Source organism: Massilia sp. NP310 (genome assembly GCF_019443485.1).
GTDB lineage: Bacteria > Pseudomonadota > Gammaproteobacteria > Burkholderiales > Burkholderiaceae_D > Telluria > Telluria timonae.
The window spans coordinates 5117844-5173240 of sequence record NZ_CP080379.1; the positions used below are offsets into that span (position 1 = coordinate 5117844).

General features: G+C 66.3%; 55 protein-coding genes and 1 riboswitch (2 of these 56 cut by a window edge). Of the genes, 36 read left to right on the top strand and 19 right to left on the bottom strand.

What is annotated here, in order from left to right; genetic code table 11:
• On the top strand, window positions 1-739 hold the final stretch of the coding sequence (locus KY496_RS22555) for a DNA topoisomerase III (RefSeq protein ID WP_219862531.1). Its footprint begins 1922 nt before the window's first position; 739 of the gene's 2661 nt are visible here — the last part of the coding sequence; its start codon lies beyond the left edge, outside the window; the stop codon is at window positions 737-739.
• Between the two features lie 94 nt (window positions 740-833).
• Here KY496_RS22555 and KY496_RS22560 read toward each other — a convergent pair whose 3' ends face one another.
• Genes KY496_RS22560 through KY496_RS22570 form a run of 3 tightly spaced genes read right to left on the bottom strand, consistent with a single transcriptional unit; the run spans window position 834 to window position 5566 of the window.
• Window positions 834-1040: an addiction module protein gene (locus tag KY496_RS22560; protein WP_005667885.1), complete on the bottom strand. Its 207-nt coding sequence runs from the start codon at window positions 1038-1040 to the stop codon at window positions 834-836.
• Between the two features lie 42 nt (window positions 1041-1082).
• Window positions 1083-4670 (bottom strand): hypothetical protein, encoded by a 3588-nt coding sequence (locus KY496_RS22565; RefSeq protein ID WP_219862533.1) that lies wholly within the window; start codon window positions 4668-4670, stop codon window positions 1083-1085.
• 2 nt (window positions 4671-4672) lie between these two features.
• On the bottom strand, window positions 4673-5566 hold the full coding sequence (locus KY496_RS22570) for an ABC transporter ATP-binding protein (RefSeq protein ID WP_005667889.1): 894 nt from the start codon (window positions 5564-5566) through the stop codon (window positions 4673-4675).
• Between the two features lie 233 nt (window positions 5567-5799).
• On the opposite strand from KY496_RS22570, the gene KY496_RS22575 reads away from it, so the two are divergent.
• Window positions 5800-6276 carry a hypothetical protein gene (locus tag KY496_RS22575; protein ID WP_219862535.1) on the top strand — a complete coding sequence of 159 codons (477 nt, stop codon included), beginning with the start codon at window positions 5800-5802 and terminating at the stop codon, window positions 6274-6276.
• Between the two features lie 34 nt (window positions 6277-6310).
• The gene (gene coq7, locus KY496_RS22580) at window positions 6311-6955 is read left to right on the top strand and encodes a 2-polyprenyl-3-methyl-6-methoxy-1,4-benzoquinone monooxygenase (RefSeq protein WP_040777181.1); all 645 of its coding nucleotides are present in this window, start codon (window positions 6311-6313) and stop codon (window positions 6953-6955) included.
• Window positions 6956-7122: 167 nt separating this feature from the next.
• Here coq7 and KY496_RS22585 read toward each other — a convergent pair whose 3' ends face one another.
• From KY496_RS22585 to KY496_RS22600, 4 genes are all read right to left on the bottom strand, one after another.
• Entirely contained in the window at window positions 7123-7545 is a 423-nt protein-coding gene (locus KY496_RS22585) for an OsmC family protein (RefSeq protein WP_219862537.1), read from the bottom strand.
• A 100-nt stretch (window positions 7546-7645) separates the two neighbouring features.
• Complete coding sequence (locus KY496_RS22590; protein ID WP_219862539.1) at window positions 7646-8830, bottom strand: ABC transporter permease; 1185 nt, start codon at window positions 8828-8830, stop codon at window positions 7646-7648.
• Complete coding sequence (locus tag KY496_RS22595) at window positions 8827-9558, bottom strand: ATP-binding cassette domain-containing protein (RefSeq protein WP_005667898.1); 732 nt, start codon at window positions 9556-9558, stop codon at window positions 8827-8829. Before KY496_RS22595 ends, KY496_RS22590 begins: the two co-directional genes overlap by 4 nt.
• A 13-nt stretch (window positions 9559-9571) precedes the next feature.
• Window positions 9572-11023 (bottom strand): alpha/beta hydrolase, encoded by a 1452-nt coding sequence (locus KY496_RS22600; protein ID WP_219862541.1) that lies wholly within the window; start codon window positions 11021-11023, stop codon window positions 9572-9574.
• Between the two features lie 270 nt (window positions 11024-11293).
• On the opposite strand from KY496_RS22600, the gene rplM reads away from it, so the two are divergent.
• The 7 genes from rplM to KY496_RS22635 all read left to right on the top strand — a co-directional run bounded on the left by rplM (window position 11294) and on the right by KY496_RS22635 (window position 15073).
• Window positions 11294-11722, top strand: coding sequence for a 50S ribosomal protein L13 (gene rplM / locus KY496_RS22605; protein WP_005667902.1), 429 nt, complete (start codon window positions 11294-11296; stop codon window positions 11720-11722).
• Window positions 11723-11731: 9 nt separating this feature from the next.
• Window positions 11732-12124, top strand: coding sequence for a 30S ribosomal protein S9 (gene rpsI, locus KY496_RS22610; protein WP_005667904.1), 393 nt, complete (start codon window positions 11732-11734; stop codon window positions 12122-12124).
• Window positions 12125-12442: 318 nt separating this feature from the next.
• Window positions 12443-13480, top strand: a complete 1038-nt coding sequence (gene argC / locus KY496_RS22615; protein ID WP_219862543.1) for an N-acetyl-gamma-glutamyl-phosphate reductase — start codon at window positions 12443-12445, stop codon at window positions 13478-13480.
• Between the two features lie 112 nt (window positions 13481-13592).
• The gene (locus KY496_RS22620) at window positions 13593-13994 is read left to right on the top strand and encodes a polymer-forming cytoskeletal protein (RefSeq protein WP_005667909.1); all 402 of its coding nucleotides are present in this window, start codon (window positions 13593-13595) and stop codon (window positions 13992-13994) included.
• A 53-nt stretch (window positions 13995-14047) separates the two neighbouring features.
• Window positions 14048-14416 carry an iron-sulfur cluster insertion protein ErpA gene (gene erpA / locus KY496_RS22625; protein WP_005667912.1) on the top strand — a complete coding sequence of 123 codons (369 nt, stop codon included), beginning with the start codon at window positions 14048-14050 and terminating at the stop codon, window positions 14414-14416.
• A gap of 127 nt (window positions 14417-14543) precedes the next feature.
• Window positions 14544-14771: a hypothetical protein gene (locus KY496_RS22630; RefSeq protein ID WP_005667913.1), complete on the top strand. Its 228-nt coding sequence runs from the start codon at window positions 14544-14546 to the stop codon at window positions 14769-14771.
• Between the two features lie 35 nt (window positions 14772-14806).
• A complete protein-coding gene (locus KY496_RS22635; RefSeq protein WP_005667915.1) occupies window positions 14807-15073 on the top strand; it encodes a hypothetical protein in 267 nt (88 codons plus the stop codon).
• Window positions 15074-15076: 3 nt separating this feature from the next.
• Here KY496_RS22635 and KY496_RS22640 read toward each other — a convergent pair whose 3' ends face one another.
• The gene (locus KY496_RS22640; protein ID WP_219862545.1) at window positions 15077-16174 is read right to left on the bottom strand and encodes an anhydro-N-acetylmuramic acid kinase; all 1098 of its coding nucleotides are present in this window, start codon (window positions 16172-16174) and stop codon (window positions 15077-15079) included.
• A 105-nt stretch (window positions 16175-16279) separates the two neighbouring features.
• On the bottom strand, window positions 16280-17644 hold the full coding sequence (locus KY496_RS22645) for a M23 family metallopeptidase (RefSeq protein ID WP_219862547.1): 1365 nt from the start codon (window positions 17642-17644) through the stop codon (window positions 16280-16282).
• Between the two features lie 148 nt (window positions 17645-17792).
• Here KY496_RS22645 and tyrS point away from each other — a divergent pair, with 148 nt between their 5' ends.
• From tyrS to ruvB, 11 genes are all read left to right on the top strand, one after another.
• A complete protein-coding gene (tyrS, locus tag KY496_RS22650; RefSeq protein ID WP_071360435.1) occupies window positions 17793-19052 on the top strand; it encodes a tyrosine--tRNA ligase in 1260 nt (419 codons plus the stop codon).
• Window positions 19049-19507, top strand: coding sequence for a D-aminoacyl-tRNA deacylase (dtd, locus tag KY496_RS22655; RefSeq protein WP_005667923.1), 459 nt, complete (start codon window positions 19049-19051; stop codon window positions 19505-19507). The genes tyrS and dtd overlap by 4 nt, the downstream gene beginning before the upstream one ends.
• Before the next feature lie 47 nt (window positions 19508-19554).
• Window positions 19555-20220 carry a YbhB/YbcL family Raf kinase inhibitor-like protein gene (locus KY496_RS22660; protein WP_219862549.1) on the top strand — a complete coding sequence of 222 codons (666 nt, stop codon included), beginning with the start codon at window positions 19555-19557 and terminating at the stop codon, window positions 20218-20220.
• A gap of 80 nt (window positions 20221-20300) precedes the next feature.
• Entirely contained in the window at window positions 20301-20618 is a 318-nt protein-coding gene (locus KY496_RS22665; protein WP_219862551.1) for a hypothetical protein, read from the top strand.
• A 46-nt stretch (window positions 20619-20664) separates the two neighbouring features.
• The gene (locus KY496_RS22670) at window positions 20665-21345 is read left to right on the top strand and encodes a histidine phosphatase family protein (protein WP_219862552.1); all 681 of its coding nucleotides are present in this window, start codon (window positions 20665-20667) and stop codon (window positions 21343-21345) included.
• Window positions 21346-21494: 149 nt separating this feature from the next.
• The gene (gene dusB / locus KY496_RS22675) at window positions 21495-22520 is read left to right on the top strand and encodes a tRNA dihydrouridine synthase DusB (RefSeq protein ID WP_083415141.1); all 1026 of its coding nucleotides are present in this window, start codon (window positions 21495-21497) and stop codon (window positions 22518-22520) included.
• Between the two features lie 97 nt (window positions 22521-22617).
• Window positions 22618-22851, top strand: a complete 234-nt coding sequence (locus KY496_RS22680) for a helix-turn-helix domain-containing protein (protein ID WP_005667930.1) — start codon at window positions 22618-22620, stop codon at window positions 22849-22851.
• Window positions 22852-22946: 95 nt separating this feature from the next.
• Window positions 22947-24533, top strand: a complete 1587-nt coding sequence (gene purH / locus KY496_RS22685) for a bifunctional phosphoribosylaminoimidazolecarboxamide formyltransferase/IMP cyclohydrolase (protein ID WP_219862554.1) — start codon at window positions 22947-22949, stop codon at window positions 24531-24533.
• 119 nt (window positions 24534-24652) lie between these two features.
• The gene (ruvC, locus tag KY496_RS22690; RefSeq protein ID WP_005667934.1) at window positions 24653-25192 is read left to right on the top strand and encodes a crossover junction endodeoxyribonuclease RuvC; all 540 of its coding nucleotides are present in this window, start codon (window positions 24653-24655) and stop codon (window positions 25190-25192) included.
• A 15-nt stretch (window positions 25193-25207) separates the two neighbouring features.
• Window positions 25208-25786, top strand: coding sequence for a Holliday junction branch migration protein RuvA (gene ruvA / locus KY496_RS22695; RefSeq protein ID WP_005667935.1), 579 nt, complete (start codon window positions 25208-25210; stop codon window positions 25784-25786).
• 15 nt (window positions 25787-25801) lie between these two features.
• Window positions 25802-26869: a Holliday junction branch migration DNA helicase RuvB gene (gene ruvB, locus KY496_RS22700; RefSeq protein ID WP_071360428.1), complete on the top strand. Its 1068-nt coding sequence runs from the start codon at window positions 25802-25804 to the stop codon at window positions 26867-26869.
• 9 nt (window positions 26870-26878) lie between these two features.
• On the opposite strand, the gene KY496_RS22705 is transcribed toward ruvB, so the two are convergent.
• Entirely contained in the window at window positions 26879-27280 is a 402-nt protein-coding gene (locus KY496_RS22705) for a hypothetical protein (RefSeq protein WP_219862556.1), read from the bottom strand.
• 485 nt (window positions 27281-27765) lie between these two features.
• Here KY496_RS22705 and KY496_RS22710 point away from each other — a divergent pair, with 485 nt between their 5' ends.
• Genes KY496_RS22710 through KY496_RS22720 form a run of 3 tightly spaced genes read left to right on the top strand, consistent with a single transcriptional unit; the run spans window position 27766 to window position 31297 of the window.
• Window positions 27766-29580: a CIA30 family protein gene (locus tag KY496_RS22710; RefSeq protein ID WP_219862558.1), complete on the top strand. Its 1815-nt coding sequence runs from the start codon at window positions 27766-27768 to the stop codon at window positions 29578-29580.
• Window positions 29577-30695 carry a sensor histidine kinase gene (locus KY496_RS22715; protein ID WP_229520340.1) on the top strand — a complete coding sequence of 373 codons (1119 nt, stop codon included), beginning with the start codon at window positions 29577-29579 and terminating at the stop codon, window positions 30693-30695. Before KY496_RS22710 ends, KY496_RS22715 begins: the two co-directional genes overlap by 4 nt.
• Entirely contained in the window at window positions 30692-31297 is a 606-nt protein-coding gene (locus tag KY496_RS22720; protein ID WP_071360424.1) for a response regulator transcription factor, read from the top strand. Before KY496_RS22715 ends, KY496_RS22720 begins: the two co-directional genes overlap by 4 nt.
• 7 nt (window positions 31298-31304) lie before the next feature.
• Here the strand turns inward: KY496_RS22720 and KY496_RS22725 are convergent, their stop codons facing one another.
• From KY496_RS22725 to KY496_RS22740, 4 genes are all read right to left on the bottom strand, one after another.
• Complete coding sequence (locus KY496_RS22725) at window positions 31305-31772, bottom strand: hypothetical protein (RefSeq protein ID WP_071360423.1); 468 nt, start codon at window positions 31770-31772, stop codon at window positions 31305-31307.
• A gap of 171 nt (window positions 31773-31943) precedes the next feature.
• Window positions 31944-32285, bottom strand: coding sequence for an SMR family transporter (locus tag KY496_RS22730; protein WP_005667942.1), 342 nt, complete (start codon window positions 32283-32285; stop codon window positions 31944-31946).
• 39 nt (window positions 32286-32324) lie between these two features.
• Window positions 32325-32777 carry a DUF2147 domain-containing protein gene (locus KY496_RS22735; RefSeq protein ID WP_219862560.1) on the bottom strand — a complete coding sequence of 151 codons (453 nt, stop codon included), beginning with the start codon at window positions 32775-32777 and terminating at the stop codon, window positions 32325-32327.
• Between the two features lie 91 nt (window positions 32778-32868).
• Window positions 32869-33066, bottom strand: coding sequence for a hypothetical protein (locus tag KY496_RS22740; RefSeq protein WP_005667945.1), 198 nt, complete (start codon window positions 33064-33066; stop codon window positions 32869-32871).
• A 167-nt stretch (window positions 33067-33233) separates the two neighbouring features.
• Here KY496_RS22740 and KY496_RS22745 point away from each other — a divergent pair, with 167 nt between their 5' ends.
• Window positions 33234-34715, top strand: a complete 1482-nt coding sequence (locus KY496_RS22745; RefSeq protein WP_005667946.1) for a sodium:alanine symporter family protein — start codon at window positions 33234-33236, stop codon at window positions 34713-34715.
• Between the two features lie 4 nt (window positions 34716-34719).
• On the opposite strand, the gene KY496_RS22750 is transcribed toward KY496_RS22745, so the two are convergent.
• Genes KY496_RS22750 through KY496_RS22760 form a run of 3 tightly spaced genes read right to left on the bottom strand, consistent with a single transcriptional unit; the run spans window position 34720 to window position 39138 of the window.
• Window positions 34720-37128 carry an ABC transporter permease gene (locus KY496_RS22750; RefSeq protein ID WP_219862561.1) on the bottom strand — a complete coding sequence of 803 codons (2409 nt, stop codon included), beginning with the start codon at window positions 37126-37128 and terminating at the stop codon, window positions 34720-34722.
• 10 nt (window positions 37129-37138) lie between these two features.
• Entirely contained in the window at window positions 37139-37819 is a 681-nt protein-coding gene (locus tag KY496_RS22755) for an ABC transporter ATP-binding protein (RefSeq protein WP_219862563.1), read from the bottom strand.
• A 38-nt stretch (window positions 37820-37857) separates the two neighbouring features.
• Window positions 37858-39138, bottom strand: a complete 1281-nt coding sequence (locus KY496_RS22760) for an efflux RND transporter periplasmic adaptor subunit (protein WP_229520341.1) — start codon at window positions 39136-39138, stop codon at window positions 37858-37860.
• Window positions 39139-39318: 180 nt separating this feature from the next.
• Here KY496_RS22760 and KY496_RS22765 point away from each other — a divergent pair, with 180 nt between their 5' ends.
• Entirely contained in the window at window positions 39319-40656 is a 1338-nt protein-coding gene (locus KY496_RS22765; protein ID WP_219862565.1) for a sigma-54 dependent transcriptional regulator, read from the top strand.
• Window positions 40646-41857, top strand: coding sequence for a PAS domain-containing sensor histidine kinase (locus KY496_RS22770; protein ID WP_219862567.1), 1212 nt, complete (start codon window positions 40646-40648; stop codon window positions 41855-41857). The genes KY496_RS22765 and KY496_RS22770 overlap by 11 nt, the downstream gene beginning before the upstream one ends.
• Here the strand turns inward: KY496_RS22770 and KY496_RS22775 are convergent.
• Window positions 41854-42465, bottom strand: a complete 612-nt coding sequence (locus KY496_RS22775) for a TetR/AcrR family transcriptional regulator (protein ID WP_005667954.1) — start codon at window positions 42463-42465, stop codon at window positions 41854-41856. The genes KY496_RS22770 and KY496_RS22775 overlap by 4 nt on opposite strands.
• Window positions 42466-42594: 129 nt before the next feature.
• Here KY496_RS22775 and KY496_RS22780 point away from each other — a divergent pair, with 129 nt between their 5' ends.
• Together KY496_RS22780 and KY496_RS22785 are read left to right on the top strand one after the other, a co-directional pair.
• A complete protein-coding gene (locus KY496_RS22780; protein WP_219862569.1) occupies window positions 42595-43620 on the top strand; it encodes an MBL fold metallo-hydrolase in 1026 nt (341 codons plus the stop codon).
• Window positions 43621-43816: 196 nt separating this feature from the next.
• Window positions 43817-45196: a cytochrome P450 gene (locus KY496_RS22785; RefSeq protein ID WP_229520342.1), complete on the top strand. Its 1380-nt coding sequence runs from the start codon at window positions 43817-43819 to the stop codon at window positions 45194-45196.
• A 66-nt stretch (window positions 45197-45262) separates the two neighbouring features.
• On the opposite strand, the gene KY496_RS22790 is transcribed toward KY496_RS22785, so the two are convergent.
• Entirely contained in the window at window positions 45263-48061 is a 2799-nt protein-coding gene (locus KY496_RS22790) for a valine--tRNA ligase (protein WP_219862572.1), read from the bottom strand.
• A 310-nt stretch (window positions 48062-48371) separates the two neighbouring features.
• On the opposite strand from KY496_RS22790, the gene KY496_RS22795 reads away from it, so the two are divergent.
• From KY496_RS22795 to thiE, 7 genes are all read left to right on the top strand, one after another.
• On the top strand, window positions 48372-50501 hold the full coding sequence (locus tag KY496_RS22795; protein WP_219862574.1) for a hypothetical protein: 2130 nt from the start codon (window positions 48372-48374) through the stop codon (window positions 50499-50501).
• The gene (locus KY496_RS22800) at window positions 50498-50908 is read left to right on the top strand and encodes a hypothetical protein (protein WP_219862576.1); all 411 of its coding nucleotides are present in this window, start codon (window positions 50498-50500) and stop codon (window positions 50906-50908) included. Before KY496_RS22795 ends, KY496_RS22800 begins: the two co-directional genes overlap by 4 nt.
• Window positions 50909-50989: 81 nt before the next feature.
• Window positions 50990-51096, top strand: a riboswitch (TPP riboswitch).
• A gap of 74 nt (window positions 51097-51170) precedes the next feature.
• The gene (thiC, locus tag KY496_RS22805; protein WP_229520343.1) at window positions 51171-53096 is read left to right on the top strand and encodes a phosphomethylpyrimidine synthase ThiC; all 1926 of its coding nucleotides are present in this window, start codon (window positions 51171-51173) and stop codon (window positions 53094-53096) included.
• Window positions 53097-53300, top strand: a complete 204-nt coding sequence (thiS, locus tag KY496_RS22810; protein ID WP_005667962.1) for a sulfur carrier protein ThiS — start codon at window positions 53097-53099, stop codon at window positions 53298-53300.
• A gap of 13 nt (window positions 53301-53313) precedes the next feature.
• On the top strand, window positions 53314-54117 hold the full coding sequence (locus tag KY496_RS22815; protein ID WP_005667963.1) for a thiazole synthase: 804 nt from the start codon (window positions 53314-53316) through the stop codon (window positions 54115-54117).
• Window positions 54114-54860, top strand: coding sequence for a hydroxymethylpyrimidine/phosphomethylpyrimidine kinase (locus tag KY496_RS22820; protein ID WP_219862578.1), 747 nt, complete (start codon window positions 54114-54116; stop codon window positions 54858-54860). The genes KY496_RS22815 and KY496_RS22820 overlap by 4 nt, the downstream gene beginning before the upstream one ends.
• A 12-nt stretch (window positions 54861-54872) precedes the next feature.
• Window positions 54873-55397, top strand: the 5' portion of a protein-coding gene (thiE, locus tag KY496_RS22825) for a thiamine phosphate synthase (protein WP_219862580.1). The gene runs 90 nt beyond the window's last position; the window shows 525 of its 615 coding nt (coding positions 1-525); its start codon is at window positions 54873-54875; its stop codon lies beyond the right edge, outside the window.

The window sequence follows — 55397 nt, forward strand, 5'->3', positions numbered from 1 at the left end:
CCGCTTCGCCTGCACCAAGTGCGACTTCTCGATGAGCAAGACGCCGGGCAGCCGCCAGTTCGAGATCGCGGAAGTCGAAGAACTGCTCAAGAACCGCACCATCGGTCCGCTGCAGGGCTTCCGCTCGAAGATGGGGCGCCCGTTCGCCGCCATCCTGCGCATCGTGCGCGATGAAGAGATCAAGAACTTCAAGCTCGAGTTCGACTTCGGCCAGGACGAGGAAGGCGAAGAGGGCGAAGGCGTCGACTTCAGCGGCCAGACCCCGGTCGGCCCTTGCCCGAAGTGCAATGGCGGGGTGTACGAAATGCCGCTCGCCTATGTTTGCGAGCACAGCGTGGCCAAGCCGAAGACCTGCGACTTCCGCAGCGGACGCATCATCCTGCAGCAGGAAATCGTGCCGGAACAGATGGCCAAGCTGTTGAACGACGGCAAGACCGACCTGCTGCCGGGCTTCGTGTCCCAGCGTACCCGTCGTGCATTCAAGGCCTTCCTGGTGCGCGGCAAGGACAACAAGATCAGCTTCGAGTTCGAGGAGCGCAAGGCCAAGCCGGGCGCCGCCGCCAAGGGCAAGGCGGGCGATGAGGCCGCTGCCGGCGCGGACGGCGCCGATGGTGCGGCAGCGCCAGTGAAGGCAGCGCGCAAGGCAGCCGCCAAACCGGCCGCCAAGCCGGCGACGAAGAAGGCAGTGGCCAGGAAGGCGCCGGCCAAGAAGGCGACCGCGGCCGCTGCGAAGAAGTAACAGGTCGAGGGCGGGTGCATCCCGCCCGGTCCGGACGTAAAAAACCGCGGCTTGCCGCGGTTTTTTTCATTCCAGCATCATGGATGTGCGATGCTCACTCCTGCCATTCCTTCAGTGCGAGGATTGCCGCCTCGCCATTGCGGATCGCTTTCACGCGCCGCACGACTTCATTGCGCCACGCTTCATCGGCGTCCTGGTCGGGGCCGTCGATGTCCTGTAGCAGCAGCTGCATGATTTCCTGTTTCTCGGACGGACTCAGCAGCTTGAGTCGTTCGGCGATTTCCGCGACGGCGTTGGACATGATGCTCTCTCCTATAATTTTGTTTCGATCATAGCGCGAGAACTATTGATTGTCGACTGGCAGCATATTGTCATTCGGTTTGCGATCGATCAATTTGTTGTCGGGATCGATGCCGGCGCGGCCCGGCACGCCATCGACCACCAGGGTCAGCTGCTGCGCGGCCTGGGTCACCAGCCGCCGTTCGCGCGCCAAGGGGTTGCCATTGCGGTCATCCACGCCGAATTCGACGTAGTCGTTCATTGGCACCGGCCGCTCCTCGCCCTGTTCCGTCATCCGCAGCTTGGCGGCGTGGGCATCGATCGTGACCTCATGCTTGCCGTCCGGACGGCGGCGCGCGACGGCGCTGGCGGCGCGGTTTTCGTAGAACACGATCGATTCGAACAGGTCGTCGATCAGGTAGGCCTTGTCCTGCGGCGTCACCGCGCGCAAGGCCCCGACCAGGCTGGAGGCGGTCGGGTAGGGCGCGCCGCGGTAGGCGTATTGCTGCAGCAGGCCGCGCAGCACGCCGCTCACGACGTCCTCGCCGAGCATGTCCTGCAGCAGGTACAGCGCCAGGCCGCCCTTGTACTGGTGGATGTAGCGCTGGTTCTCGTTATGGGCCAGCGGCAGTTCCTTCTCCTGTTCCTGGGCGCGGCCGATCAGGTAGGCCTCCAGGTCATGGCGCAGGAAGCGCCGCATCTTGTCCGCGCCAAGCGAGCGCTTCATCACCATCAGCGCCGTGTACTCGGCCAGGCTCTCGGACAGCAGGGTGGCGCCGCGCGTGTCGGCGCCGACCAGCTGCTGGCCCCACCACTGGCGCGCGGTCTCGCGGGCGCTGACGTAGAACGGGTAGTCGAGGTCCTTGGGCGAACCGGGATCGACGCGCGCGATGAAGGCGGCGCCTTCGGACAGGGGGATCAGGCCCGGGAAGGCTTGCGCGGTGCGGACGGTGCGCGGGAATTCGGCGATGCGCAGCTCGCGCAGCGGATAGCGGCCGACATGGCGCGCGCCGTAGTCCAGCCCGGCCTGGGCGCCGCGCACCAGGCGCTCGACGTTGACGTCGTGCCCCGGCTGGTAGTAGACGTCGATCGTCACATCCTGCCAGCGGTCGTGGCGGACCTCGTAGCGCGCCGACTGGAAGGCATAGGCGTTCAGCATGGGACGGTCCATCTTGTAGCGGAAGTGGCGCCGCCCGCCCTCGTTCCATTCGCGCACCAGGGTGCCGGGCGCGATCGCGACCTGGTCCGCGCTGGTGCTGACGGTGGCCTCGAAACCGATCCAGTCGGCGTCGACGCCGATGCGGTGGGTGGCGCGGCCGGCCGGGTCGTCGCGCGCCGGCATGGGCGCGCGCGCGGCCAGTCCGTGGCGGCGCCGGTCACGCACGTCGCTCAGTTCGACCGAAGGTTGATAGCCGATGCGCGGCATGACCTCGTTGGTGAAGAAGGTGCCGTTGGCGACCACCGGCGTGTCGCTGCCCAGGCCCAGCAGGCCGCGCGGCGCGTAGTCGAGTTCGAAATCGAGGTCCAGACGCGCGCCAGGCGCCAGCGGGGCGGCCAGGCGGTAGTGGTAGAAACCGCGGTCGGGATCGAGCGTGACCGTCGTCGCCGGCTGGCCGAAGTTCGGCGTCAGGCGCGCGCCGCGCTGCTGGTACAGCACCAGGTCGCGGATCGGCGCGCCGCTGCGGTTCTCGAGCCGGTAGCTGCCCTTGACGTGCAGGGCGCGCCGTTCGGGATGGATGGCGGCGTCGAGCTTGACGTCGACGATGCGCGGCTGCGGCAGCCGCGCGAAGCCGTGGTAGCGCTTCTCGTATTCGGCGCGCAGCACTTCGCTGCGCCAGGTGGTCAGGTAGCCGCCGCTCGAGAGTTCCCAGGCCAGGCCCCCCCCAGCGCCCGCGAACACGGCCAGCCCCAGGCCGAAGCAGGTCAACACCTTTGGCGTCAGGTTGCGGCGCGCCAGGCGCAGGCGCTCGCGCCAGGCGTCGTCGACCCCGCGCGGCCACAGCGCGCGCGCCAGCGCCAGCAGCATCAGCGCCGCGCCGCTCCAGTACAGCAGATAGAAGCGCTCGCGCAGCAGTTGGTGGCCGAAGCCGTTCATCGGCGAATACGTCAGGTCGGGCCAGACCCCGTACAGCAGCAGCGGATGGTTCTGGCCGGCACTGTTCAACAGCAGCGCCGCCACGAGCCAGGCGATCATTAAAAAGTTGGCCAGGTATTTGTGATTGACGACGACCTGCACCGCGATCGCCAGCACCGCGATCAGCGCGTAGTTCGGCAGCAGGATGGTAAACAGCGCATGCAGGTACAGCCCTGGCTCGAGCTGGAAGTAGCCCTTGAACAGCTGGATCAGCATGCCGGTGACCATCGCCAGCAGCACCAGCAGCGCCTGCAGGCCGATCAGGGCCAGGGTCTTGCCGGCCAGCGGCAGCCAGCTCGGCACCGGCAGCGCGTCCAGCATCTGGGCCACGCGCGTCTCGCGTTCGCGCCAGACCAGTTCACCGGCATAGAAGATCGTGATGGCCAGCATGAACAGGCCGAACACCGCGCGGATCAGCTCCAGCACCATATAGGTCACCGGATAGGTGGCGGCGCCGTAGATGGCGTCGAGGTCGATTCCGCCGGCGACCAGCGCCAGCACGCCGCCGGTGGCCAGCGCCGCGAAATAGACGTTGCGGGTCATTTCGCGCAGTTCGCCGCGCGCCGACTTGAACAGCAGCAGCGCCAGGCTGCGCGCCGCGAAATCGGGTTGCGCGGTGGTGTCGCGCGCGGCCTGCGACAGTTCGACCGGCAGGTCGGGCTGGGCCTGGCCGCGGCCACGCGTGCGCGCCTGCACGTCGGCCTCGCCGATGAAGTGGAAGCGCCAGTAGCCGAGCAGCAGCGCCAGCAGCGCGAAGCCGCACCACAGCAGGCGGTTGATCAGGTAGACGTCCTGCAGGTCGATCGGATTGAGGTTGCGCTCGGCCAGCGGCCAGTACTCGGTCAGCAGGAACAGGGAGGTGGTGCCGAACGGGTCGATCAGGGCGGCCAGGGTCTTGAAGTCGAGGTCGCGCGCCAGCGAGGGCGCGACGGTATAGCCGATGGTCATGACCACGGCGGCCACGTAGACCGGCAGCATGCGCCGGGTCAGCGCGGCGAGCACGAAGAAGATCGCGCCGAAGATGAACAGGTTGGGCAGCAGCGTGAACAGGTAGGGCTTGATCCAGGCCGACGCCAGAGATCCGCCCAGGCGGTCGGACGCGATGCCGGGAATGAAGGTGCCGAGCCACAGCCCGATCACGATGCCGGAAAAGATCACCGCCAGGGTCGCGAACGCGCCGAGGAAGCGGCCGAACACGTAGTCGGCCTTGCTTAACGGCGCGCTGAAGAAGAAGTGGTGCATCTCGTGTTCGAAGTCCTGCTGCACCGCGCGTCCCATCACCGCCGCCGTCACCACCGTGCCCAGGCTGCCGAGCAGCGCCGTCGCGATCGCGATCTGGCGCGGCGCGTCGACCAGGACCCGGCTGCCGAAGGTGACGAGCAAATCGCGAAACGCCCCGCCCGAGGCGGCCATCCAGGTCATGGCGAGCGCCAGGAAGACGGCGAAATAGACCCAGGTCGAGAGCCGCCGCAGGCGCTGGCCCGCTTCGAAGCGGGCGATGACGAACAGGGCGCGCACGGTCAGCAGTTCCCGGCGGCCGGGTTGTGGCGGCCGGCGATGGTGGCGAAATACACGTCTTCCAGGCTGGCGCGCGCCGGCTCGAAGCCGTCGCCCGGATCGTCCTCGGAATACACATGGATCAGGGTGCGTCCGCTGAGCAGGCGGGTCGAGATCACGCTGTAGCGCGCTTGGTAAGCGGGCAGCTCGGCCTTGGTGACGAAACGGGCCCAGATGAAGTCCTCGATCCCGTAGATCAGCTCTTGCGGCTCGCCGCACAGCAGCACCTGGCCCTTGTTGATGATCGCCATATTGGCGCACAGGTCGGCCACGTCGGACACGATGTGGGTCGACAGCAGCACCGTGCGTTCTTCGCCGATGTCCGACAGCAGGTTGTGGAAGCGCACCCGCTCCTGCGGATCGAGGCCGGCGGTGGGTTCGTCGACGATGATCAGGCGCGGGTCGCCCAGCAGGGCCTGGGCGATGCCGAAGCGCTGGCGCATGCCGCCCGAGAAGGTGCCCAGGCGCTGGTCGCGCACTTCCCACAGATTCGTTTGCTGCAACAGGCCGTCGACCACTTCGCGCCGGCGCGCCTTGTGCGACAGGCCTTTCAGTTGGGCGAAATGGTCCAGCAGTTCGTAAGCGCTCACCTTCGGGTAGACGCCGAAATCCTGCGGCAGGTAACCGAGCATGCGGCGCACCGCGTCCTTTTCGTCGAGCACGTCGATATCGTCCAGGAACACCGAACCGGAGTCGCACTCTTGCAAGGTCGCCAGGATCCGCATCAAGGTCGATTTGCCCGCGCCATTCGGGCCGAGCAGCCCGAACATCCCGGCCGGGATGTTGAGCGTGACACGGTCCAGCGCGACCACGCCGTTGGCGTAGGTCTTGGACAAATTGCGGATTTTCAATTGCATGACGACTCCTGGCTGCTGCCTCGCGCGTATTTACGCCAGGCCAAACACTTTTTCACACTGGCATTGTATTCAATCGGCACGGCCACGGCGGGCGCGGTGCGACATACGGTCCAAACAGGGACCCAGACCGCATTATCCGGTGACAGGACGCACGATGGTTTTCTTTCGATAAATTTCTTGCAATAGAAGACCGCGTGCGGCGCAAGCCGGGGCAAAGCATGGATAATGGCTGCATGGACTCCATCACCCAAGAAAAGCTCTTGATCCTGATGCGCGAGGGGCGCAGCCGGGCCGAATCCACCGACTGGTTCCGCGTCGCGCTGGGACTGGTCTACCTGGCCGGCCTGATGACCAAGGAGGCGATCGACTTCGAGACGGTCGATCGCGAGTACAACCGCTTCATCTATCACACGCTGGGCAAGGGCCACACCATCACCAGCGTGCTGCAGTTCATGAGCGGCGCGAAGGTGATGCCGACGGTGGAGTCGGCGCGCTTCCTGGACGCCTTCAGGCGGCATTGCCCGGGCGTGCCGCTGGTGTCGTTGCCCTTCCTGCTGGAGTTGAACCTGGGCGTGGCCAAGAACATCTCGGGGCTGGAGCCCGAGGGACCGCTGGCCGACTGGATCGCGCGCAAGAAACAGGAGCAGGGAACGCAGCAGGATGGCGCCGGAGAGCAGGCGCACGCTGGGCCGCATGCCGAAGGCATATAATGAACGCTTCAGCGACCAGAACATCGAGCACACCATGATTGCGAACCGTTTCATCAGCCCCCTGGACCAACTGATCGTCGGCGTCGACAAGGCCTTGCGCGTCGTCGGCGGCGTGGCGGCGATGTCGCGCCCGAACCCGGGCGCGCACGCCATCGACGGCGAACTGAGCGACGCCGAGCGCCGTCACAGCGCGGGCCTGATGCGGGTGAACCACGTGGGCGAGGTATGCGCGCAGGCGCTCTACGATTCGCAGGCCAACTTCGCCCATACGCAAGAGGTGCGCACCCAGTTCGAGCACGCCGCGCGCGAGGAAGAAGACCACCTGGCCTGGTGCGCGCAGCGCCTGACCGAGCTTGGATCGCAGCCGAGCGTGCTGAATCCCCTGTGGTATGCGGGCGCCTACGTGATGGGCAGCGTGGCGGCGCGGATCGGCGACCCGGTCAGCCTGGGCTTCGTGGTCGAGACCGAGCGCCAGGTCGAGGCGCACCTGAACAGCCATCTGGAACTGCTGCCCGCGCAGGACGCCAAGTCGCGCGCCATCGTCGACCAGATGCGCATCGACGAGATCGCGCACGCCGACGCGGCGCAATCCGCGGGCGCGGCGTCGCTGCCGTTGCCGGTCAAGGTGGCGATGCGGGCGATGGCGAAGGTGATGACCACCACCGCTTACCGGATCTGATCCGCGGGCTATACGATCCGCAACTTGCAAACGTCATTCCCGCGAAGGCGGGAATCCAGGTTCGACGCGCTGCCACCGACTTTTGACGGTCCCGGTCTTCCAGCACACTTAGGTTCCCGCCTGCGCGGGAACGACGGTCTTGGGGGCAACGATCTCGTCGAACGGTATCAGACCTCGACGATCTCGAACGAATGCGTGATCTCGGCTGTCTTGGCCAGCATGATCGACGCCGAGCAGTACTTCTCGTGCGACAGCTTGACCGCGCGTTCCACCGTCGCTTGCTTCAGGTTGCGGCCGCTGACCGTGAAGTGGAAGTTAATCTTCGTGAACACCTTGGGATCAACGTCGGCGCGTTCGGCCTGCAGGGTCACGTCGCAGCCGCGCACGTCCTCGCGGCTGCGCTTGAGGATCAGGACCACGTCATAGGCGGTGCAGCCGCCGGTGCCCACCAACACCATTTCCATCGGGCGCGGCGCCAGGTTATGGCCGCCGCCCTCCGGCGCGCCATCCATGGCCACCATGTGGCCGCTGCCGGTCTCGGCCCGGAAACTCATGCCCGACGGGCCGTTCCAGCTGACTTTCACTTCCATGCGATTCTCCGTGTTGCTGATGCGTCGATAAGGACGTCGATTGTACGGCAGCCGCCGGCCGCGCGCAGGCGGCTGCTGCCTCAGGCTCACACGCCCCGCATCAAACACCCAGCACGTACTTCTCGCTCTTCATGCGCCAGCTGGCAAAGGCGACGATCAACAGCGCCGGGACCAGCGAACAAAGGAAGGTCAGCACGAACGGCGCGAAGCCGATGTCGCCGCTCTTGGCCAGCTCCTTGATCAGGGTCTGGTTCGACAGCATCGGCATCAGGTACATCCATTGCGCGGTCTTGAGTTCCATGAACGAGACCACGAAGCCAGGCAGCAGCGGCAGGATCATCACCAGGCTGACCGTGGTCTGGGCTTCCTTGAAGGTCCTGGCGTTCATCGCCATGGCGACGTACAGGGCCGAGGACAATAGCGCCAGCGGCATCGTCGCCACGCACACCAGCAGCAGCTCGCCCCAGCCCAGGTTCCACGACATGCCGATTTCTTCCAGCGGCAGCCAGCGCAGGATCGCGTGGCCCAGCATCAGCACCACGGTGACGCCCAGCAGGGCCAGCACGCTGGAAGCGAGCCACTTGCCGCCCACCAGCTCCCAGCTGTGCGCCGGCTGCGCCATCAGCACTTCCAGCGAGCGCCGTTCGCGTTCGCCGGCGGTGCTGTCGACTGCCGACGACATGTTCAGCAGGAAGGCCGGGAAGAACAGGAAGCCGATCAGGCCGCCGATGACCATGGCCGAGCGCGAGGCATTGGTGCCGGTGTCGTAGCGCTGCAGCTGGATCGGCGCCAGCGTGGCCGGGGACACGCCGTGCGCCAGCAGGCGCGCGCTGGCGATATTGCTGCCGTAGGCCTGCAGGATCTCTTCGAGCTCGCGCCGCTGCGGGCCGCTTTCGGTCGACGAATCGAACCATAACTCGATGCGCGCGGGCCGCATCGAGTGGTAGTTGTCGATGAAGTCGTCCGACAGGCGCAGCACGGCCGAGATCTTCTTGCCATGCAAAAGTTCGCCGATCGCTTCCTCGGTCATGGGCCCGGATTCGTTGATCGTCACGCTGCGTTCGCGCAGCTGGGAGATCAGGGTCGGGGCCTTGGCCCCGCCGATCACGGTCAGGTGGATGCCTTCGCGCTCGGTCTTGGTGCTCTTGTCGATCAGCTGGTGCAGCGTGACGCCGAGGATCGCCGGATAGAACAGCACCGCCAGCACCAGGAAGCCGAAGGTGCGGCGGTCGCGCAGCGTCTCGCGCAGCTCCTTGAGGAATACGACCTTGAGTTTGGATTTCATGCGATGCCTTCCTCGGTGCCCACCAGGCTGACGAACGCGTCTTCCAGGTCGGCGATGCCGGTGCGCCGGCACAGTTCTTGTGGCGAGCCCTGGGCCACGGTATGGCCCTTGGCGATGACGATCACGTCCTCGCACAGGTGGACCACTTCCTGCATCACGTGGGTGGCCATAATCACGCAGCAGCCATCCTCGCGCAGGGCGTTCAGCGCGGTGCGCAGCGCGCGCGTGCTCATCACGTCCAGGCCGCGGCTCGGTTCATCCAGCAGCAGGTGGCGCGGGCGGTGCAGCAGGGTGCGCGCCAGCGCCACCTTGATGCGCTGGCCCTGCGAGAAGCCCTTGGTCTGGCGCTCGAGGATGTCGTCCATCCCGAGCAGTTCCGACACCTCGACGATGCGGGCGCGCAGCGCGGCGCCGTCCATGCCGTTCAATTCGCCGAAGTAGTTCAGGTATTCGCGCGTGGTGAGGCGCTCGTACAGCCCGAACTGGTCGGTCAGGAAGCCGATATTGCGGCGCACCGCCATCGGATCCCGCTCGGGGTCGACGCCGCCGATCGAGATGGTGCCGTGGTCGCGCCGGAGGAGGCCGACCAGGGTGCGCAGCAGGGTGGTCTTGCCGGCGCCGTTGGGGCCCAGCAGCGCGGTGATCTGGCCGTCGCGCGCGGTGAAGGAAACGCCGCCCAGCGCCTGGACGGCGCCGAACTGCTTGCGTACATCGTGGACTTCGATCATGGGGTTCCCGGATTCAAGGTTGCGGCCCGGCGCTGCCGAGCTGGAAGGTGGGGGCCGGCACCTCGGCCATGCAGGCGGCGTCGAGCTTGTCTTGCGGCCGGTCGAGGAAGGCGCGCAGCAGGCGCGGCGCGCAACCGAGCTGCGACACGCCGTGGCCGGCATTGGCCACCACGACGTGCTGGGCCCGGGCCATCGATTTCGCGGCCGCCTCCGCGCGGTGCGGCGGCGTGACCGGATCGAGGGCGCCCGACAGCAGCAGGGCCGGCGCCTCGATGCGCGCCGGCTGAACGTATGGCACCGCCGGCACCTTGATGTCTTGGCATAGCCTGGGGATCATCTCGGCCAGCGGCTTGGCGATCACGGCGGCGTCGGACTTCATCAGCTCGGGCGTGAAGCGCGGCACGTCTTCGGCGCACACCACGGCGAAGTGCAGCAGCATCGACATGCTGGCGTCGTTGCCGAAGTCGCCGGCCAGGTTCTGGCGCGCGACGAAAGGCTCCCAGCGTCCACGGCTGGCGCTGTGGATCAGGAAGGGCAGGCGGCGCGCATCGGCCGGCGCATACAGGATGTTGTGCACGGTGCCCAGGAAGCGCTGCGAACTCATGGTGAATTCGGTCGGCTCGGCGGTGCGTGGATTCGGCAGCGACAGGCGGACATTGCCCGACTCGACCTTCTGAACCAGCGCATCGAACTCGGCGCGCAGGTTCGGGTAGGCCTTGTTGCAAGCAGCGTCTTTGGCGCAGGCGGCGAACAGGCCGTCCAGCGCCGCCTGGCCGTCACGCCCGCCGGCCGGGATCACCTGGTCGGGCGCGGCCACGCCGTCCAGCACCAGGCTGCGCACGCTGTCCGGATAAGCGCGCGCATAGGCCTGGCCCAGGCGGGTGCCGTAGGAGCCGCCCCACAGGTTCACCTGGCGGTAGCCCAGCGCGCGCCGCACCTGTTCCAGGTCGCGCGCGGCGGCCGCCGTGGTGTAGGCGGCCAGCGGCTGCTTGTTATTGGCGATGCAGGCGCGCAGCTCGGCCATCAGCTGGTCGTCCGTCATGCGCTCGTGTTCCGGCTTGCTTTCGCAATCGAGCTTGCCCGAACGGCCGGTGCCGCGCTGGTCGATGAAGACGATGTCGCGGGTGGCGCGCACCCGGTCGAAGGCGAGCTTGAGCAGGGGCAGCACGTCGCTGCCGGCCTGGCCGGGGCCGCCCGCCAGCACGAACAGCGGGTCGCCGCGCGTGCCCTGGCGATAGGCCGGGGCGACGGTGACGTGCAGCTTGAGGGTGCCGGATTGCGGCTTGGCATGATCGAGCGGCACGTCGACGGTCACGCAGCGCAGCGCTTCGACCACGCCGGGCAGGTGGCAGCTGCGTTCGGTCGTCGCCGGCGCCGGCGTGCTGGCAGCGGGCTGGGCGCTGGCAAGGCTCGTCGCCAGGAGTGGCAGGAACAGTATGGCGGGCAGAATCTTGGATCTCTTCACAGCATCTCCTCAGGTTGCAACGATGATAAGTTCGCGCTGTTTCTCCGGTCAACCGATTGTTTCAACAACGCATCAAGGCATGCGTATCGGGTAGCAGCCCGCAGGCAAGCGCGTGGAGACGTTGCGCTCGACGCGGATGAGGATTGACGGCAAGGCGGTGGCGGGGTATGATTGCCGGCTTTCCGTTTGCTCAGGAAAGACAATAAGGACGAGTCCGCTGAAGTCTTGTGCGGAACCACCATTTGAGCAATTTTTTCTTTTGGATTAAACATGAAAACTTTTTCCGCTAAGGGCCACGAAGTCCAGCGCGACTGGTTTGTCATCGACGCGACGGACCTGGTCCTCGGACGTGTTGCCAGCGAAGTGGCACTCCGACTGCGCGGCAAGCACAAGCCAGAGTTCACCCCGCACGTCGACACCGGCGATTTCATCGTCGTGATCAACGCCGGCAAACTGCGCGTGACCGGCACCAAGGCCACCGCAAAAACGTACTACCGTCACTCGGGCTACCCGGGCGGTATCTACGAAACCAACTTCCTGAAAATGCAACAGCGTTTCCCAGGCCGCGCACTCGAGAAGGCTGTCAAGGGCATGCTGCCTAAGGGCCCACTCGGCTACGCCATGATCAAGAAGCTGAAAGTGTACGCGGAAGGTACCCACCCGCACGCTGCTCAGCAACCACAAGCACTGACCCTCTAAGGAACTGACATGATCGGTAACTACAACTACGGCACCGGCCGTCGCAAGAGTGCAGTCGCTCGCGTGTTCATCAAAGCTGGCACCGGCCAGATCATCGTGAATGGTAAGCCGGCATCGGAATACTTCTCGCGTGAAACCGGCCTGATGGTGATCCGTCAGCCGCTGGAACTGACCGGCAACGTCGAGCGTTTCGACATCAAGGTCAACGTGCACGGCGGTGGCGAATCGGGCCAGGCTGGCGCCGTCCGTCACGGCATCACCCGCGCACTGATCGACTACGACGCAGGCCTCAAGGGCGACCTGGCACGTGCCGGTTTCGTCACCCGTGACGCCCGTGAAGTCGAGCGTAAGAAAGTTGGTCTGCGCAAAGCACGTCGCGCAAAGCAATTCTCGAAGCGTTAATCGTCTTCTTCAGCACCTTCGGGTGCTGGTCCAGAAAAGCCGTCCGCCGCAAGGTTGGGCGGCTTTTTTGCATGAGCCTGTCTCAGTAGGCGGGAGTCGCTGCTGGCGCGCCTGACAAGCGTGGGCTGCGTTGCTCGTCGTTGCATGGCGCGCCATGCGGCCTCCTCGCGCCTTGTCCACGCTTGCCATGCATCGCCATCAGCTTCCCCCCGTCTACTGAGACAGGCTCGGGACAGGTACAACGCCCGCATACACAGGCTGTTAAAATGCAGCCTCGTCCTGGGAAAGGGCCTTTTTACCATTATTGAAGGAACAGACATGATTAAAGTTGGCATCGTCGGCGGAACCGGATACACGGGCGTGGAATTGCTGCGGCTGTTGGCCGTTCATCCGGATGTGCAACTGACCGCGATCACCTCGCGCAAGGAAGACGGCCTGCCGGTGGCCGATATGTTTCCTTCGCTGCGCGGTCGCGTCGATATCGCCTTCTCGAGCCCGGACAAGGCCGATCTGAAGCAGTGCGATGTGGTGTTTTTCGCCACCCCGCACGGCGTGGCGATGGCCCAGGCGCCCGAGCTGCTGGCGGCCGGCGTCAAGGTGATCGACCTGGCGGCGGACTTCCGCATCAAGGACCGCGCCGTCTTCGAAAAATGGTACAAGATCGAGCACACCGCGCCCGAGCTGCTGGATGAAGTCGTCTATGGCTTGCCGGAACTGAACCGCGACGATATCAAGGGCGCACGCCTGATCGCCAATCCGGGTTGCTATCCGACCACGATGCAGCTGGGCTTCTATCCGCTGCTCAAGGCCGGCCTGATCGACGCCGGCAGCCTGATCGCCGACTGCAAGTCGGGCGTCTCCGGCGCCGGCCGCAAGGCCGAGATCGGCACGCTGTTCTCGGAGTCGAGCGACAACTTCAAGGCCTACGGCGTGCACGGCCACCGCCACACCCCGGAAACCTCGGCCCAGCTGGCGCGCTATACCGACCAGAAGGTCGGCCTGATCTTCACCCCGCACCTGGTGCCGATGATCCGCGGCATGCACGCGACCCTGTACGCGCGCCTGACGAAGGAAATCGACAACGCCGCCCTGCAGGCGCTGTTCGAAGAACAATACAAGGACAGCGAATTCGTCGACGTCATGCCGTTCGGCTCGCACCCGGAAACGCGCTCGACCCGCGGCTCGAACATGCTGCGCCTGGCGCTGCACCGTCCGGAAGGCACGGATACCGTCGTGATCCTGGTGGTGCAGGACAACCTGGTCAAGGGCGCGTCGGGCCAGGCCGTGCAGTGCATGAACCTGATGTTCGGCCTGGAAGAGTCGAAGGGCCTGCAGCAGATCGCGCTGTTGCCATAATCGTCACCCTTGATCCGCGACCCGACGCAGATCAAAGCGACGACCTTTGAGCCGGGTAAATTGACTGTTGGATACACCCACTCCAACGGTCAATTTTCCTCAGAGGTGCGTCATGTTCGGTCGACAAGTAAAAAGCGAAATAGACAGCCTGGTCGGAATTTCGGCCCGCATCGAAGGGGACCTGTGTTTCACCGGCGGACTGCGCATCGACGGCGAAGTCCATGGCAATGTGGTGGCGGTGGATGGCGCCGACAGCATGCTGATCGTGTCGGAGCACGCGCGGATCGAAGGCGAGGTGCGCTGCGCCAGCCTGGTGGTCAATGGTTATATCGCCGGCGCGGTTTACTCGTCGGAACTCCTTGAATTACAGCCGAAAGGCCGCATTAATGGGGATGTACACTACCGGTTGCTCGAGATGCACGGTGGGGCGTTGGTAACAGGTAAATTGACGCACCAACCCGCCAGCGAGCCGGTGTTTCATCTAGCCGACGCCGTCGAAGGCTCGGCAGCATGACTTCCGCCAACCGTCTATAATGGACGGTGTTTGATTTATTCAGGAGCTTTCCCATGACCGCAGTCGCCGAAGTGCAAGATTTCGACACGATTCCCGTACCAATCAACTTCACCGACAGCGCCGCTCAGAAAGTTGCTCAGCTGATCGAAGAAGAAGGCAACCCCGACCTCAAGCTGCGCGTCTTCGTGCAGGGCGGTGGCTGCTCGGGCTTCCAATATGGTTTCACCTTCGACGAGATCGTCAATGAAGACGACACGACGATGGAAAAGAACGGCGTCCAGCTGCTGATCGACTCGATGAGCTACCAGTACCTGGTCGGCGCCGAGATCGACTACAAGGACGACCTCGAAGGCGCCCAGTTCGTGATCAAGAACCCGAACGCCACCTCGACCTGCGGCTGCGGTTCGTCGTTCTCGGCGTAATCGTTGCCTGCCCATCCAGACCGCGGTCTGGATCATCGACGGCCCGCTCCTGCGGGCCGTTTGTATTTGCTATCTACGCAGCCGACCTGCAGTGGTAGCATGACGCTTTTTTGAGACAGAGATAGCCATGACCGTATTCGCGATGCCCGTGTTCGACGCCACCGTCATCTATGAGGGCAAGGAATTGTTCAAGGGGCAGGGCGCCGCCAAAGGCTGGGCCGAGAAGCTGGCCCGGGAAATCGAGAGCGAGGTCACGGTGGAAAAAATCGGCACCGGCTGGGCGTTGTGCGGCGTGGTCGATGGCGCGCCGTGCCAGTGGGGCATCCTCGGCCAGCGGCTCAAGCGTTTCGACTGACGCCGCAACCTATCAATTCAATAGCAAGGTAAGCAATGAACAAGAACGAGCTCGCGAAATTCGATGCGAAGAAGCTGATGAACAAGATGGGCCCCAAGGGCGCCGTCGTCGGCAAGCCCGGGGATGCGCCGGCAGCGGACCGCCGCGAACAACGCGAGCGCGACCGTGCGCTGGGGCTGGTGCCGTTCGCCGTCAAGCTCAATGGCGACCTGGTCAAGCAGCTGCAGGCGCAGAGCAAGGAGCAGGGCGTCGACCTGAACGAGCTGGTGGCGCAGTTGCTGCAAAAAGGCCTGGCCGCCTGAGTTTCAGGCTGGATACAAGGCGCCCAGGATGCGCGGACCGCGCGCGCCGGTGACCGCCGCCAGGTTGCCCGGTTCGCGGTTGGCGAAACGCCAGCCCAGCCAGGCGAAGGCCAGCGCCTCGACCCGGTTCGGCGCCACGCCCAGTTCCGCCGTCGAGGCCACTTTCACGCCGCCCAGCCCGGCGCCAATGGCGCGCAGCAGGGCGCCGTTGTAGGCGCCGCCGCCGCAGACGTACACCGCATCCGGCGTCACGCCTTCCTCGATGATCGCGCGCGCGATCGTCACCGCCGTCAATTGCACCAGGGTTGCCTGCACGTCGGCCGGCGCGAGATTGCCGAAGGGCGAGAGATTGGCATCGAGCCATGGCGCATGGAACAGGTCGCGTCCGGTGCTCTTGGGCGCCGGCTGGCGGAAATACGGTTCGTCGAGCAGGGCGTCCAGCAGCGGCTGGTGGACAGTGCCGGTCGCACCCCAGGCGCCATCCTCGTCATAGGCGCGCCCCAGGTGGCGCGCGATCCACAGGTCGAGCAAGACATTGCCCGGACCGGTATCGAAACCGGTCACGCGGCCGTCGCCGTGCAGCACGCTGATATTGCCGATGCCGCCGATGTTGACCACCACGCGCGCCGTGCCCGGCTTGCCAAAGGCGGCCTCGTGGAAGGCTGGCACCAGCGGCGCGCCCTGGCCGCCGGCGGCGACGTCGCGGCTGCGGAAGTCGGCGATCACGTCGATGCCGATCAGCTCGGCCAGCAGGGCCGGGTTATTGGTCTGGCGCGTAAAACCCAGCTCGGGGCGGTGGCGGATGGTCTGGCCGTGGACGGCGACGGCGGCCACCGGGCCGGGGCTGGATGGCAGCAGTGCGCGCACGCAGTCGGCGTAGGCCAGGGCCAGGCCGTTGGCGGCCAGCGCCTCGCGCTCCAGCTCGTTGTCGCTGGCGGCCTGCAGGGCCATCAATTCGCTGCGCAATGCGGCGGGGAAAGGCGTGAAGGCGGCGGCCACGGTCTGGATGGCGCCATTGCTGAAGTCGGCCAGCACGCCGTCGACGCCGTCGAGGCTGGTGCCGGACATCAGGCCGATGTAGAGGGAAGGTGTCTCGGTCATTGTTGTATCGGGTTCAGGTGCCTATAGAGGCCAGCAAGCATACAAAAGAAAACGCCCTCCGGCATCGAAATGCGAGGAGGGCGTTTTTATACAGGACGGTGCGGCTTAGCGGGCTGCCATCGACGAGCCGCTTGGCGCCATCAGCGAGAAGCGGTGGTTCATCTCGGCGGCTGCCATGCGGAAGCGTGCCAGTTCGGCCTGGTTCAGCGGTTGCTGGGCCAGCGACTTGAACTTGTTCGGGTCCTTGGCCACGCCTGCGACGCGGAATTCATAGTGCAGGTGCGGGCCGGTCGACCAGCCGGTCGAGCCGACGTAGCCGATCACCTGGCCCTGGCTGATCTTGGCGCCCTTGCGCATGCCTGGCGCGATGCGGCTCATGTGGGCGTAGGCGGTGCTGTAGTTCGACCAGTGCTTCAGGACGACCATATTGCCGTAGCCATTGCCGTTGCCTGCGAAGTCGACGGTGGCATCGGCCACGGCGCGGATCGGGGTGCCGGTGGCGGCGGCGAAGTCGACGCCTTTATGCGCCTTGAACTTGCCCGAGATCGGGTGCACGCGCATCGAGAAGCCCGACGAGACGCGCGAGTATTGCAGTGGCGACTTGAGGAAGGCTTTCTTGAGCGACTTGCCGTCCAGCGAGTAGTAACCACCCTGCTTGGAGACCGGATCTTCGTACCACACCGACTGGTAGCTGGTGCCGCGGTTGACGAATTCGCCGGCCAGGATGCGACCGGTCTTGATCAGTTCGCCGTCGAGCCAGAAGGTTTCGTACACGACATTGAAACGGTCGCCGCGCTTGACGTCGCTGCGGAAGTCGATATTGGTCGAGAACATCTCGATGATCTGGCCAACGATCGAATCCGGGATGCTGCCGCCGTCGACGTTGGCGTCGGTGGCCGCGTACAGCGAGCTGGTGATTTCGCGCGAACGCATCTCGACGCGGCGCTCGAGCTTGGCCGGCGCCTCGAGGGCGACGAATTCCTCGCCCTTGCGCTGCACGGTGATCGTGCGTGCTTCGCCGCTCTTGCCGTCGCTGACAGTGGCGCGCATCGACAGCAGCAGGCCGTTCTCGTCGGTCTCGGCCTGGATGCGCTTGCCGGTCTGGAGCGACAGCAGGCGCTTGGCGAGCTTGTCGGAGCGAACGAACTTTTGCGCTTGCGCGTCTTCGATGCCGAGGCGGGTGAAGAGCGAGCCGAGCGAATCGCCGCGGCGGATGCGTTCTTCGTGGATGAATTGCTGCTCGTCTTGCTGGAGCGCGGCGATCTGGTCGGCCAGGTTCGGCAGTTCCAGGTCTTGCGCAACGGAGGTGACGGGCAGGTCGGAGGGATCGGGAGCGATCGGTGCAACGCCCACGGCGCCAAAGGCGCACACGCTCAGGAAGACGGCGCCGGCGCTCAGGACGCGGGCTTTGCGGGTCTTCGGCAGCAGCGCTAGCAGGCTTTTACCAGTGATTTTCTGTATAGGGTTCATGCAATCAGTTAAAATTTGCGGCTGAACTTTCAAGGGCCATGTATTGCGTTTCCGAAAAAGTTTTCTCTAGGAAACGAAAACAGGATCGTGAATTATACCAAAAGAAGTGGTCCTACAACCGTTTTAGCCAATTTCCTACACGAATTTTATGACCTCAAATGCAGCTGGTGCTAGCACTCCGGCAACTTCCATTAATGCTTTGCCACTGACTGACAAGGTCCTTGAGTCCCTCGCGATCGCCAAGCGCGGCGTCGACGAACTGTTGATCGAAAGCGATTTTGCGCAAAAACTGGCGCGCTCGGAGCAGACCGGCAAGCCGCTGCGCATCAAGCTGGGGCTGGATCCGACGGCCCCGGACTTGCATCTCGGCCACACTGTCGTACTGAATAAATTGCGTCAATTGCAAGACCTGGGTCACCAGGTGATCTTTTTGATCGGCGACTTCACTTCCATGATTGGCGACCCGTCGGGCCGCAACGCCACCCGTCCGCCGCTGACCCGCGAGCAGGTCGAGGAAAACGCGATGACGTATTTCCGCCAGGCATCGCTGGTGCTGGACGCCAGCCGCACGGAAATCCGCTACAACTCCGAATGGTGCGATCCTTTGGGCGCGCGCGGCATGATCCAGCTCGCCTCGCGCTACACCGTGGCCCGCATGATGGAGCGCGACGACTTTACCAAGCGCTACAAGAGTGGGACTCCGATCGCCGTGCATGAGTTCCTTTATCCGCTGATGCAGGGCTATGATTCGGTCGCTTTGCAGTCAGACCTTGAGCTGGGTGGAACGGACCAGAAATTCAACTTGCTGGTTGGCCGCGAGCTGCAGAAGGACTACGGCCAGGAGCCGCAGTGCATCCTGACCATGCCGCTGCTGGAAGGCCTGGACGGCGTCGACAAGATGTCCAAGTCCAAGAACAACTATATTGGCATCACCGAAGCGCCGAACAGCATGTTCGGCAAACTGATGAGCATCTCGGACGAGATGATGTGGAAGTACTTCAATCTGCTGTCGTTCCGCTCGCTCGACGACATCGCGCAATTGAAGGCGACGATCGACGGCGGCGCCAATCCGCGCGATGCGAAAGTGGCGCTGGGCAAGGAAATCGTCACGCGCTTCCACTCGGCCGCTGCGGCCGACGACGCGCTGGCCGACTTCGTCAACCGCTCCAAGGGCGGCATTCCGGACGACGTGCCGGAAGTGTCGCTGTCCGGCGCTCCGCTGGGCCTGCCGCAACTGCTGAAGGCCGCCGGCCTGTGCGCCTCGACCTCGGAAGCCATGCGCATGGTCGACCAGGGCGGCGTGCGCATCGACGGCGCCGTGGTCAGCGACAAGGGCCTGCAAGTGGCTGCCGGCACCGTCGTGGTGCAAGTCGGCAAGCGCAAGTTCGCCCGCGTCACGCTCGCATGATTGGCCTGCTGCAACGCGTGAGCGAAGCGGCGGTGCGCGTCGACGGCCAGACCGTCGGCGCCATCGGGCCCGGCCTGATGGTGTTGGTGTGCGCCGAAAAGGGCGATACCGAACGCGAGGCCGACCTGCTGCTGACCAAGCTGCTGGGGTACCGCGTGTTTTCCGACGAGGCCGGCAAGATGAATCGCAGCGTGACGGACACTGGCGGCGGCCTGCTGCTGGTGCCGCAGTTCACCCTGGCGGCCGATACGAAATCGGGCACGCGTCCTTCGTTCTCGCCGGCCGCCGCGCCGGAAGACGGACGGCGCCTGTTCGAGCATGTCGTGCGCCAGGCGCGCGAGCGCCATGGCATTGTCGAGACCGGCGTATTTGGTGCCGACATGAAAGTGTCACTCATCAACGATGGCCCGGTCACATTCTGGCTGCGTATTGATCCCGTCGGGGCGGCGCGCTGAAACCCGCGCCTGGCGCCAAGGTCAAATTTAGTAGCCAGGGAGGTCATATGCGAATCTGGAGCGATTCATTCACCGATGGGGCCGACATCCCCGCCGCTTACGCGTTCGCGGTCAGCGATCCTGATGCCCACGTCAAGCTGTCGAGCAACCGCAATCCCCATATCGCCTGGGACGACGTGCCGGCCGGCACGCAGTCGCTGGTACTGATCTGCCACGATCCCGACGTGCCGTCCGAAGGCGGCGACGTCAACAAGGAAGGCCGTACCGTACCGGCCGCCTTGCCGCGCGTCGATTTTTTCCACTGGACGCTGGCCGACATCCCGGTCTGCCTCAAGTCGCTGGCCGAAGGCATGTTTTCCGACATGGTCACGCCGCATGGAAAGCCCGGTCCCGAAGTCGCCTTCACCGTCAAGAACGGCACCGAACACCAGCTGCGCCACGGCGTCAACGACTATACCGGCTGGTTCGCGGGCGACCCCGACATGGCGGGCGAGTTCTACGGCTATGACGGCCCGTGCCCGCCGTGGAACGACGAGCGCGTGCACCATTATGTGTTTACGCTGTATGCGCTCGATATCCCGCGCCTGCCGTTGGAGGGGCGGTTCACGGGCTCCGAGGCGCGCATGGCGATCCAGGGGCATATCCTCGACGAGGCGCGCATCTTCGGCACCTATTCGCTCAATCCCCAGGTCGCGGCCGACCTCTCAAAATAATCAATCATCTGATTTTTTCACCGCCCCCGAGCTTAAGGTTTTAGTAGTGAAGCGAAACATACTTAAAATCGCTCAAACCAGTGCAATTTGAAAAGGTCTACCAGCTGATTTCGCTTTCGCGCGTCACCAACGCCCAGGCCTATGTCTTTAACGCTAAAATTGCGCAATCGTCAGTGCCGCGCAAGGCACTAGCAGAAACTTCCGTTGACGAGACAATTTTGAGAACTATTTCTTGTCTCGGCTCTCTTACAACCATCGGCGGCTGCATTTTGTTGCCGGTGAAGCTGTTGGCGGTGAGTTCCACCGTCGCTGCCTGTGGAGGAGAAGGCGCTGGTCTGGCATGTACATTGTCAGGTGAAACCATCTCCGGTGAAGCAGGAATTCAACAGGAAAGTTAACTACGGTTAGCTTTGCGTAAGTTTGAAAGAACAGTGCAAGGACCTCATGACATTGAACGACGCGCCTGCGGGCACGACCACGATCCTCCTGATCCGCCACGGCGAAACCGCCTGGAATGCCGAGCGCCGGCTGCAGGGCCATCTGGATATCGCCCTTAATGCCGAAGGCGAGCGCCAGGCCGCGGCGCTCGGCGCGGCGCTGGCCGGTGAACATATAGACCTGGTGATTTCCAGCGACCTGGCGCGCGCCCGGCAGACGGCCGAGGCGGTCCAGTGCGCCCGTGCCGTATCCGATGCCGGCGGTGTCCAACTCGATCCACAACTGCGCGAACGCTGCTACGGCGGCTTCGAAGGCTTGCTGTACAGCGAGATCGCGGCCCGCTTTCCGCTCGAATTCGCCGCCTGGCAGGCGCGCAACGTCGATGCGGTCCTACCTTCAGGCAAGAACCAGGGCGAGACCTTCCGCAGTTTCTTCGAACGGGCCACGAAGGCGATCCTGGGGCATGCGGCGCGCCATCCCGGCCAGACCCTGGCGCTGGTGGCGCATGGCGGCGTGCTCGAGTGCGCCTACCGGGCCGCCCTCGGCCTGCCGCTGGAAACGCCGCGCGACTTCAAGGTGCACAATGCCAGCATCAACCGTTTCGTGGTTGAGCAGGGCGTGCTGAAGCTGGTCAGCTGGGGTGAAATTGATCACCTGCGCCAGGTGGCGCTGGATGACTTGCCCTGACAGCCATGCACGTAAAACAGGCGCGACAACGCTTGTTTCTTCGGCCTGCCAATATCGCACACGCAACAATCACATTAATTTTGCTGATAATTTGAGCAGCGCTTGGGGTAAAATAGCAGGTTCCCAAGAAACTTCTGAGTTTTTCTGCTGTGCAAATCGGTCCATATCACCTGCGTAATAACGTCTTTGTCGCCCCCATGGCCGGAGTGACGGACCGTCCGTTCCGGCAGCTGTGCAAGCAGCTCGGCGCGGGCTATGCGGTGTCCGAAATGGCGGCGTCGAACCCGCGCCTGTGGGCCAGCGAAAAGACCTCGCGCCGCATCGACCATGCGGGCGAGATGGAGCCGAAGGCGGTGCAGATCGCCGGCGCCGATCCTAAAGACCTCGCCGATTGCGCGAAGTTCAACGTCGAGCGCGGCGCTCAGATCATCGACATCAATATGGGTTGCCCGGTCAAGAAGGTGTGCAATAGCTGGTGCGGTTCGGCCCTGTTGCAGCACGAAGACCTGGTCGAGCGCATCCTGCACGCCGTGGTCGAGGCGGTCGACGTGCCGGTCACCCTGAAGTTCCGCACCGGCTGGGATCGCCAAAACAAGAACGCGCTGCGCATTGCGCGCCTGGCCGAGCAGGCCGGCATCCAGATGCTGACCCTGCACGGCCGCACCCGCGCCGACGGCTACAAGGGCGAGGCCGAATACGACACCATCCGCGCCGTGAAGCAGGCGGTGAGCATCCCGCTGGTGGCCAATGGCGACATCACGACGCCCGAGAAGGCGAAGTTCGTGCTCGACCATACCGGCGCCGATGCGGTCATGATCGGCCGCGCGGCCCAGGGCCGTCCCTGGATCTGCCGCGAGATCGACCACTACCTGCGCACCGGTGAACACCTGCCGGCGCCGCTGGTGGACGAAGTGCGCGAATTGATGAACGAGCACTTGCCGGCCCATTACGCCTTCTATGGCGAATACGTCGGCGTGCGCACCGCGCGCAAGCACATCGGCTGGTATGTACAAGACCTTCCGGGCGGCGAGGAATTCCGGCAGCGTATGAACTTGCTGGAATCGACGGCCGAGCAACTGGCGGCGGTCGATGAGTTTTTCAAATCGCAGCACAGGCATGGCGAGCGGTTACAATACCGCCCCGCGCATCCTGGCCTCGACGCGATCGCGGCATAGGCAAGTCCGGCAGCACGCAGCAAACCAGAACAAGAACACGGGGACGCGCTTCGCGAGAGCGGAGCAATCATTAAACCAGGATGAAGCAGCAGAAGACATGAGCAAAGAAAGTATCCAGGAAGTCGTCCAGAAGAGTCTCGAAGACTATTTCAACGATCTGGGCGAACAAAAGCCGACCAACATCTACGACATGATGGTGTTGACCGTCGAAAAGCCCGTCCTCGAAGTCGTCATGTCGCGCGCCGACGGCAACCAGTCGCACGCCGCACAGATGCTGGGCATTAACCGGAACACTTTGCGCAAGAAACTGCAGGAGCACGGGCTGCTCTAAGCGTGACCCACGTGGCCGCGCACCGGGCGCGCGGCCATGACCGGATCCCCGATCCGCCTGCCCGCCGCCAGGAATTCTCAACCATAGGCCACACCATGATCAAACAAGCTCTCATTTCCGTATCCGACAAGACCGGCGTGCTCGATTTCGCGCGCGCTCTCTCTTCGCTCGGCGTCAACATCCTGTCCACCGGCGGCACCGCCAAGCTGCTGCAGGATAACGGCGTGCCGGTGACCGAAGTCGCCGACTACACCGGTTTCCCGGAAATGCTGGATGGCCGCGTCAAGACCCTGCACCCGAAAGTGCACGGCGGCATCCTGGCGCGCCGCGATTTTCCTGAGCACGTCGCCAAGCTGGAAGAGCACGGCATTCCGCAGATCGACATGGTCGTGGTCAACCTGTACCCGTTCCAGCAGACCGTCGCCAAGGAAGAGTGCTCGCTGGAAGATGCGATCGAGAACATCGACATCGGTGGCCCGACCATGCTGCGTTCGGCGGCCAAGAACCACCGCGACGTGGTCGTGATCGTCGACCCGCTTGACTATGGCGTGGTGCTGGCCGAGATGAAGGGCCAGGGCGAAGCCACCGGCCCGGTCAGCTATGAAACCAAGTTCCGCCTGGCCAAGAAAGTGTTCGCGCACACCGCGCAGTACGACGGCGCGATCACCAACTACCTGACCAGCCTGGGCGAAGACCGCGCGCACGCGACCCGTTCGAGCTTCCCGCAGACCCTGAACATGGGCTTCGAGAAAGTCCAGGACATGCGCTACGGCGAGAACCCGCACCAGGGCGCCGCCTTCTACCGCGACCTGGTCAGCGTCGACGGCGCACTGGCCAACTACACCCAGCTGCAGGGCAAGGAACTGTCGTACAACAATATCGCCGACGCCGATGCGGCTTGGGAATGCGTCAAGTCGCTGGGCGGGCTCGGCCAGCCGGCCGGCTGCGTGATCGTCAAGCACGCCAACCCGTGCGGCGTGGCGATCGGCGTCGATGCGCTGGACGCCTACTCGCGCGCGCTGCAGACCGACCCGACCTCGGCCTTTGGCGGCATCATCGCCTTCAACGTCGAAGTCGACGGCAAGGCGGCCGAAGCGCTGGCCAAGCTGTTCGTCGAAGTGCTGATCGCGCCATCGTTCACCGCGGAAGCGCGCCAGATCATGGCGGCCAAGCAGAACGTGCGCCTGCTGGAGATCGCGCTGGGCGCCGGCCAGAACGCGTATGACGTCAAGCGCGTCGGCGGCGGCCTGCTGGTGCAGTCGCCGGATGCGAAAAACGTGGGCCTGGGCGAACTGCGCGTGGTCACCAAGAAGCACCCGACCCAGCAGCAGCTGCAGGACATGATGTTCGCCTGGCGCGTGGCCAAGTTCGTCAAGTCGAACGCGATCGTGTTCTGCGCCAATGGCATGACCCTGGGCGTCGGCGCCGGCCAGATGAGCCGCATCGACTCGGCCCGCATCGCCTCGATCAAGGCCCAGAACGCCGGCCTGTCGCTCACCGGTTCGGCCGTGGCGTCGGATGCCTTCTTCCCGTTCCGCGACGGCCTGGACGTGGTGGTCGATGCCGGCGCGACCTGCGTCATCCATCCGGGCGGCTCGATGCGCGACCAGGAAGTGATCGATGCGGCCGACGAGCGCGGCGTGGTGATGCTGTACACCGGCACCCGTCACTTCCGTCACTGATCTGGTAACACCATCGGGCCGGCGGAACTTGCCGGCCCGATGCGATCAAACCGTGGTGAACCTGTGTTTTTGCACAGTATTTTTCCCACGAACACCCCTAGCCGGGGTAACATTCCATAATGATTATTCTCGGCATCGACCCGGGCCTGCGCACGACGGGGTTCGGCGTCATTGAAAAACACGGCGCCAAGCTGCGCTACGTCGCCTCGGGCACCATCAAGACCGGGCTGGAGGGCGCTTTGCCGCCGCGGCTCAAGGTCATCCTGCACGGCGTCAGCGAAATCATCGCCACCTACCGCCCGGCCTGTTCCGCCATCGAAAAAGTCTTCGTCAACGTCAATCCGCAATCGACCCTGCTGCTGGGCCAGGCGCGCGGCGCGGCGATCACCGCGCTGGTCAGCGCCGACCTCGATGTCGCCGAATACACGGCGGTGCAGGTGAAGCAGGCCGTGGTCGGCACCGGCAAGGCGGCCAAGCCGCAGGTGCAGGACATGGTCGCGCGCCTGCTCAAGCTGCCGGGCCTGCCGGGCACCGACGCCGCCGACGCCCTGGGCGTGGCCATCTGCCATGCCCACAGTATCGACACCTTGTCGCTACTGGGCACGCTGTCGCCCGATATGCAGGCGCTGCGCATGAAGAACAGCCGTCTCGTCTCTTAATTAGGAACCTTACCGATGATCGGTCGCCTCTCTGGAATCCTGCTCGAAAAAGCGCCGCCGCACGTGCTGGTCGATTGCAATGGCGTCGGCTACGAAGTCGACGTGCCGATGAGCACCTTTTATAACTTGCCGCATACCGGCGAAAAAGTCGTGTTGTTCACTCACCTGGTGGTGCGCGAGGATGCGCACCTGCTGTTCGGCTTCGGCTCGGCGTCCGAGCGCGCGCTGTTTCGCCAGCTGATCAAGATCACCGGCATCGGCGCGCGCATGGCGCTGGCGATCCTGTCCGGCATGTCGGTGGCCGAATTGTCGCAGGCCGTCACGCTGCAGGAAACCGGCCGCCTGGTGAAGGTGCCGGGCATCGGCAAGAAGACGGCCGAACGCCTGCTGCTCGAACTGAAGGGCAAGCTGGGCGCCGACATCGGCATGGTCGCCGGCGCGGCGCGTGACGACGCGCAGGTGGACGTGCTCAATGCGCTGGCCGCGCTGGGGTATTCTGACAAGGAAGCGCTCCTCGCGATCAAGAACATGCCGGCCGGCTCGAGCGTCTCGGACGGCATCAAGTTCGCGCTGAAGGCGCTGTCCAAAGGCTAATATAGAAAACGCGCCATGAGCATCCAGACCGACAACTTCACCGAACACCGCGTGATCGACGCCGCGCCGGCCTCGCCCAACGAAGAGGCGATCGAACGCGCCTTGCGTCCGAAGCAGCTGGACGAATACGTCGGCCAGGAAAAGATCCGCGACCAGCTCGAGATCTTCATCCACGCGGCGCGCAAGCGGCGCGAGGCGCTCGACCACACCCTGCTGTTCGGTCCGCCGGGCCTGGGTAAAACGACGCTGGCCCACATCATCGCGCGCGAGATGGGCGTCAACCTGCGCCAGACCTCGGGCCCGGTGCTCGAGCGTCCCGGCGACCTGGCGGCGCTGCTCACGAATCTCGAGCCGAACGATGTGCTGTTCATCGACGAGATCCACCGGTTGTCGCCGGTGGTCGAGGAGATTTTGTATCCGGCGCTCGAGGACTACCAGATCGACATCATGATCGGCGAGGGGCCGGCCGCGCGCTCGGTCAAGCTCGACCTGCAGCCGTTCACCCTGGTCGGCGCCACCACCCGCGCCGGCATGCTGACCAATCCGCTGCGCGACCGCTTCGGCATCGTGGCGCGCCTCGAGTTCTACAACGTCGAGGAGCTGACCAAGATCGTGGCGCGCAGCGCCGCATTGCTGGAAGCGCCGATCGACGAGGACGGCGCGCGCGAAGTCGCCAAGCGCGCGCGCGGCACGCCGCGTATCGCCAACCGCCTGCTGCGCCGCGTGCGCGACTACGCCGAAGTGAAGGGCAATGGCGAGATCACGCGCGAGATGGCCGACCGCGCGCTCAAGATGCTCGACGTCGACACCGTCGGCTTCGACGTCATGGACCGCAAGCTGCTGGAGGCGGTGCTGTTCAAGTTCGCCGGCGGCCCGGTCGGCATCGGCAACCTGGCGGCGGCGATCGGCGAGGCCGCCGACACCATCGAGGACGTGCTCGAACCGTATCTGATCCAGCAGGGCTATCTGCAGCGCACCCCGCGCGGACGCATCGCCACGCCGCTGGCCTACCAGCACTTCGGCGTCACCGCGCCGCGCATCAGCCCGACGGGCGATTTGTGGGATAACTTGCCTCCCGGCTGAATCGCGCGCTCAGGGACCCGGCGCGGGATGACGGCGCCGCCGCTGCAACAGCGCGGCGAGGAGGGGCGCAGGCCGGTAGACGAGCTTCAGGTACAGCAGCACGCTCAAGCCGATGACGGCGCCGGCCAGCCACAATACCGCGGGCGAGCTGCCGCGCCACAGCAGTGCGGCGCTGGCGACCGTCGGCACGCCCAGCAGGATCGCGGCCGCCGTGCGCAGCAAGGCCGAGCGGCGCAGGCGCTGGCCCGCCATGCCGATCATGATGAAACCGCTCGAGGCCAGCACCACGCAGGCCAGCGCCGCGCCGGCCCGGCCCGTATCAGGAGGTATGCCGCCGACGCGGATCAGTATGGCGGGTGCGATGAGCACCAGCACGCCGGCCATCAGGCTGGCGAGTCGAAGAAAGATCATGGCACATCCTTGCAGGGTGAAGAGACGACAAACGTCGGTTCATGGATAGCCATACGAAAAACATGCTGCCTGTCCGGCAGTGGAACCAAGATAGCACACAAGAAAAAATACTTGTCATAATTGTTTCTTCGTGCGCGACGCCTTGTCACATCCCGGTCGCCGATCGCACGGTATTTCCGCGCGCATGCGCGGCGATCCGCGCCGCGTCGCGCATCGCAGACAGCGCTCGGACGGGTGGGCGAGGCGGATGAAGTGGGGCGCGTGATCGCCAGCCTGCCGGGTCCGGAACTGGCCTGGGTCAATGCCGAGTCGATCGAGGTCGGCGGCGGCTACCAAGTCTGAGTGGAAGGAAGCGCGATGCGATCCGGATGGCAGCATCCGGAACTGGGCGGATGACATTTGTCAGCCAGGATTGATGGCAAGCGATTCTGTCGGGCCGGCGGCGGCACCGACATACTGGTTTCACACCAACTCGTGAGGAAACCATGTCCACTCCCGTCCTGAAAGCAATCGCCGCCGCCATCGGCTTCACCCTGTCCGGCACGACCCTGGCCGCCGCCACCCTGGTCCAGGACGTGCGCGTCTTCGACGGCAAGGCCGTGCACGAACGCCGTTCGGTGCTGTTCGAGGGCGGCGTCATCGTCGACGCCGACTTCCGCGGCGCGCCGCCCGCGGGCAGCCGCATCGTCGGCGGCGCCGGTCGCACCCTGCTGCCGGGCCTGATCGATGCCCATACCCACGCGTTCAGGCAGCTCGACCTGCCGCTGCTGTTCGGCGTCACCACGCAGGTCGACATGTTCACCGCCGTGCCGCTGATGCAGGAGGTCAAGGGCAGCATGGCGGCCGGCCGCAATGCGGGGCGGGCCGACATGTTCTCGGCCGGCACCCTGGCCACCGCCCCGAACGGGCACGGCACCCAGTACGGCCTGCCCATCCCGACCCTGAGCCGGCCGGAGCAGGCGCGCGACTTCGTCGACGCGCGTATCGCCGAAGGCTCCGACTTCATCAAGATCGTGCTCGAAGCCGGCGGGCAGGGCACGAGCAGCATGAATTCGCTCGACCTGGCGACCGCCAGGGCGCTGATCGTGGCCGCCCACCTGCGCGGCAAGCTGGCCGTGGTCCACGTCAGCAACGAGCGCGATGCGCGCGCCGCGCTGGAGGCCGGCGCCGACGGCCTGGTGCACCTGTTCCTGGGCGCCGCGCCCGATCGACAGGCTGTCGACGGCCTGGCCCGGCTGGCCAGGACCAGGGGCGCCTTCGTGATCCCGACCTTCGCGGTCCTGGAAAGCATGGCCGGCGTGCGCGGCGACGACCTGCTCGCCGACGCCCGGCTGGCGGCGCTGGTCGACCGCGAAGGCGCCGCCACGCTCAAGGCGCGTTATGGCGCGCAGGCGCGGCCGCAGGCGCTGGCGGCGCCGAAAGCCGTCACCGCGGCATTGCGCAAGGCCGGCGTGCCGATCCTGGCCGGGACCGATGCGGGCAACGCCGGCACCCTGTACGGCATCAGCATGCACCGCGAACTGGCGGCGCTGGTCGAGGCCGGCCTGAGTCCGGCCGAGGCGCTGGCCGCCGCCACCAGCGCGCCGGCCGCGGCCTTCAGGCTGGGCCGGCGCGGCTGCATCGCCAGGGGCTGCAAGGCCGACCTGCTGCTGGTCGAGGGCAATCCCGCGGCCGACGTCCGGGCCACGCGCCACATCGTCGAGGTGTGGAAGGATGGCCAGAGCGCCAATCCCCTGCGCGATGCGCGACGCCAGCGGGTGGCGCAGGAAAGCGGCGGCGCCACCCGCCAGGCGCTGCCGCCGGATGGCCGCATCAGCCACTTCAGCGCCAGCCGCCTGGGCAGCCCGTTCGGCAGCGGCTGGCTGCCGTCGACCGACCAGTTCGCGGGCGGCAAGTCGACCGTCAGGCTCGACGTGCTGCCGCCGCTGCCCGACGGGCAAGTGCCGCTGGCGGTGCGCGCCACGGTCGCGCCGGGCCTGCCGTTCGCCTGGTCCAGCGTGGCCTTCATGCCCGGCGCCCAGCCGATGCAGCCGGCCGACCTGAGCGCGGCGAAGATCCTGCGCTTCAAGGTGCGCGGCGACGGCAAGACCTACCAGGTGATGATGATGGGCGCCGGCAGCCAGCGGCCAGCCATGGTGCCCTTCGTGGCCAAGGGGGAATGGGAAGAAGTGAGCGTGCCCTTGTCGGCCTTCGCCGGCATCGATCCGGCCGCCGTCGCCATGCTAGCATTCAGTGCCGGACCGCAACCGGGCGACTACCGCTTCGAACTCGCCGACGTGCGCCTGCTGGAGCAAGAATGATGACCGAGCCAACCATGATGACGACGCTCCGAAACGCGCTGGCGCGCCCCTGGATCCCGCCCGCCTACGGCAGGCTGCAATACCTGTGGCTGCTGTCGCTCGGCTACCTGTTCTGGAAGTTCGCCTATGTGGCGCCCGGCGCGCTGGAGGCGGCCCTGCTGGCGCTGACGCTGCCGGTCTTCGTCGCGCTGTACTGCTTCAGCTTCTGGGCACGCGGCTGGCAGGTCCACGCCTGCGTGGCGGCCGGCTGCCTGCTCGGCGCAGCGTGGGCGCACTGGAATCCGGGCGCCGCCTGCTTCTTCATCTTTGCCTGCGCCATGTGCGCCCGCATCCCGCGGCCCGGCCACGCCGTCGGCGGCATGCTGGCGGTGCTCGCCGGTGGGACGGCGGCGTCGTTCCTGGTCGAGGGCCGGATGCAGCTGGTGTTCCTGTTGCCGCTGCTGCTGGTCGGCCTGCCGGTGGGCCTGTCGACCCTGATGGACCAGCGCCTGCGCGACTCGCGCGCCCGCCTGATGCGCAAGCAGGAAGAAGTCGAGCACATGGCGCGCATCGCCGAGCGCGAACGCATCTCGCGCGACCTGCACGACCTGCTCGGCCATTCGCTGTCGCTGATCGCCCTCAAGGCCGAACTGGCGCGCAAGCTGGCCGGCCGCGACGACGCCGCCTGCGCGCGCGAAATCGCCGACATCGAAGCCAGCGCGCGCACCGCCCTGGCCGAGGTGCGCACGGCCGTCACCGGCTACCGCGAGAGCGGCCTGGCCCAGGCCCTGGCCAGCGCCCGCGCCAGCCTGCAGGCGGCCGACGTGGCGCTCGACGAACGGGTCGAGCGCATCGAGCTGGCCCCGGCCGCCGAGCACGTGCTGGCGCTGGCGGTGCGCGAAGCGGTGACGAACATCGTGCGCCACGCCCGGGCGTCGCGCTGCACGCTGTCGCTGAGCCGCGAAGCCGGCCACGCCGTGCTGCGCGTGCACGACGACGGCCGCCTGCGCGATACCGATGAGTTAAGGCATGGCAATGGGCTGGCCGGCATGCAGGAGCGGGTGGCGGCGCTCGGCGGGCGCTTGAAACTGGCGGCCGGCGACGGCCTGGCGCTCGAGCTGCAGGTGCCGGCATGATCCGCGTCCTGATCGCCGAAGACCAGAAGCTGGTGCTGGGGGCCCTGAGCGCGCTGCTGCGGCTGGAGCCGGACATCGAGGTGGTGGCCGGCGCGCTCGATGGCCGCGAGGCGCTGGCCCTGTGCGAGCGCCTCGTTCCCGACATCGTGCTGACCGATATCGAGATGCCGCACATGACCGGCATCGAACTGGCGCAGGCGCTGTCGTCGAGAAAGCTGGCGTGCCGCGTGGTGGTGGTGACGACCTTCGCCCGCAGCGGCTACCTGCGGCGCGCGATGGAGGCGGGCGTGCGCGGCTACCTGCTCAAGGATGCGCCGGTCGAGGCGCTGGCCGACGCCATCCGCGTCGTGCATGGCGGCGGGCGCGCGATCGCGCCCGAGCTGGCTTTGGAAAGCTGGAACGGCGGCGGCGACCCGCTGACCGAGCGCGAACGGCAAGTGCTGCGCCTGGCGGGAGAAGGGCGCTCGAGCGTCGAGATCGCGCGCCAGGTCCACCTGTCGGAGGGGACGGTGCGCAACTATCTGTCGGAGGCGATCAGCAAGCTGGGCGCCGGGAATCGCGTGGAAGCGTACCGGATGGCGCGCGATGCGGGTTGGCTATGACGGCTGGCTATGATGGCTGCGTGAAGCGGCGTTCGCGCTGGCCGTTGCGCCGTAGCGGGACCCATTGCATAGGCTTGGGTGCACGCCGGGAAGGCGTCCTGGGCACGATCGGCTGCTGCGGCACATGGGTCAGCGGATAGATGAAGCTGAGGTACAGCAAGATCGTCAGCATCAAGAGGAAGGTGCACAGCCAGACCATCAGCATATTGCTGGCATGCCAGATCACGATGCCGCTGGCGCCGAAGGGCATCATCAGGAGCAGGGCGGCGAACGAGCGCAGCATGGCGTCGCGGTTCATGCGGTGGCCGGCCATCGCGACCAGGAAAAAGCCGCCCGAGCCGAGCGCCACGCCGACCAGCACGATATACGGCTCGATCCAGTCCGGGATGCCGTGCGCGGTCGAGGCCAGCAAGGCGGCCGGTAACAGGATGCCGAACACGCCGCCAGCCAGGCTGAGCAGGCGAATCACGCGCATGGCCCGTCCGCGGAAGACGGGTCGTGCGGCACGTGCTACGGAAGTTGGTTTCATGGCGCCTCGAAGGTGGGCAGGAAGTAACGTCCGGCAACACGTCGCGGTTGACGCGAGGTTGACACGATCTTGACGTCAGCATAGCCGACATTGCCTGGCGCGTGAACCAGGCGTGTTCTAGTGACCCACGCTCTTCGAAAACAGGTTGATGACCAGCACGCCGGCGATGATCAGGGCCAGGCCGGCGATCGCCGCCAGGTCCAGGCTTTGCCGGAAATACAACCAGCTGACCAGGGAGATGAGCACGATGCCGACACCGGACCAGATCGCATAGGCGATGCCGGTAGGCAGCACGCGCAGGCTGAAGGTGAGCAGGTAGAACGACAGGGCGTAGCAGCCGACCGTGATCAGGCTCGGCAGCGGGCGGGTAAAACTGTCGGAGGCCTTGAGGGCGGTGGTGCCGATCACTTCGGCGACGATGGCAAAGCCAAGGAAGATATAGGCTTGATTCAGGGTCATCAGGAAGAAAAACGGCCCGTCGCCGGGCCGCGTTGGGGTTTATTGTTCGCGCTGCCAGGTCTGGGTGCGGCCGAACATCGGGGCGCCGACATAGCCGCGCACTTCGAGCTTGCTGCCGTTGTCGGCCAGGCTGGCCTTGCTCTTGTAGGTCTTGCCGTTGGACGGATCGAGGATCTGGCCGCCGGTGTATTCGTTGCCTTCTTTCTTGAGGCCGGAGAGGATCGTCATGCCGATGATCGGCTGGTCCTTGCGCGCGTCGCTGCACTTGACGCACTTGGGATTCTGGTCCTGGTCCGCCGGGCGGAACAGTTTCTCGATCTTGCCGGTCAGGACGCCGCCTTCTTCGGTGATGCGCACCAGCGCCTTCGGCTTGCCGGTTTCGTCATCGATGGTTTTCCAGGTGCCGACCGGCGAGGCGCTCTGCGCGAGGGCGGCGGTGGGCAGGGCGAGCATGGCGGCGGTGATCAGGCCGACGTGCATCAGGTGGCGCATGGTAGGTCTCCAGTATTGTTGTTGGTACGGCAGAGTGTAGCAAAGTCGCCTGGAGACAGGACGGCCTGAAATCAGAGGATTCCCTCCAAAACTACGGCGCGTTGCGCACGTCTTCCGGCGTGACCTGGTGGCGCCGCTCGGCCGGGCGGGTCAGCACCCGCATCGTCACTTCCAGCGGCACGCCGAGCTCGGCGAGCTGGCGCGCGGCGCTGGTGCGCTGGTCGATGGACGCCTCGTGAATCACGGCGTCGATGCGCAGGGAGGTCTTGTAGTCGCTTCGTCGGTCCATGGGCAGATCGTATCATGTATTTATTAGATGCCATTTCTCATGAAACGGTGCTCGATTGCGAGGCCAATCTATTTTTTTTCGATGCAAATTTCCCTCTAATTAATGTATCTTGTGGCATCTTTACCAAAGGTAAATCTTCAACCTCTCCCACGCGACAAGGACTTTGCATGAACGATCTGGTAACCGCCATCAATGGCATCATCTGGAGCCCCGCGCTGATCGCGCTGTGCCTGGGCGTGGGGCTGTATTTTTCGCTCCGGTCACGATTCCTGCAGGTGCGCCATGTGCGGGAGATGACCCGCCTGATGCTTGAAGGAAAAAGCTCGGAGCAGGGCGTGTCCTCCTTCCAGGCACTGACGATGACGCTCGCCGGCCGGGTCGGCACCGGCAACATCGCCGGCGTGGCCACCGCCATCACCTTCGGCGGTCCTGGCGCGGTGTTCTGGATGTGGGTGGTAGCCTTCCTGGGCGCCAGCTCGGCCTTCGTCGAGTCGACGCTGGGCCAGGTCTACAAGGAGCAGATCGGCAAGCAGTACCGCGGCGGTCCCGCCTTCTATATCGAAAAGGGCCTGGGCATCAAATGGTATGCCTGGACCTTCGCGATCGCGACGGTGTTCGCCACCGGCCTGCTGCTGCCCGGCGTGCAGGCCAACTCGATCGCCGAGGGGCTGAAGACGGCCGTCGGCATCGATCCGAACGTCACCGCCGCCGTCCTGGCCATTGCGCTGGCCTTCATCATTTTCGGCGGCGTCAAGCGCATCGCGACCTTCGCCGAGCTGGTGGTGCCTTTCATGGCGCTGGGCTATATCGTGGTTGCCTGCGTCATCGTGTTCCTGCACATTGAACAGTTGCCGGCGGTAATCTCGCTGATCGTCAGCTCCGCCTTCGGCCTTGACGCCGGCTTTGGCGCCATCATCGGCATGGCCATCATGTGGGGCGTCAAGCGCGGCGTGTACTCGAACGAGGCAGGCCAGGGCACCGGCCCGCACGCCTCATCCGCCGCCGAAGTCAGCCATCCGGCCAAGCAGGGCCTGGTGCAGGGCTTCTCGGTCTACATCGACACCCTGTTCGTGTGCTCGGCCACCGCCTTCATGCTCCTGATTACCGGCCAGTACAACGTCGAGGCGCCGGACGGCACCCAGATGTTCGTCGGCGTGCAGGGCGTGGCGGCCGGCCCCGGCTACGTGCAGACCGCGCTCGAGAACGTGATGCCGGGCTTCGGCGCGCTGTTCGTGGCGATCGCGCTACTGTTCTTCGCCTTCACCACGATCGTCGCCTATTACTATATCGCCGAGACCAATATCGCCTACATGGACCGCCATGCGCGCCATCCGTGGCTGAATTTCGCGCTCAAGATCGCGATCGTGGCCGCTACCGTCTACGGCGCTGTCAAGACCGCCGATGTCGCCTGGGCGCTGGGCGACATGGGCGTAGGCCTGATGGCCTGGTTGAACATCGTGGCGATCGTCCTGCTGCGCAACGTCGCTTTCAAGTGCCTGCGCGACTACGAAGCGCAGAAGAAAGCCGGCAAGGATCCGGTCTTCGATCCGGTCGCGCTCGGCATCAAGAACGCCGACTATTGGGTGCAGCGTAACGCCGCGTCGCCCACGCAGCAAGATAGCGTGCGCCTCGACACGCCGGTAAAGTAAGACGCTATTCGCGCAGCGCCTGCGCCGGCCGCAGGCGCATCGCCGCCAGCGCGTGGCGCAGGGTGGCCGCCAGCGTCACCGCGCAGGCCAGCAGCAGTCCCAGCGCCAGCGTCCAGCCGCCGATCGGCGCCCGGGTGGCGAAACCTGTCAGGTAGTGCTCGATCGCGATCCAGGCCAGCGGCAGGCCGAGGGCGGCCCCGCCCGCCACGAGCAGGCCGATGTCGCGCGCCACCAGCCGGCCAATCGCGCCGCGGCTGGCGCCATACAGCTTGCGCAGCACGATCTCCTTTTCCCGCCGTTGCACGGTGTAGGCGGCCAGCACATAGATGCCGAAGGCCGCGATGGCGCTGGCGATGGCGCTCGACGCGGCCAGCAATTGCGACAGGCGCAGGTCGTCGGCGTAGAACAGGTCCGTGGCCACCTTCTGCATGCGCATGACGCCCAGGGTCTCGTTCGGGAAGTGGCGCGGCCACAGCGCCTCGATGGCGCGCGCGGTCGCATCGGGGGTGGCGCGGGTGCGCACCGTGAACATGCCGACCCGGTCGTTCAGGACGTAGGCGGCCGGCGCTTGCTCGTCGCGCGCCGAGCGGTGGCGGATGTCGGGGGCGACGCCGACGATGCGCACCGCGTCCCGGCCTGCTCCGGGCCTGAGAAGCGTCTTGCCGATCGCGTCGTGCGGGCTGGCGAAGCCCAGCCGGCGCGCGGCGCTGGCATTGATCACGACCCGGTCGGGCTGCTTCGGCTGGTCGAGCGCCGCATCGAACAGGCGTCCCGCCAGCGGCTTGACGCCGAACACGTCGAAGAATTCCGGGCTGACCGCATAGTTTTGCAGGTCGATCACCGCGCCGCCCTCGCGCCGCAGGCTGGTGATGTTGTGCCCGACGCTGAACGGCATATGCGACAGGGCCACGCCGGCCACGTCGGGCAGGCGCGCGATTTCGTCGCGCAGGGCCCGGATGCGCGCGTCGCGCGCGTCGTTAATGGCCGGGAACATCAGTAGCGGCGCCATGTCGAAACCGGGATCGAGCGCGCTGGCATGCCGCGTCTGCCAGCTCACCGCCAGCGTCGTGGCCGTCAAACCCATGGCGGTCGCCAGCTGCACGACGGTCAGCACGCGCCGCAGCCACAGGCCGCGCGCGGTCTCGCTGGCGCCGCGTCCGGCCAGCGCGGCGCCGGGGCGCACGCGCAGCGCCGACCAGGTCGGGTACGCGCCCGCGGCCAGGCCGAGCAGCAGCCCGAGCGCCAGCGTGGCGGCCAGCGCGACAGGGCTGAACATGGCATCGAACTCGCGCTGCACCAGGTCGGAAAACGCCGGCAGCAGCAGCCAGGCCAGCAACAGCCCGAGCAGGGTGGCGAGCAGGCAGATCAACACCGACTCGGCCAGGAACTGGCGCGCCACCGCCGGCGCCGACGCGCCCAGCACCTTGCGCATCGCGATCTCGCGCTGGCGCGCGAGCGTGCGCACGGTGGCCAGGTTGACGTAATTGGTCGCCGCCAGCAGCAGGATCAGGCCGGCCACCACGGCCAGGCCCAGCATGCCCTGGCGGTTGCCGTGCTCGATCATCGCGCCATCCACGTCGGGCGCCAGGTAGGCATCCGCGAGCGGGTCGAGCCGGTAGTCGATCAGGTCGCGCCCGCCCAGGGCCGCCACCTGTTCGGCGAAATTGCGCCGCACCAGGGACGACTCGCGCAGCTGGCGCCGGATGTTGTCGAGCACGCGCTCCGGATCGGCGCCGTCCAGCAGTTTCACATAGACGGCGCCGCCGCTGAAGCCCCATGAAGTCTCCAGTTCGCGGCGCACTTCGGCGGGAAGGAAGGGCCCGTCGAAGCCGGCCAGCGCCTCGTACGGCGTCGTCGTGGCCGCGGGCTGGTCTTCCAGCACCGCCGCCACGGTATAGGTGGCGCCGTCTCCCTGCAGCGTGGCGCCGATCGCGTCGATGCGGCCGAACAGCTTGAGCGCCGTGGCGCGGCTCAGCGCCAGCGCCCCGGGCCTGGCGAGCGCGGCCTGCAGGTCGCCGGCTAGCACCCTTGGCGAGAAGATCTGCTGGAAGGCCGGATCGACCAGGGTCAGCCTGAAAGCCTTGACCTGGTTGCCGACCCGCGCATCCAGGGGGCGCGACACGAAGGCCGTGGCGAGCACCGGCTGGCCGCTGGCCAGCGCGGCGTCGCGCGCGGGCAGGCTCGCCATGGGATCCCATTTGGTCCCGAGCAGCTCCAGGTTCCAGCGTTGCAGCAGCCGGAATACCTGTTCATGCTGCGGCACGTGGCGGTCGTACGAGAACGCGTGGCGCACCAGGCCAAGCAGCAGGAAGCAGGCGGCGATGCCGGTCGCCAGCCCGAGGATCACGACCGCCGAATACGAGCGGTCCTTGGCCAGCAGTCGCCAGCCGATACGAAAGTCGCGCAGCAGCATATCGGTCTCCTCACGCCGCCTGCAGCGCGTCGACCACGATGCGCCCGTCGAGCAGGCGCACCGTGCGCGAGGCCTGGGCCGCATGCGCGGGCGAGTGGGTGACCATCACCACCGTCGTGCCCTCGGCATTGATGGTGCGCAGCAGGCGCATCACCTCGTCGCCGTGGGCGGTGTCGAGATTGCCGGTCGGTTCGTCGGCCAGCAGGACGGCCGGCCCGGCCACCAGCGCGCGCGCGATCGCCACCCGCTGCTGCTGGCCGCCCGAGAGCTGCGACGGCCGGTGCTTGCTGCGGTGGGCCACGCCCAGGCGTTCCAGCATGGCCTGCACGCGGCGCCGGCGCTCGGCGCCCGGCACGCCGGTGTATTCGAGCGCCAGTTCGACGTTCTCGAACACGCTCAATTCCTCGATCAGGTTGAAGCTCTGGAAGATGAAGCCGACCATGCCGCGCCGCAGCCCGTTCAGGCGCGCCTCGCTCCAGCCGCTGACGTCATGGCCGTCGAACAGGAAGGCGCCCGAGGTCGGCACGTCGAGCAGGCCGAGCACCCCGAGCAGGGTCGACTTGCCGCAGCCGGAAGGGCCGGTGATGGCGACGTATTCGCCGGCGCCGATCTCGAGGTCGATGCGGTCGAGGGCCGTGGTCCGGACTTCGCCGGCCAAGTGGATCTTGCTGACGCCTGAAAGTTTGAGCATAAGGAGTTTCCTGTTGAGATATCGATGATAAACCTGGTTCAATCGGTGAGCCGCAGCAGCCTGGCCTCGCCGAAGCCCGCATAACCGGACACGATGACCCGGTCGCCAGGGGCCAGGCCATGCAGCACCTCGACCTGGGTGTTGTTGCGCCGTCCCAGCTTCACCGCGCGCCGCTCGGCGTGGCCGCCGTCGGCCAGCGCGAAGACCCAGGCGCCGCCGCCGTCGTTGGCGAAGGCGCCGTTCGGCAGCAGCAGGGCCCGGGCCGACTGGCCGAGCGTGAGTTGCACGTCCATGCCTTGCCCGGGGCTGATCACGTCCGGCTGGCGCCCGGTAAACACCAGTTCGACGCTGAAGCGGCCTTCCTTGATCTGCGGGTAGACGGTGCTGACCCGCAGCGCATGGGTCTTGCCGTCCTGGGTGACGCGCCCTTCGCGGCCGGGCGTGACCCGGTTCAGGTAGAACTCGTCGACCTGGGCGCTGAGCCTGAAGCGGTCCGGGTCGTCGATGCGGCCGATGGCCTGGTCCTGGCGCACGGCCTGGCCGACCAGCAGCCGGAAGTCGGTCAGCACGCCGTCGCTCGGCGCGCGCACCGCCAGCGCATCGACCGTGGCCGCCACCAGGTCGAGGCCCGAGGCCAGGCCGCGGATCGCCTGGTCCATCTGCGCCAGCGCGCGCCCGCGCACGTCCTGCTCGCGCGCCATGCCGCGTCCTTCCTCGTCCAGCGCGCGGCGCGCCCGCGCCAGCCTGTCGCCCGATTCCTCCAGCGCCACCGCCGAGATGAAGCCGGCGCGCGCCAGCCGCAGGTTGCGGGCATGCTGCTTGTCGGCCTGGTCGAGCGCGAAGGCGAGGTCGTTCAGGCGCCGCTGGTGGTCGGTGCGCACCGCTTCCTGCGCCACCTGCAGGTTGGCCAGGTTCGAGATCTGCTGCGCGTGTTCCGCCTGGCGCGCCAGCAGTTCCAGGTTGCGCTGCGGGTTCGACAGGCGAAACAGCAGCTCGCCTTTCTTCACCATCTGCCCGTCGCGGGCGAACACTTCCTCGACGCGGCCCGATTCGACCGCGTCGAGCATGACCGAATTGAGCGGCTCGGCCAGCGCACGCACGACGATCTCGTCGCGGAAGGTGCCCGCTTCGACCGTGGCGATGCGCAGGTCGCGCGTCTCGACCGCGAGGCCGCGCGGCAGCCACTGCCACAGCAGCAGGGCGCCGGCGGCAAGAACGGCGAACGACAGCGCGAGGCGCATGGCGCGGCGGCCGCGCCGTGGCGGCAACTGCGCGTCCATGGCGGCGCCGGTGACGGCGGGTGGGGGTATCTGGTCCATGCCGGCATCGTTTGCAAGCGCCGTGCCAGGCGATTTTGCGGGCCGCTGGAGGTTTTTTCGCGCCCACCTGTCCGGTTCCGGACAGGTGGGGTGTGCGCTTGCGGACAGGTGCGCGGGGACGGCCGCACGGCGCCATTGCGCGCTGCTAGAATGCCTGCTGACCTGTTTTCCCGCACCTCCATGAGCCAATCCGCCGCGCGCATCCTGATCCTCGACGACGACCCCGACGTCGCTTGCGCCGCGCAGATGCTGCTGCGGCGGCGCCACGGCGCGGTGGCGACGCTCGGCGATCCGGCGCGGCTCGCATCCGTGCTGGAAGCCGGCGTGCCGGACGTGGTCCTGCTCGACCTGAACTTCACGCCGGGCAGCATCGACGGCGCCGAGGGCCTCGCGGTGCTCGACCGCCTGCGCGCCATGGCCGCCGCGCCGGCCGTGATCGTCCTGACCGCCTATGCCGACGTGCCGCTGGCGGTGGAAGCGCTCAAGCGCGGCGCCGGCGACTTCATCACCAAGCCCTGGGACAATGCGCGCCTGCTGGCGGCGGTCGACGCCGCGCTGGCGCGCCGTGGCGCGAGGAGCGCCGGCGTCGACGCCGGCCTGATGGGCGACTCGCCGGCCATGCAGGGCGTCAAGGCGATGATCGCCAGCGTGGCGCCGACCATGGCCAACGTCATGGTGCTGGGCGAGAACGGCGTGGGCAAGGAACTGGTGGCGCGCGCCATCCACGCGGCGTCCAGCCGCGCGCACGGCGCCTTCCTGGCGGTCGACATGGGCGCCTTGCCGGAGGCGACTTTCGAGAGCGAGATGTTCGGCCACCGGCGCGGCGCCTTCACCGACGCCAGGTCCGACCGCGCGGGCCGTTTCCAGGCCGCCCACGGCGGCACGCTGTTTCTCGACGAGGTCGGCAACATGCCGCTGGGCGCCCAGGCCAAGCTGCTGACGGCGCTGGAGCGGCGCCAGGTGACGCCGGTCGGCGCCGACCGCGCGGAGCCGGTCGACGTGCGCATCGTCAGCGCCACCAATCTCGACGAGGCGAGCCTGTTTGATGCGGCGGTGTTCCGCACCGACCTGCTGTTCCGGTTGAACACGATCGTGATCCGCGTGCCGCCGCTGCGCGAACGGCGGGGCGATATCCCGGCGCTGCTGCACCACTACCTTTCGCTGTACGAAAGCCAGTATGGCCGGCCGGTGCGCGAGCTGGCGCCGGGCGCGCTCGAGCGCTTGTGCGCCCGGGACTGGCCGGGCAATGTGCGGGCGCTGCGCCACGCCTGCGAACGCGCGGTCATCCTCGGCAACCGTCCCGACTACCATGTCGACGATTTCGGCCTGGCGCCGCCGCCACCGCCGCCGGTAGCGGCGTCCGCGCCGGCAGGGGAAGAATTCAAGCTCGGCGCGCTGGAGCGCGAGACCATCGCGGCCGCCATGGAGCAGGCCAGGGGCAACATCAGCCTGGCCGCGCGCCTGCTGGGCCTGAGCCGCGCCGCGCTGTACCGCAAGCTGGGCAAGCATGGGATCTAGGGCCGGCATCTGGATTGCCCTGACCGGCATGCTGGCGCTGGCGTTCGGCGCGGGCGTGCTGCACGATTCGCCGCGCCTGCAGGTGACGTGCGCGCTGGCGGCCTTGCCGCTGCTGGCGTTGCTGTGGTGGTGCGTGGAGCGCCTGGCCCGGGCGCACCCGGCGCCGCTCGTGGTGCCGGATGCCGGCATAGATCAGCGCGCGCTGCTCGACAGCGCGCTGGCCTTCGAGGCGCGGCTCGAGCATGCGCCGATCGCCTTGTTCTCGATTGACGCCGCCGACAGCGTGGCACCGCTCAACGCCAGCGCGCGCAAGCTGGTCGCGCCGGGTCGCGCGCTCGACGCCGGCGCGCTGTATCGCCAGCTGGCCACGCAGGCGGGACAGCGGAGGCTGGTCGAATTCGAGTCCGAGCGCGGCGTCGAGCGGGCGCTGGCGGCGGTCTCGATGCTGACCCTGCACGGCGCGCCGCAGCGCCTCGCCGCGCTGATGCCGGTCGAGAGCGAGCTGGAGGCCGAAGCCCTCAAGTCGTGGCGCCAGCTGGTGCACGTGCTGACCCACGAGATCATGAATTCGCTGACGCCGATCGCTTCGCTGTCGCGCACCGCGCGCGACCTGCTGGACGACGCATTGGACGGATCCGCGGCCGGCCTGCCGCCGGACGTCGGCGCCGACCTGAAGACGGCGCTGGATGCGATCAACCGCCGCGCCGACAGCCTGGTCGATTTCGTCGCCAGCTACCGCAGCCTGTCGAACCTGCCGGCAGCGCGGCCCGAGCGGGTGGCGCTGGCCGCTTTGTTCGATCGGGTCGATGCGCTGGTGGGACCAGGCTGGCGCGCGCGCGGTGGGAACGTGAGGTTCACGGTCGAACCGGCCTCGCTGGAGTTGATGGTGGATCCGGGCCAGCTGGAGCAGGCGCTGATCAACCTGCTCAAGAACGCCTTCGAAGCCACCCGGGCCGGCGGGCAGGCCCGGGTCGAGGCGCGCCTGGTGCGCGGCAGCCGCCTGCGCATCGAGGTCGTGGACGATGGCGCGGGCATTCCCGAGGCCTCGGTCCCCCACATCTTCACGCCGTTCTATACGACGAAGAAGCAGGGCGGGGGGATCGGGCTGGCGATGGTGCGCCACCTGGTCCATGCCAACGGCGGCACGGTGCGCTATGCGAAATCGGTGGGCCAGGGCGCCCGCTTCGTGATCGGTTTCTAGCCGGCCGCGAAATACGACAGGAACATCGACACCGCGGCGTCGATGACGCGCTCCTGTTCTTGCGGCGCGAGCGGCGCGGCGCCCATCGCGATCTGCGGCCAGAAGGCGAAGGTCTTGATCTGGCCCTGCAGCAGCGTGGCGGCGAACGACGGGTCGCCCGCCTTGAGCTTGCCGTCGGCCTGGGCCGCGCGGATCCAGGCCGTGACGCCTTCTTCGCGCTCGCCCAGGCGCGCCAGGATGGGCAGCGTGCGCTCGGGCGCGTGGATCGCCTCGCCGATCGCCACCCGCGCCAGCGCGATGAATTCCGGATCGGCCAGGGTGCGCATCTTCAGCGCCATCAATTCGACCAGCTGCGCGCGCAGGCTGCGCTCGGGACGGTAGCCCAGTTCGAGCTCGCCGGCGCTGCTTTCGAACATCTGCATCACCGTTTCGGCGAACAGCTCTTCCTTGCTGGCGAAGTGGTTGTAGACGGTGCGCTTCGAGACTTCCGCAAGCGCCGCGATGGCATCCATGCTCGCGGCTTCGTAACCGTGGACGCGAAACTGCTCGGCAGCGGCAGCCAGGATGGCGCTGCGTTTTCGGTCGGTCAGGCGGGTCGGCGTGTGCATACGCGAATTCTACACTCAGTAGTTTACTTTTTCAAATTTCGATACTACACTGTGTAGTGTACTTTATGACTATCCATCGACACCATGCGCCTACTTCTCGGCACTCTCTTACTTGGAGCACTCGCTATCATGGCTTCCTGCACCTCCATCGCCAGCACTGCCACCGCGCCGGCCTCGCCGCAATTCCACGACGGGAAATACCGTAACCCGGTCGAGATGCACAAGATGAGTTTTGGCGAGATGGCCAAGCTGTGGTGGATCTTCCTGTTCGACAAACCAAAGGGCACGATTCCCGAGCAGGCGGTGCCGGTGCGCAGCCTGAGCCAGGCGGCATTGCTGGCCGCGCCCGACAACACGCTGTACCGCCTCGGCCACTCGACCATGCTGATCAAGCTCGGCGGCGAGTTCTATCTCACCGATCCGGTCTTCTCTGAACGCGCCTCGCCCGTGCAATGGGCCGGCCCGGCGCGCTTCCATGCGCCGCCGATCTCGATCGACGAACTGCCGCCCATCAAGGCCGTGATCCTGTCGCACGACCACTACGACCACCTCGATTACGCCGCCGTGAAGGCGCTGGCCGCGAAGACGGACCTGTTCCTGACGCCGCTGGGCGTGGGCGACCGGCTGGTCGGCTGGGGCGTGGACCAGGCCAAGGTGCGCCAGTTCGACTGGTGGCAGGGAACGGAAGTGGGCGGCGTGCGCGTCACCGCGACGCCGGCCCAGCATTTCTCGGGCCGCACCCTGGCCGATGCGAACACGACCCTGTGGGCCTCGTGGGTGATCCAGCACGACGACCTGCGTCTGTTCTTCAGCGGCGACACCGGCTACTTCAAGGGCTTCAAGGAGATCGGCGCCAGGTTCGGCCCGTTCGACGTGGCGCTGCTGGAAACCGGCGCCTACGACAAGCGCTGGCCCGACGTGCACATGCAGCCCGAGGAAACCATGCAGGCCTTCCTCGACCTGGACGCCGGCTGGCTGTTCCCCGTGCATAACGGCACCTTCGACCTGGGGATGCATCGCTGGCAGGATCCGTTCGACCGCATCGCGCAGCTGGCCGACGACAAGGGCGTCAGGCTGACCACGCCGGAGATGGGCGAGGCAGTCGACCTGCGCCAGCCGCATTCCGGGCGCGCATGGTGGCGCGCCATAAAGTAGGCGCGAAGTAGGCGCCGTGCGTCGCCATTGACGTTCTTGTCGTAAAGTCCACATGACGAACTGGACTGTCAGGCACATGCCGGGCCGTGCCCGTTCGTGACGAATCTGGAGAGTGGCTGACATGAACAAACGCAATCGGAACTTGCTGCTTGCCGGCGCGCTCGGTTTGGCCGGGGGTGTCGCAGCAGCTAAATGGATGTCCCAGTCTTCCCGCAGGGCAGGCGCGGCAAGACATGGTGGCCTGGCCACCGCCGGCGCGATCGACACGGCGGCCCTGGCCGTGGAGGTGCTGGCCCCGACCTTTGCCAAGGGCGTGATCGTGCGCCGCCCCAAGATGGTGGCGCTGGCCGAGCGCCTTGGGCTGGACGCGCGTGCGGTGCGCCGCATGCAGAAGCTGCGCGACAAGTATGGAGACGGGCCGCTGATGCTGCCGCTGCCGATCCGCAAGCAGGCCGTCCTGCTGGCGCCGGAACACGTGCGCCGGGTGCTGGACGAATCGCCGGAACCGTTCAGCGCCGCCAGCAGCGAAAAGCGCGCCGCGCTGTCGCATTTCGAGCCCGAAGGAGCATTGATTTCGTGCGGCCGCGAGCGCGCCGAGCGGCGCCGCTTCAACGAGGAAGTGCTCGAGCATGAACGCGCCGTCCATCACATGGTGGGCCAGTTCCTGCCGGCCGTCGACGATGAGGCCGGGCGCATCCTGGACCGCGCGCGTCGCCAGGGAAAACTCGACTGGGATGGCTTCAACGCCGGCTGGACCCGCCTGGTGCGGCGCATCGTCTTCGGCGACGCCGCAGCCGGCGACCAGGAAATCAGCGACATGATCATCGCGCTGCGCCAGGCGGCCAACTGGGCATTCATGCGTCCCAGGAAGACCGTTACGCGCCAACGCTTCCTCGCGCGCATCCAGGCCTACCTCGAGCGCGCCGAACCCGGCAGCCTGGCAGCGGTCGCGGCGAGCGTTCCCAGGACGCCCGATGCGGCGCCGAACCAGCAGGTGCCGCAATGGCTGTTTGCCTTCGACGCCGCCGGCATGGCCACCTTCCGCGCGCTGGCGCTGCTGGCGGCACATCCTGAGCAGGCGGAGCGCGCGCGCGAAGAACTGCGCAGCCATCCCGGCATGGCGCGGCAATATCTGCCGTTCCTGCGCGCCACCGTGCTGGAATCGCTGCGCCTGTGGCCGACGACGCCGGCGATCCTGCGCCAGACGACGCGCGATACCGACTGGAGCGGAGACACGATGCCGGCAGGGACCGGGGTGCTGGTGTTCACGCCGTTCTTCCATCGGGATGACCGGCGCATGGCATGCGCCAACCGGTTTGCGCCCGAGTTGTGGTTGAAGGACGATAAGGTGAGGGATGCGCAGGATCGCGATTGGCCCTTGATTCCGTTCAGCAGCGGACCGGTGACGTGCCCGGCGCGCAATCTGGTGCTGATGCTGACCAGCGTGATGCTGGGGGCCTTGATCGATGCGGGCGCGGACGGGAAAACCTTGCGGCTGCTGCCGCAAGGTCGACTGGACCCGGCGCAGCTGCCGGGGACGCTGGACAATTACGGCTTGCGCTTCGCGTTACGATAACGCCGCCACGCCGTCCCCCAACAAAAAACGCGGCCGAAGCCGCGTTTGAACCGGGTGCAAGTCCGGTCAAGCCGCCGGCAGCTTCGCCAACTGCTCCTGCATTTTGGCCAAGGTGGCCGAGAAGTTCGCCACGCGCTCCTTCTCTTGCGCCACCACGGCGGCCGGCGCGCGCGCAACGAAGCTCTCGTTCGACAGCTTGCCCTCGGCCTTGGCGATCTCGCCGGAGACGCGCGCGATCTCCTTCGACAGGCGCTCGCGTTCGGCGGCGACGTCGATCTCGACCTTCAGCATCAGCTTGGTGGTGCCGACGATCGACACCGCGGCCGGCGATTCCGGCAGCGCGTCCACGATCTGCACTTCGGCGAGCTTGCCCAGCAGCTGGATGTACGGCGCGAACACCGCCATCCTGGCGCGGTCTTCCTCGTTGCCCGGCTCGACGATCAGCGGCACGCGCACCGACGGCGACAGCGACATCTCGCCGCGCAGGTTGCGGGTGGCGTCGGTCAGCGCCTTGAACTGCTCCATCCACGCTTCGGCGTCCTCGTCGATCAGCGAGGTGTCGGCCAGCGGATACGGCTGCAGCATGATGGTCTCGCCGGATTTGCCGGCCAGCGGCGCGATGCTCTGCCACAGGGCTTCGGTCACGAACGGGATGATCGGATGCGCCAGGCGCAGGATCACTTCCAGCACGCGCAGCAGGGTGTGGCGGGTGGCGCGCTGCTGCGCTTCCGTGCCCTGCTGGACGCGCACCTTGGCGACTTCGAGGTACCAATCGCAGTACTCGTCCCACACGAACTTGTAGATGCTGCTGGCGATATTGTCGAAGCGGTAGTCGGCGAAACCTTTCGCGACGTCGAGCTCGACGCGGTTCATCAGCGAGATGATCCAGCGGTCGGCCGGAGACAGGTCCTCGGCAGCCGGGGCGCCGCAGTCCTTGCCTTCGGTGTTCATCATCACGAAGCGGGTCGCGTTCCACAGCTTGTTGCAGAAGTTGCGATAACCCTCGGCGCGGCCCAGGTCGAAGTTGATGTTGCGGCCCAGCGAAGCGTAGCTCGCCATGGTGAAGCGCACGGCGTCGGTGCCGAAGGCCGGGATCCCTTCCGGGAACTCCTTGCGGGTCGCCTTGGCAATCTTCTCGGCCGCGCGCGGGTCCATCAGGCCGGTGGTGCGCTTGGCGACCAGGCTATCGAGATCTATCCCATCAATCAGGTCGATCGGGTCGAGCGTATTGCCCTTCGACTTCGACATCTTCTGGCCCTGCGAGTCGCGCACGAGGCCGTGCACGTACACGGTCTCGAACGGCACCTTGCCGGTGAAGTGGGCGGTCATCATGACCATGCGCGCCACCCAGAAGAAGATGATGTCGAAGCCGGTGACCAGCACCGACGACGGCAGGAACATCTTCATGTCCGGCGTTTCCTCCGGCCAGCCCATGGTCGAGAAGGGCACCAGCGCCGACGAGAACCAGGTGTCGAGCACGTCGTCGTCACGGCGCAATGCGCCGGTGATGCCTTGCGCGGCGGCCTTGGCCTGGGCTTCTTCTTCATTGCGCGCGACGATGATGGAGCCGTCTTCGGCGAACCAGGCCGGGATGCGGTGGCCCCACCACAGCTGGCGCGAGATGCACCAGTCCTGGATATTGCCCAGCCACTGGTTGTAGGTGGTGCTCCAGTTCTCGGGCACGAACTTGATCTCGCCGCTGGCGACTTTTTCCAGCGCCACTTCGGTGATCGACTTGCCCGGATTGAAGGTGCCTTCCGGCGCCGGCTTGGTCATGGCGACGAACCACTGGTCGGTCAGCATCGGCTCGATCACGACGTTGGTGCGGTCGCCGCGCGGGACCATCAGCTTGTGCGGCTTGATCTGTTCCATCAGGCCGAGCGCTTCCAGGTCGGCGACGATCTGCTTGCGCGCGGCGAAGCGGTCCAGGCCGCGATACTGTTCCGGCGCGTTCTCGTTGATCTTCGCGTCGAGCGTGAAGATGTTGATCGGCGCTAGGTTCGCGCGCTGGCCGACCGCGTAGTCGTTGAAGTCGTGGGCCGGGGTGATCTTGACGCAGCCGGTGCCGAATTCCTTGTCGACGTAGCTGTCGGCGATGATCGGGATCTCGCGGCCGGTGAGCGGCAGCTTGATCAGTTTGCCCACGAGGCTCGTATACCGTTCATCGGTCGGGTCGACCGCGACCGCGACGTCGCCCAGCATCGTCTCGGGACGGGTGGTGGCGACCGTCAGGTGGCCGCTGCCGTCGGCCAATGGGTACTGGATGTACCACATCGAGCCGTCTTCTTCCTGCGAATCGACTTCGAGGTCGGACACGGCCGTGCCCAGCACCGGGTCCCAGTTGACCAGGCGCTTGCCGCGGTAAATCAGGCCCTGCTCGTACAGGCGCACGAAGACTTCGACCACCGACTTCGAGCGCACGTCGTCCATCGTGAAGTATTCGCGCTGCCAGTCGGCCGAGGCGCCCAGGCGGCGCATCTGGCCGGTGATGGTGTTGCCCGACTTTTCCTTCCACTCCCAGACTTTTTCCAGGAACGCGTCGCGGCCGAGGTCGTGGCGCGAGATCTTCTGGGCGTCGAGCTGGCGCTCGACCACGATCTGGGTCGCGATGCCGGCGTGGTCGGTGCCCGGCACCCAGGCGGTGTTATAGCCGCGCATGCGGTAGTAGCGGGTCAGGCCGTCCATGACGGTCTGGTTGAACGCGTGGCCCATGTGCAGGGTGCCGGTCACGTTCGGCGGCGGCAGCTGGATGCTGAAGGACGGCTTGCCCTCGTCCATGGTGGCGGCGAAGTAACCGCGCTTTTCCCACTCGGCGCGCCAGAACTGTTCAATATCGGCTGGCTCGAAAGACTTGGCTAATTCCATGATGTGGTGGTAGGTGAAATTTTTTGCGAAAGAACCATTATAGGTCACCTTGCATCCCCAGCCTATCCCGGCGGCATCGCCTGAATCCTGCGCCCGCCGATCTCGTTCTCCCTCAGTGAAGTTCCTTTGATTTTCCTCTAAACGCGTCTCCGATCGCGCCGAATGTCGGCGGCCTGGACGAATCGCGCACCGCATCTCCACGGTCCAAGCACCACATCCGCATTCAAGGGAGGACGAGCTTGCCATACCGGGACGTGGCCGGGACTGCCTGGCCGCGCACGCGATGAAGTTTGCATCGAGGAGTAACACCATGTCACAAATAGATCCAACTGGGGTTGAAAACGCCGGCGAAGAGGCGCTGCTGGAAAACAGCAGCCAGATGAGCTACGAAGAAGTGTCCGGCCTGAGCAATGGCGAACTGGGGCTGGGCGAGCCCCACGACACGGCCCCGACCGGCGCCTTGCCGGAGGCGCCGCCAATCCCGCACGTGCCGCCAGTGCCGATTCCGAAATTTCCGATTCCGCCGATCCCGCTGCCGATCAAGAAGGCGGTGAGCGGCTGCTATGCCGGGGCGCTGGGCGCCTTCCAGGTCGAGTTGCGGGTCGACGTTGACCGCAGCCGGCCCATGAAACGGGTGAGCGGCGACTTCTATCACACCGTCGGCAAGACCACCTCGTACTTCGGCTCCTTCGTGGTGGACAGCCCGGTGGTCACCGTGTCGAGTTCCAAGGTCGTGGTCAAGGGCATGGGCCGCTACACCTTCGCGGCCGGCGCGCCGGTGGTGCAGGTCACCATTCCGCGGGTGAACATTCTGCAGCCGCAGGCGGCCGCGACCCTGCAGTTCTTTACCGTCACCAATTCGCCGGGCGCGTCCTATCACTGCCCGTTTTCGTCCCTGCATTTCCGCACGGTGCGCATCGAAACCGACAGCGTCTCGGATCTCACCACCACGCCGTTCGCCAGCTATAACACCGGTTCGCTGCCGTCCGGCGGCAGCGCGCGCAATATGAGCTTGGTCAGCGCCTTCGGCGAAGCCGGCATCGGCATGGTGCCTACGGCTGGCAATAATGTGATCAATATCGGCGACGCCGGGGCCAATGCCACCTGGAGCAATGCCGAGCTGCACGCCTCGATGCAGACCCATTTCACCTTGTGGAGCGACGTGCAGCAATGGTGCGTCTGGCAGCTGGTGGCCCAGCAGCACGACTATGGCACCGGCCTGTACGGCATCATGTTCGACCAGCAGGGCAAGCAGCGCCAGGGCTGCGCCGTGTTCCATGCGGGCATCGGCGGCGCCACGGCCGAGCAGCAGCGGCTGCAGTTGTACACCTATGTGCACGAACTCGGCCACTGCTTCAACCTGCTGCACTCCTGGCAGAAATCGCTGGCCTCGCCGCCCAAGCCCGACCGGCCGGATGCGCTGTCGTGGATGAATTACCCGTGGTACTACCCGAAAGGCGGGCCGGCCGGTTTCTGGAGCAGCTTCGACTTCCGCTTCGACGACGAGGAACTGATCCACCTGCGCCATGGTTTCCGCAACGACGTCATCATGGGCGGCAACAACTTCATCGTCGGTTCGTCGCTGGGCCGCGACGTGCTGGCCGATCCGATTTCGGACGAATCGGGGCTGGTGCTCGGGATCTCGACCCACCAGCGCAGCTTCGCGCTGGGCGAACCGGTCGTGCTCGAACTCAAGCTGAAGGCCACCACCACCCGCGGACGCCGCGCCCATACCTGGCTGCACCCCGATTTCGGCATGGTCAGGGTCGTCATCAGCAAACCGAGCGGCCAGGTGGTTGCCTACGAGCCGATGATCGACCACCTGGTCGGCGAACGCCAGAAAATGCTCGGCGTGGACGACGAGGTGCGCGACAGCGCCTATATCGGCTACGGCAAGGGCGGCTTCTACTTCGACCAGCCGGGGCAGTACCGCGTGCGCGCGGCCTATGCCGCGCTCGACGGCTCGCAAGTGCTGTCCGACATCCTGACGATCCGGGTGCGCTACCCGGTCACCCGCGACGAAGACACGCTGGCCGACCTGTTCATGGGCGAAGACCAGGGCGTGCTGCTCTACCTGCAGGGTTCGGACAACGTCTCGCTGCGCTCCGGCAATGACGCGTTCGACGAGGTGATCGACCGCTTCGGCGCGCACCCGCTGGCCACGTATGCGCGCATGGTCAAGGGCATCAATGCGGCGCGGGTATTCAAGACCGTCAACGCGGGCGAGGGCAGGCCCGTCACCGTGCGTCCGGCGCGGACCGAGGAAAGCATCGCCTTGCTTTCGAGCGTGACCGCCGCCCACGTCCTCGACCCGGTGTCCGAAGACCAGGTGCTGTACAGCCTGTCCTGCGTCCAGGATGCGACCGGGGACGCACGCGGAGCGCAGGATAGCCTGAACCGGATGTCGATCCAGCCCGGCAAGAAGCCTGACGGACAATGAAGCTCAAGGCTTTATTTGCCGTCATGCTGGCGCTGGGATCGTCCGGACAGGCGTGCTCCGAGCGCGGCCTGTCCGGCGCCCCGGCGCCGGCACTCAACGAGGAGAAGAAGGTCATGACATTACGCGTGAGGCTGGGCGAAGGCTTCCAGAACAATACCGTGAGCGTGCGGGTCGACGGCAAGCAGGTGTACCAGCGGTCCGGCGTCAGCACCGACTGGACGATCTCGCGTGCGGACGCGGTCGACGTCCACACCGCGGCCGACAGCGTGCAGCTCGAAGTGTCGGTCGACGGCGGGCCGCCGGTCGCGCAAGCCATTGCGCCGGCGCGCACACCGTTCGTCGAGGTGCGTTCCGTGAACGGCGAGCTGCAGCTGCATGCGCTGGAACAGGAGCCGCCGATGCTGTGATAAAACCACATTCATTTTCCGCCCATCGAAAATCGATTGGGCTATAATCGGCTGGCTGTCCGGGCGCTCATGCGCCCTGACGGCAAACGCTAGGGGTCCTATGCGTCGCCACAACGGCGCGTGGGTGAGAAATACCCTCCGAACCTGATCTGGATAATGCCAGCGAAGGGAAGCAGCCGAATCGATGCAAGCGTGCGCACACCCGCGTCCGCCTTGCCTCACCCGGCACCTCCTTTGCTGGCTCCGCAAGCAAGGGAGCCACATGAACGCACCTCTGAAGTCATCCCGGATATTCGACGCCGCCACCGCCACGGTGGACCACGCCGCAATCAATCCGCTACCCAATTCGCGCAAGGTCTATATCGAAGGCAGCCGGCCCGACATCCGCGTGCCGATGCGCGAAATCAGCCAGTCGCCCACGCCCGACAGCTTCGGCGGCGAGCCGAATCCGCCCCTGTTCGTCTATGACACCTCCGGCCCGTACACCGAGCCGGGCGCGGCGATCGACATCCGCAGCGGCCTGGCGCCCATGCGCCAGGCATGGATCGCCGAACGGGGCGACACCGAGCAGCTGGACGGCCCCACCTCGCACTACGGCCAGGCGCGGCTGAACGATCCGCAGCTTGCCGCGCTGCGCTTCAACCTGCGGCGCGCGCCGCGCCGCGCGAAGAGCGGTTCCAACGTCAGCCAGATGCACTACGCGCGCCAGGGAATCATCACCCCGGAGATGGAATTCATCGCCCTGCGCGAAAACATGCAGCGCAAGGAATACATCGCCTCGCTGGAATCCTCGGGACCGATGGGCCAGCGGGTGGCGGCGCTGCTTGGCCGCCAGCATCCGGGCCAGTCCTTCGGCGCCAGCATCCCGATTGACATCACGCCGGAATTCGTGCGCTCGGAAGTGGCGCGCGGCCGCGCCGTCATCCCCGCCAACATCAACCACCCGGAACTGGAGCCGATGATCATCGGCCGCAACTTCCTGGTGAAGGTCAACGCCAATATCGGCAACTCGGCCGTCACCTCGTCGATCGGCGAGGAAGTGGAAAAGATGACCTGGGCCATCCGCTGGGGCGCCGACACGGTGATGGACCTGTCGACCGGCAAGCACATCCACGAGACGCGCGAATGGATCCTGCGTAACAGCCCGGTGCCGATCGGCACGGTGCCGATCTACCAGGCGCTGGAAAAGGTCAATGGCAAGGCCGAGGAGCTGAGCTGGGAGATCTTCCGCGACACCCTGATCGAACAGGCCGAGCAGGGCGTCGATTACTTCACCATCCACGCCGGCGTGCTGCTGCGCTATGTGCCAATGACGGCCAACCGCCTGACCGGGATCGTCTCGCGCGGCGGCTCGATCATGGCCAAGTGGTGCCTGGCCCACCACCGCGAATCCTTCCTGTACACGCACTTCGAGGACATCTGCGACATCATGAAGGCGTATGACGTCTCGTTCAGCCTGGGCGACGGCCTGCGTCCCGGCTCGATCTACGACGCCAACGACGAAGCCCAGCTGGCCGAACTCAAGACGCTGGGCGAGCTGACCCAGATCGCCTGGAAGCACGACGTGCAGACCATCATCGAGGGCCCCGGCCACGTGCCGCTGCACCTGATCAAGGAAAACATGGACTTGCAGCTGGAGCAGTGCCACGAGGCGCCGTTCTACACGCTGGGACCGCTCACCACCGACATCGCGCCGGGCTACGACCACATCACCTCGGGCATCGGCGCCGCCAATATCGGCTGGTACGGCACCGCCATGCTGTGCTACGTGACGCCCAAGGAGCACCTGGGCCTGCCCGACAAGAACGACGTCAAGGACGGCATTATCACCTATAAAATCGCCGCGCATGCGGCCGACCTGGCCAAGGGCCATCCGGGCGCCCAGCTGCGCGACAACGCGCTGTCGAAAGCGCGCTTCGAGTTTCGCTGGGAAGACCAGTTCAACCTGGGGCTCGACCCGGACAAGGCGCGCGAATTCCACGACGAGACGCTGCCGAAGGATTCGGCCAAGGTGGCCCACTTCTGTTCGATGTGCGGCCCGCATTTCTGCTCGATGAAGATCACCCAGGAAGTGCGCGAATATGCCGCCGCCAAGGGCGTGCAAGGGGAGACCGCGCTGGCCCAGGGCATGCAGGAAAAGGCGATCGAGTTCGTGAAGAACGGCGCCCAGCTGTACCGGGAGGTGTGAATGACGCCGATCGAAGTCAACGGCGCGCCGTGCCAGGTGCCGCCGGGGCAAACCTTGTTCGGCCTGCTGGAACAGCTGGGCTTGAGCGGACAGGGGATGGCGCTGGCGGTCAACCGCGAAGTGGTGCCGCGCCAGCAGTGGTTGCACCGGCGCCTGCATGAGCAGGACCGGGTCGATATCGTGCGCGCCATCGGTGGCGGCTGACAGGAGACGAGACATGAATGCAATGAACGACATCAAACAGGACGTGCTGACGATTGCCGGCCGCGCCTACCAATCGCGCCTGCTGGTCGGCAGCGGCAAGTACCGCGACCTGGAGCAGACCCGCGAAGCCACGCTGGCCGCTGGCGCCGAGATCATCACGGTGGCGATCCGCCGCGTGAACATCGGCCAGGACCCGAACGCGCCGAGCCTGCTGGACGTGCTGCCGCCAAACGAGTTCACCATCCTGCCGAACACGGCCGGCTGCTACACCGCCAGGGACGCGATCTATACCTTGCAGATGGCGCGCGAGTTGCTGGGCGGGCACAAGCTGGTCAAGCTCGAGGTGCTGGGCGACCAGAAGACGCTGTTCCCGCATATGCCCGAGACCCTGGTCGCGGCCGAGGCCCTGGTGAAGGATGGATTCGACGTCATGGTCTACTGCAGCGACGACCCGATCCAGGCGCGCATCCTGCAGGAGATCGGCTGCGTGGCGGTGATGCCGCTGGCCTCCCTGATCGGCTCGGGCATGGGCATCCTCAACCCATGGAACCTGTCCCTGATCATCGAGCAGGCCACGGTGCCGGTGCTGGTCGACGCCGGCGTCGGCACGGCGTCGGACGCCGCGATCGCGATGGAACTGGGTTGCGACGGCGTGTTGATGAACACCGCGATCGCCGCCGCGGGCGACCCGGTGCGCATGGCGCGCGCCATGAAGCATGCGGTGATGGCGGGGCGCGATGCCTATCTTGCCGGCCGCATGCCTAAACGTTTCGCCGCCTCGCCCTCGTCGCCCGTCGAAGGAAAGATCACCGGATGACGGCCTGCGTGCTGGTGTTCGCCGGGCTCGATCCCGGCGGCGGCGCCGGCCTGGCCGCCGACATCCTGGCGATCGCGGCGCAGGGCGCGCATCCGCTGCCGGTGGCCACCGCCCTGACGGCGCAGGACAATAACCGGGTCCATGCGGCGAGCCCGGTGGATGCCGAATGGATCGCGCGCCAGGCGGCGCCGCTGCTGGCCGCCTTCGAGATCGGGGCGGTCAAGCTCGGCATCCCCGGCAACGCCGCCAATGCGGCGGCGATCGCGGACGTCATCCGGACTTTGCGCGCGCGCCGGCCCACCTTGCCGGTGGTGCTCGATCCGGTGCTGGCCAGCGGCCATGGCGATGCGCTGGGGCAGGGCGACGCTATCAAAGCGCTGCGCGAACTGCTGGCGCTGGCGACGATCGTGCTGCCCAACCTGCCCGAACACGAAGCACTGGGCGAGATCCACGGCGCGCAGGTGCTGGTGACGGGCGGCCACGCCGCAGGCGACACCGTCGTCAACCGCTGGCTGGTCGACGGCGTCGAGCGACGCGCCTGGCACTGGCCGCGCCTGCCGCACGGCTACCACGGCAGCGGCTGCACCCTGGCCGCGGCGCTGGCGGCGCGGCTGGCGCTGGGCGAGCGCATGGAGGCGGCGCTCGACACGGCCCAGACCTATACCCACCATGCGCTGGCGCAGTCGTATGCGCTGGCGCCAGGGCAGCGCATCCCGCGCCGCCTGTTGCAATCGACAAGCTGAAAGGAGTCCGCCATGCGCGGCTTGTACCTCGTTACCCCGAACTGGGACGATACGGAAAAACTGATCGCCGCGACCGACGCTGCCCTTGGCGCCGGCGCCGCGCTGGTTCAGTACCGCCACAAGGAAGCCGGTCCCGACCTGCGCAAGGAGCAGGCAGCGGCGCTGCTCGCGCTGTGCCGCCGTCACGGCCGGCCGCTCGTCATCAACGACCACCTCGACCTGTGCCAGGCGATCGACGCCGACGGCGTGCACCTGGGCCATACCGATGACGGCGTTCAGGAGGCGCGCGCGCTGCTGGGGAAGGACAAGATCGTCGGCGCCTCGTGCTACGGCGAGCTGGCCCTGGCGCGCGCGGCAGTCGAAGCCGGCGCCAGCTACGTCGCCTTCGGCGGCTTCTATCCGTCGCCGGTCAAGAAGTACACTTTTGTCACGCCACCCGAGCTGCTGGACCAGGCGCGCGCCGAGTTCAGCCTGCCGATCGTCGTCATCGGCGGCATGACACCGAGCAATGCGGCGCCGCTGGTGACGCGCGGGATC

Bases quoted from the DNA above. Each gene is read 5' to 3' on its own strand.
- KY496_RS22560 (WP_005667885.1), bottom strand. From the start codon at position 1,040: ATGTCCAACGCCGTCGCGGAAATCGCCGAACGACTCAAGCTGCTGAGT.
- KY496_RS22570 (WP_005667889.1), bottom strand. From the start codon at position 5,566: ATGCAATTGAAAATCCGCAATTTGTCCAAGACCTACGCCAACGGCGTG.
- KY496_RS22575 (WP_219862535.1), top strand. From the start codon at position 5,800: ATGGACTCCATCACCCAAGAAAAGCTCTTGATCCTGATGCGCGAGGGG.
- coq7 (WP_040777181.1), top strand. From the start codon at position 6,311: ATGATTGCGAACCGTTTCATCAGCCCCCTGGACCAACTGATCGTCGGC.
- KY496_RS22585 (WP_219862537.1), bottom strand. From the start codon at position 7,545: ATGGAAGTGAAAGTCAGCTGGAACGGCCCGTCGGGCATGAGTTTCCGG.
- KY496_RS22590 (WP_219862539.1), bottom strand. From the start codon at position 8,830: ATGAAATCCAAACTCAAGGTCGTATTCCTCAAGGAGCTGCGCGAGACG.
- KY496_RS22595 (WP_005667898.1), bottom strand. From the start codon at position 9,558: ATGATCGAAGTCCACGATGTACGCAAGCAGTTCGGCGCCGTCCAGGCG.
- rplM (WP_005667902.1), top strand. From the start codon at position 11,294: ATGAAAACTTTTTCCGCTAAGGGCCACGAAGTCCAGCGCGACTGGTTT.
- rpsI (WP_005667904.1), top strand. From the start codon at position 11,732: ATGATCGGTAACTACAACTACGGCACCGGCCGTCGCAAGAGTGCAGTC.
- argC (WP_219862543.1), top strand. From the start codon at position 12,443: ATGATTAAAGTTGGCATCGTCGGCGGAACCGGATACACGGGCGTGGAA.
- KY496_RS22620 (WP_005667909.1), top strand. From the start codon at position 13,593: ATGTTCGGTCGACAAGTAAAAAGCGAAATAGACAGCCTGGTCGGAATT.
- erpA (WP_005667912.1), top strand. From the start codon at position 14,048: ATGACCGCAGTCGCCGAAGTGCAAGATTTCGACACGATTCCCGTACCA.
- KY496_RS22630 (WP_005667913.1), top strand. From the start codon at position 14,544: ATGACCGTATTCGCGATGCCCGTGTTCGACGCCACCGTCATCTATGAG.
- KY496_RS22635 (WP_005667915.1), top strand. From the start codon at position 14,807: ATGAACAAGAACGAGCTCGCGAAATTCGATGCGAAGAAGCTGATGAAC.
- KY496_RS22640 (WP_219862545.1), bottom strand. From the start codon at position 16,174: ATGACCGAGACACCTTCCCTCTACATCGGCCTGATGTCCGGCACCAGC.
- KY496_RS22645 (WP_219862547.1), bottom strand. From the start codon at position 17,644: ATGAACCCTATACAGAAAATCACTGGTAAAAGCCTGCTAGCGCTGCTG.
- tyrS (WP_071360435.1), top strand. From the start codon at position 17,793: ATGACCTCAAATGCAGCTGGTGCTAGCACTCCGGCAACTTCCATTAAT.
- dtd (WP_005667923.1), top strand. From the start codon at position 19,049: ATGATTGGCCTGCTGCAACGCGTGAGCGAAGCGGCGGTGCGCGTCGAC.
- KY496_RS22660 (WP_219862549.1), top strand. From the start codon at position 19,555: ATGCGAATCTGGAGCGATTCATTCACCGATGGGGCCGACATCCCCGCC.
- KY496_RS22670 (WP_219862552.1), top strand. From the start codon at position 20,665: ATGACATTGAACGACGCGCCTGCGGGCACGACCACGATCCTCCTGATC.
- KY496_RS22680 (WP_005667930.1), top strand. From the start codon at position 22,618: ATGAGCAAAGAAAGTATCCAGGAAGTCGTCCAGAAGAGTCTCGAAGAC.
- purH (WP_219862554.1), top strand. From the start codon at position 22,947: ATGATCAAACAAGCTCTCATTTCCGTATCCGACAAGACCGGCGTGCTC.
- ruvC (WP_005667934.1), top strand. From the start codon at position 24,653: ATGATTATTCTCGGCATCGACCCGGGCCTGCGCACGACGGGGTTCGGC.
- ruvA (WP_005667935.1), top strand. From the start codon at position 25,208: ATGATCGGTCGCCTCTCTGGAATCCTGCTCGAAAAAGCGCCGCCGCAC.
- ruvB (WP_071360428.1), top strand. From the start codon at position 25,802: ATGAGCATCCAGACCGACAACTTCACCGAACACCGCGTGATCGACGCC.
- KY496_RS22705 (WP_219862556.1), bottom strand. From the start codon at position 27,280: ATGATCTTTCTTCGACTCGCCAGCCTGATGGCCGGCGTGCTGGTGCTC.
- KY496_RS22710 (WP_219862558.1), top strand. From the start codon at position 27,766: ATGTCCACTCCCGTCCTGAAAGCAATCGCCGCCGCCATCGGCTTCACC.
- KY496_RS22715 (WP_229520340.1), top strand. From the start codon at position 29,577: ATGATGACCGAGCCAACCATGATGACGACGCTCCGAAACGCGCTGGCG.
- KY496_RS22720 (WP_071360424.1), top strand. From the start codon at position 30,692: ATGATCCGCGTCCTGATCGCCGAAGACCAGAAGCTGGTGCTGGGGGCC.
- KY496_RS22725 (WP_071360423.1), bottom strand. From the start codon at position 31,772: ATGCGCGTGATTCGCCTGCTCAGCCTGGCTGGCGGCGTGTTCGGCATC.
- KY496_RS22730 (WP_005667942.1), bottom strand. From the start codon at position 32,285: ATGACCCTGAATCAAGCCTATATCTTCCTTGGCTTTGCCATCGTCGCC.
- KY496_RS22735 (WP_219862560.1), bottom strand. From the start codon at position 32,777: ATGCGCCACCTGATGCACGTCGGCCTGATCACCGCCGCCATGCTCGCC.
- KY496_RS22740 (WP_005667945.1), bottom strand. From the start codon at position 33,066: ATGGACCGACGAAGCGACTACAAGACCTCCCTGCGCATCGACGCCGTG.
- KY496_RS22745 (WP_005667946.1), top strand. From the start codon at position 33,234: ATGAACGATCTGGTAACCGCCATCAATGGCATCATCTGGAGCCCCGCG.
- KY496_RS22750 (WP_219862561.1), bottom strand. From the start codon at position 37,128: ATGCTGCTGCGCGACTTTCGTATCGGCTGGCGACTGCTGGCCAAGGAC.
- KY496_RS22755 (WP_219862563.1), bottom strand. From the start codon at position 37,819: ATGCTCAAACTTTCAGGCGTCAGCAAGATCCACTTGGCCGGCGAAGTC.
- KY496_RS22760 (WP_229520341.1), bottom strand. From the start codon at position 39,138: ATGGACCAGATACCCCCACCCGCCGTCACCGGCGCCGCCATGGACGCG.
- KY496_RS22765 (WP_219862565.1), top strand. From the start codon at position 39,319: ATGAGCCAATCCGCCGCGCGCATCCTGATCCTCGACGACGACCCCGAC.
- KY496_RS22770 (WP_219862567.1), top strand. From the start codon at position 40,646: ATGGGATCTAGGGCCGGCATCTGGATTGCCCTGACCGGCATGCTGGCG.
- KY496_RS22775 (WP_005667954.1), bottom strand. From the start codon at position 42,465: ATGCACACGCCGACCCGCCTGACCGACCGAAAACGCAGCGCCATCCTG.
- KY496_RS22780 (WP_219862569.1), top strand. From the start codon at position 42,595: ATGGCTTCCTGCACCTCCATCGCCAGCACTGCCACCGCGCCGGCCTCG.
- KY496_RS22785 (WP_229520342.1), top strand. From the start codon at position 43,817: ATGTCCCAGTCTTCCCGCAGGGCAGGCGCGGCAAGACATGGTGGCCTG.
- KY496_RS22790 (WP_219862572.1), bottom strand. From the start codon at position 48,061: ATGGAATTAGCCAAGTCTTTCGAGCCAGCCGATATTGAACAGTTCTGG.
- KY496_RS22795 (WP_219862574.1), top strand. From the start codon at position 48,372: ATGTCACAAATAGATCCAACTGGGGTTGAAAACGCCGGCGAAGAGGCG.
- KY496_RS22800 (WP_219862576.1), top strand. From the start codon at position 50,498: ATGAAGCTCAAGGCTTTATTTGCCGTCATGCTGGCGCTGGGATCGTCC.
- thiC (WP_229520343.1), top strand. From the start codon at position 51,171: ATGAACGCACCTCTGAAGTCATCCCGGATATTCGACGCCGCCACCGCC.
- thiS (WP_005667962.1), top strand. From the start codon at position 53,097: ATGACGCCGATCGAAGTCAACGGCGCGCCGTGCCAGGTGCCGCCGGGG.
- KY496_RS22815 (WP_005667963.1), top strand. From the start codon at position 53,314: ATGAATGCAATGAACGACATCAAACAGGACGTGCTGACGATTGCCGGC.
- KY496_RS22820 (WP_219862578.1), top strand. From the start codon at position 54,114: ATGACGGCCTGCGTGCTGGTGTTCGCCGGGCTCGATCCCGGCGGCGGC.